At 69.4% G+C, this 54,482-nt stretch carries 57 protein-coding genes and 3 tRNA genes (2 of these 60 only partly in view); 41 read left to right on the top strand and 19 right to left on the bottom strand.

From position 1 onward, the window contains the following. Positions 1-218, bottom strand: partial view of an AraC family transcriptional regulator ligand-binding domain-containing protein gene (locus AB0I12_RS37765; protein ID WP_359939634.1) — the 5' end (the start) only. The gene continues 766 nt to the left of window position 1, outside the view; 218 of the gene's 984 nt are visible here — the first part of the coding sequence; it begins with the start codon at positions 216-218; its stop codon lies off the left edge, out of view. A 184-nt stretch (positions 219-402) separates the two neighbouring features. On the opposite strand from AB0I12_RS37765, the gene AB0I12_RS37760 reads away from it, so the two are divergent. Next, entirely contained in the window at positions 403-1,236 is an 834-nt protein-coding gene (locus AB0I12_RS37760) for an oxidoreductase (protein WP_359939631.1), read from the top strand. Between the two features lie 2 nt (positions 1,237-1,238). Here AB0I12_RS37760 and AB0I12_RS37755 read toward each other — a convergent pair whose 3' ends face one another. Next, entirely contained in the window at positions 1,239-1,865 is a 627-nt protein-coding gene (locus AB0I12_RS37755; RefSeq protein ID WP_359939628.1) for a M15 family metallopeptidase, read from the bottom strand. 88 nt (positions 1,866-1,953) lie between these two features. On the opposite strand from AB0I12_RS37755, the gene AB0I12_RS37750 reads away from it, so the two are divergent. Genes AB0I12_RS37750 through AB0I12_RS37740 form a run of 3 tightly spaced genes read left to right on the top strand, consistent with a single transcriptional unit; the run spans position 1,954 to position 4,244 of the window. Then, positions 1,954-2,616: a response regulator transcription factor gene (locus AB0I12_RS37750; RefSeq protein WP_359939828.1), complete on the top strand. Its 663-nt coding sequence runs from the start codon at positions 1,954-1,956 to the stop codon at positions 2,614-2,616. Further along, positions 2,613-3,692: a HAMP domain-containing sensor histidine kinase gene (locus tag AB0I12_RS37745; RefSeq protein WP_359939625.1), complete on the top strand. Its 1,080-nt coding sequence runs from the start codon at positions 2,613-2,615 to the stop codon at positions 3,690-3,692. The genes AB0I12_RS37750 and AB0I12_RS37745 overlap by 4 nt, the downstream gene beginning before the upstream one ends. Positions 3,693-3,734: 42 nt before the next feature. Continuing rightward, a complete protein-coding gene (locus AB0I12_RS37740) occupies positions 3,735-4,244 on the top strand; it encodes a GNAT family N-acetyltransferase (RefSeq protein ID WP_359939621.1) in 510 nt (169 codons plus the stop codon). Here the strand turns inward: AB0I12_RS37740 and AB0I12_RS37735 are convergent. Together AB0I12_RS37735 and AB0I12_RS37730 are read right to left on the bottom strand one after the other, a co-directional pair. Beyond that, complete coding sequence (locus tag AB0I12_RS37735; RefSeq protein ID WP_359939618.1) at positions 4,241-4,933, bottom strand: hypothetical protein; 693 nt, start codon at positions 4,931-4,933, stop codon at positions 4,241-4,243. The two genes, AB0I12_RS37740 and AB0I12_RS37735, sit on opposite strands and share 4 nt — an antisense overlap. A gap of 41 nt (positions 4,934-4,974) precedes the next feature. After that, the gene (locus tag AB0I12_RS37730) at positions 4,975-5,901 is read right to left on the bottom strand and encodes a M23 family metallopeptidase (protein WP_359939615.1); all 927 of its coding nucleotides are present in this window, start codon (positions 5,899-5,901) and stop codon (positions 4,975-4,977) included. Between the two features lie 339 nt (positions 5,902-6,240). Here AB0I12_RS37730 and AB0I12_RS37725 point away from each other — a divergent pair, with 339 nt between their 5' ends. The 12 genes from AB0I12_RS37725 to AB0I12_RS37670 all read left to right on the top strand — a co-directional run bounded on the left by AB0I12_RS37725 (position 6,241) and on the right by AB0I12_RS37670 (position 18,348). Further along, positions 6,241-6,315, top strand: coding sequence for a putative leader peptide (locus AB0I12_RS37725; protein ID WP_359939826.1), 75 nt, complete (start codon positions 6,241-6,243; stop codon positions 6,313-6,315). Between the two features lie 109 nt (positions 6,316-6,424). Next, positions 6,425-7,384 (top strand): amino acid ABC transporter permease, encoded by a 960-nt coding sequence (locus AB0I12_RS37720; RefSeq protein ID WP_359939612.1) that lies wholly within the window; start codon positions 6,425-6,427, stop codon positions 7,382-7,384. Further along, complete coding sequence (locus AB0I12_RS37715) at positions 7,354-8,133, top strand: amino acid ABC transporter ATP-binding protein (protein ID WP_359939609.1); 780 nt, start codon at positions 7,354-7,356, stop codon at positions 8,131-8,133. Before AB0I12_RS37720 ends, AB0I12_RS37715 begins: the two co-directional genes overlap by 31 nt. After that, the gene (locus AB0I12_RS37710; protein WP_359939606.1) at positions 8,133-9,077 is read left to right on the top strand and encodes an ABC transporter substrate-binding protein; all 945 of its coding nucleotides are present in this window, start codon (positions 8,133-8,135) and stop codon (positions 9,075-9,077) included. Before AB0I12_RS37715 ends, AB0I12_RS37710 begins: the two co-directional genes overlap by 1 nt. A gap of 9 nt (positions 9,078-9,086) precedes the next feature. Next, positions 9,087-10,055, top strand: coding sequence for an ABC transporter substrate-binding protein (locus AB0I12_RS37705; protein WP_359939603.1), 969 nt, complete (start codon positions 9,087-9,089; stop codon positions 10,053-10,055). An 8-nt stretch (positions 10,056-10,063) separates the two neighbouring features. Continuing rightward, the gene (gene ssuE / locus AB0I12_RS37700; protein WP_359939600.1) at positions 10,064-11,119 is read left to right on the top strand and encodes an NADPH-dependent FMN reductase; all 1,056 of its coding nucleotides are present in this window, start codon (positions 10,064-10,066) and stop codon (positions 11,117-11,119) included. Then, entirely contained in the window at positions 11,116-12,219 is a 1,104-nt protein-coding gene (locus AB0I12_RS37695; RefSeq protein ID WP_359939597.1) for an LLM class flavin-dependent oxidoreductase, read from the top strand. Before ssuE ends, AB0I12_RS37695 begins: the two co-directional genes overlap by 4 nt. Beyond that, entirely contained in the window at positions 12,216-13,532 is a 1,317-nt protein-coding gene (locus tag AB0I12_RS37690) for an NtaA/DmoA family FMN-dependent monooxygenase (protein ID WP_359939594.1), read from the top strand. The genes AB0I12_RS37695 and AB0I12_RS37690 overlap by 4 nt, the downstream gene beginning before the upstream one ends. Then, positions 13,529-15,445 carry an FAD/NAD(P)-binding protein gene (locus AB0I12_RS37685; RefSeq protein ID WP_359939591.1) on the top strand — a complete coding sequence of 639 codons (1,917 nt, stop codon included), beginning with the start codon at positions 13,529-13,531 and terminating at the stop codon, positions 15,443-15,445. The genes AB0I12_RS37690 and AB0I12_RS37685 overlap by 4 nt, the downstream gene beginning before the upstream one ends. Beyond that, positions 15,435-16,535: an LLM class flavin-dependent oxidoreductase gene (locus tag AB0I12_RS37680; RefSeq protein WP_359939588.1), complete on the top strand. Its 1,101-nt coding sequence runs from the start codon at positions 15,435-15,437 to the stop codon at positions 16,533-16,535. Before AB0I12_RS37685 ends, AB0I12_RS37680 begins: the two co-directional genes overlap by 11 nt. Then, complete coding sequence (locus AB0I12_RS37675; protein ID WP_359939585.1) at positions 16,532-17,308, top strand: DUF1684 domain-containing protein; 777 nt, start codon at positions 16,532-16,534, stop codon at positions 17,306-17,308. Before AB0I12_RS37680 ends, AB0I12_RS37675 begins: the two co-directional genes overlap by 4 nt. After that, entirely contained in the window at positions 17,305-18,348 is a 1,044-nt protein-coding gene (locus AB0I12_RS37670; protein WP_359939582.1) for an LLM class flavin-dependent oxidoreductase, read from the top strand. Before AB0I12_RS37675 ends, AB0I12_RS37670 begins: the two co-directional genes overlap by 4 nt. A gap of 3 nt (positions 18,349-18,351) precedes the next feature. On the opposite strand, the gene AB0I12_RS37665 is transcribed toward AB0I12_RS37670, so the two are convergent. Next, on the bottom strand, positions 18,352-18,984 hold the full coding sequence (locus AB0I12_RS37665; protein WP_359939579.1) for a DUF899 family protein: 633 nt from the start codon (positions 18,982-18,984) through the stop codon (positions 18,352-18,354). 234 nt (positions 18,985-19,218) lie between these two features. Between AB0I12_RS37665 and AB0I12_RS37660 the strand changes: the two genes are divergently transcribed. The 3 genes from AB0I12_RS37660 to rpmG all read left to right on the top strand — a co-directional run bounded on the left by AB0I12_RS37660 (position 19,219) and on the right by rpmG (position 19,650). Next, positions 19,219-19,291: transfer RNA gene (locus AB0I12_RS37660), tRNA-Thr, on the top strand. Positions 19,292-19,341: 50 nt separating this feature from the next. Beyond that, positions 19,342-19,415, top strand: a tRNA-Met gene (locus tag AB0I12_RS37655). Positions 19,416-19,482: 67 nt separating this feature from the next. Next, complete coding sequence (gene rpmG / locus AB0I12_RS37650; RefSeq protein WP_130384703.1) at positions 19,483-19,650, top strand: 50S ribosomal protein L33; 168 nt, start codon at positions 19,483-19,485, stop codon at positions 19,648-19,650. Between the two features lie 60 nt (positions 19,651-19,710). Here the strand turns inward: rpmG and AB0I12_RS37645 are convergent, their stop codons facing one another. Further along, positions 19,711-20,457, bottom strand: coding sequence for a (2Fe-2S)-binding protein (locus AB0I12_RS37645; protein WP_359939576.1), 747 nt, complete (start codon positions 20,455-20,457; stop codon positions 19,711-19,713). A 71-nt stretch (positions 20,458-20,528) separates the two neighbouring features. On the opposite strand from AB0I12_RS37645, the gene AB0I12_RS37640 reads away from it, so the two are divergent. The 9 genes from AB0I12_RS37640 (at position 20,529) to AB0I12_RS37600 (ending at position 30,106) form a co-directional block, all read left to right on the top strand. Beyond that, positions 20,529-20,951, top strand: coding sequence for a MaoC family dehydratase N-terminal domain-containing protein (locus AB0I12_RS37640; RefSeq protein WP_359939573.1), 423 nt, complete (start codon positions 20,529-20,531; stop codon positions 20,949-20,951). A 76-nt stretch (positions 20,952-21,027) separates the two neighbouring features. Then, positions 21,028-21,429, top strand: coding sequence for a MaoC/PaaZ C-terminal domain-containing protein (locus tag AB0I12_RS37635; protein ID WP_359939570.1), 402 nt, complete (start codon positions 21,028-21,030; stop codon positions 21,427-21,429). Beyond that, positions 21,426-22,451, top strand: coding sequence for a UDP-N-acetylmuramate dehydrogenase (locus tag AB0I12_RS37630; RefSeq protein ID WP_359939568.1), 1,026 nt, complete (start codon positions 21,426-21,428; stop codon positions 22,449-22,451). Before AB0I12_RS37635 ends, AB0I12_RS37630 begins: the two co-directional genes overlap by 4 nt. 115 nt (positions 22,452-22,566) lie before the next feature. Beyond that, a complete protein-coding gene (locus tag AB0I12_RS37625) occupies positions 22,567-23,868 on the top strand; it encodes an ABC transporter substrate-binding protein (RefSeq protein ID WP_359939565.1) in 1,302 nt (433 codons plus the stop codon). After that, complete coding sequence (locus AB0I12_RS37620) at positions 23,868-24,800, top strand: sugar ABC transporter permease (RefSeq protein WP_359939562.1); 933 nt, start codon at positions 23,868-23,870, stop codon at positions 24,798-24,800. Before AB0I12_RS37625 ends, AB0I12_RS37620 begins: the two co-directional genes overlap by 1 nt. After that, positions 24,793-25,617 (top strand): carbohydrate ABC transporter permease, encoded by an 825-nt coding sequence (locus tag AB0I12_RS37615; RefSeq protein ID WP_359939559.1) that lies wholly within the window; start codon positions 24,793-24,795, stop codon positions 25,615-25,617. Before AB0I12_RS37620 ends, AB0I12_RS37615 begins: the two co-directional genes overlap by 8 nt. Beyond that, the gene (locus AB0I12_RS37610; protein WP_359939556.1) at positions 25,614-26,987 is read left to right on the top strand and encodes a hypothetical protein; all 1,374 of its coding nucleotides are present in this window, start codon (positions 25,614-25,616) and stop codon (positions 26,985-26,987) included. The genes AB0I12_RS37615 and AB0I12_RS37610 overlap by 4 nt, the downstream gene beginning before the upstream one ends. Before the next feature lie 22 nt (positions 26,988-27,009). Then, positions 27,010-27,885 (top strand): MurR/RpiR family transcriptional regulator, encoded by an 876-nt coding sequence (locus AB0I12_RS37605; RefSeq protein ID WP_359939553.1) that lies wholly within the window; start codon positions 27,010-27,012, stop codon positions 27,883-27,885. Between the two features lie 10 nt (positions 27,886-27,895). Next, positions 27,896-30,106: an FAD-dependent oxidoreductase gene (locus AB0I12_RS37600; RefSeq protein ID WP_359939550.1), complete on the top strand. Its 2,211-nt coding sequence runs from the start codon at positions 27,896-27,898 to the stop codon at positions 30,104-30,106. A gap of 770 nt (positions 30,107-30,876) precedes the next feature. Here AB0I12_RS37600 and AB0I12_RS37595 read toward each other — a convergent pair. The 3 genes from AB0I12_RS37595 to AB0I12_RS37585 all read right to left on the bottom strand — a co-directional run bounded on the left by AB0I12_RS37595 (position 30,877) and on the right by AB0I12_RS37585 (position 33,834). Then, positions 30,877-31,518 carry a helix-turn-helix domain-containing protein gene (locus tag AB0I12_RS37595; protein WP_359939547.1) on the bottom strand — a complete coding sequence of 214 codons (642 nt, stop codon included), beginning with the start codon at positions 31,516-31,518 and terminating at the stop codon, positions 30,877-30,879. 328 nt (positions 31,519-31,846) lie between these two features. Continuing rightward, on the bottom strand, positions 31,847-32,491 hold the full coding sequence (locus tag AB0I12_RS37590) for a 2'-5' RNA ligase family protein (RefSeq protein ID WP_359939544.1): 645 nt from the start codon (positions 32,489-32,491) through the stop codon (positions 31,847-31,849). Continuing rightward, positions 32,488-33,834 (bottom strand): hypothetical protein, encoded by a 1,347-nt coding sequence (locus AB0I12_RS37585; protein ID WP_359939541.1) that lies wholly within the window; start codon positions 33,832-33,834, stop codon positions 32,488-32,490. Before AB0I12_RS37585 ends, AB0I12_RS37590 begins: the two co-directional genes overlap by 4 nt. 253 nt (positions 33,835-34,087) lie before the next feature. On the opposite strand from AB0I12_RS37585, the gene AB0I12_RS37580 reads away from it, so the two are divergent. Continuing rightward, entirely contained in the window at positions 34,088-34,591 is a 504-nt protein-coding gene (locus AB0I12_RS37580; RefSeq protein ID WP_359939538.1) for a hypothetical protein, read from the top strand. 27 nt (positions 34,592-34,618) lie between these two features. Here the strand turns inward: AB0I12_RS37580 and AB0I12_RS37575 are convergent, their stop codons facing one another. From AB0I12_RS37575 to AB0I12_RS37560, 4 genes are all read right to left on the bottom strand, one after another. Next, on the bottom strand, positions 34,619-35,989 hold the full coding sequence (locus AB0I12_RS37575) for a TrpB-like pyridoxal phosphate-dependent enzyme (protein WP_359939535.1): 1,371 nt from the start codon (positions 35,987-35,989) through the stop codon (positions 34,619-34,621). Between the two features lie 63 nt (positions 35,990-36,052). Continuing rightward, positions 36,053-36,652 carry a histidine phosphatase family protein gene (locus tag AB0I12_RS37570; RefSeq protein ID WP_359939532.1) on the bottom strand — a complete coding sequence of 200 codons (600 nt, stop codon included), beginning with the start codon at positions 36,650-36,652 and terminating at the stop codon, positions 36,053-36,055. Beyond that, on the bottom strand, positions 36,619-37,653 hold the full coding sequence (locus AB0I12_RS37565; protein ID WP_359939529.1) for an adenosine deaminase: 1,035 nt from the start codon (positions 37,651-37,653) through the stop codon (positions 36,619-36,621). The genes AB0I12_RS37570 and AB0I12_RS37565 overlap by 34 nt, the downstream gene beginning before the upstream one ends. A gap of 45 nt (positions 37,654-37,698) precedes the next feature. Beyond that, positions 37,699-38,892 carry a pyridoxal phosphate-dependent aminotransferase gene (locus tag AB0I12_RS37560; RefSeq protein WP_359939526.1) on the bottom strand — a complete coding sequence of 398 codons (1,194 nt, stop codon included), beginning with the start codon at positions 38,890-38,892 and terminating at the stop codon, positions 37,699-37,701. A 279-nt stretch (positions 38,893-39,171) separates the two neighbouring features. On the opposite strand from AB0I12_RS37560, the gene AB0I12_RS37555 reads away from it, so the two are divergent. From AB0I12_RS37555 to rplA, 5 genes are all read left to right on the top strand, one after another. Then, positions 39,172-39,244, top strand: a tRNA-Trp gene (locus tag AB0I12_RS37555). A gap of 55 nt (positions 39,245-39,299) precedes the next feature. Further along, positions 39,300-39,542 carry a preprotein translocase subunit SecE gene (secE, locus tag AB0I12_RS37550; RefSeq protein WP_130384685.1) on the top strand — a complete coding sequence of 81 codons (243 nt, stop codon included), beginning with the start codon at positions 39,300-39,302 and terminating at the stop codon, positions 39,540-39,542. Positions 39,543-39,927: 385 nt separating this feature from the next. Beyond that, positions 39,928-40,815, top strand: coding sequence for a transcription termination/antitermination protein NusG (nusG, locus tag AB0I12_RS37545; protein ID WP_359939823.1), 888 nt, complete (start codon positions 39,928-39,930; stop codon positions 40,813-40,815). A gap of 12 nt (positions 40,816-40,827) precedes the next feature. After that, positions 40,828-41,259, top strand: a complete 432-nt coding sequence (gene rplK / locus AB0I12_RS37540; RefSeq protein WP_359939523.1) for a 50S ribosomal protein L11 — start codon at positions 40,828-40,830, stop codon at positions 41,257-41,259. Between the two features lie 78 nt (positions 41,260-41,337). Further along, positions 41,338-42,060 carry a 50S ribosomal protein L1 gene (rplA, locus tag AB0I12_RS37535; RefSeq protein WP_359939520.1) on the top strand — a complete coding sequence of 241 codons (723 nt, stop codon included), beginning with the start codon at positions 41,338-41,340 and terminating at the stop codon, positions 42,058-42,060. 247 nt (positions 42,061-42,307) lie between these two features. Here the strand turns inward: rplA and AB0I12_RS37530 are convergent, their stop codons facing one another. Together AB0I12_RS37530 and AB0I12_RS37525 are read right to left on the bottom strand one after the other, a co-directional pair. Next, positions 42,308-43,147, bottom strand: coding sequence for a formyltransferase family protein (locus AB0I12_RS37530; protein ID WP_359939517.1), 840 nt, complete (start codon positions 43,145-43,147; stop codon positions 42,308-42,310). Further along, positions 43,144-44,187, bottom strand: coding sequence for an alpha-hydroxy acid oxidase (locus AB0I12_RS37525; protein WP_359939514.1), 1,044 nt, complete (start codon positions 44,185-44,187; stop codon positions 43,144-43,146). Before AB0I12_RS37525 ends, AB0I12_RS37530 begins: the two co-directional genes overlap by 4 nt. A gap of 226 nt (positions 44,188-44,413) precedes the next feature. On the opposite strand from AB0I12_RS37525, the gene AB0I12_RS37520 reads away from it, so the two are divergent. After that, positions 44,414-45,532 carry a hypothetical protein gene (locus tag AB0I12_RS37520; RefSeq protein ID WP_359939511.1) on the top strand — a complete coding sequence of 373 codons (1,119 nt, stop codon included), beginning with the start codon at positions 44,414-44,416 and terminating at the stop codon, positions 45,530-45,532. Here the strand turns inward: AB0I12_RS37520 and AB0I12_RS37515 are convergent. Continuing rightward, positions 45,522-46,037 carry a hypothetical protein gene (locus AB0I12_RS37515; protein ID WP_359939509.1) on the bottom strand — a complete coding sequence of 172 codons (516 nt, stop codon included), beginning with the start codon at positions 46,035-46,037 and terminating at the stop codon, positions 45,522-45,524. The genes AB0I12_RS37520 and AB0I12_RS37515 overlap by 11 nt on opposite strands. Before the next feature lie 166 nt (positions 46,038-46,203). Between AB0I12_RS37515 and AB0I12_RS37510 the strand changes: the two genes are divergently transcribed. The 3 genes from AB0I12_RS37510 to AB0I12_RS37500 are packed head-to-tail and all read left to right on the top strand — an operon-like array spanning position 46,204 to position 48,849. Then, complete coding sequence (locus AB0I12_RS37510) at positions 46,204-47,481, top strand: sensor domain-containing protein (RefSeq protein WP_359939506.1); 1,278 nt, start codon at positions 46,204-46,206, stop codon at positions 47,479-47,481. Positions 47,482-47,506: 25 nt separating this feature from the next. After that, the gene (locus AB0I12_RS37505; RefSeq protein ID WP_359939503.1) at positions 47,507-48,151 is read left to right on the top strand and encodes a response regulator transcription factor; all 645 of its coding nucleotides are present in this window, start codon (positions 47,507-47,509) and stop codon (positions 48,149-48,151) included. After that, positions 48,151-48,849, top strand: coding sequence for a DUF4097 family beta strand repeat-containing protein (locus AB0I12_RS37500; RefSeq protein ID WP_359939500.1), 699 nt, complete (start codon positions 48,151-48,153; stop codon positions 48,847-48,849). The genes AB0I12_RS37505 and AB0I12_RS37500 overlap by 1 nt, the downstream gene beginning before the upstream one ends. A 27-nt stretch (positions 48,850-48,876) precedes the next feature. On the opposite strand, the gene AB0I12_RS37495 is transcribed toward AB0I12_RS37500, so the two are convergent. The 3 genes from AB0I12_RS37495 to AB0I12_RS37485 are packed head-to-tail and all read right to left on the bottom strand — an operon-like array spanning position 48,877 to position 52,425. Continuing rightward, entirely contained in the window at positions 48,877-49,509 is a 633-nt protein-coding gene (locus tag AB0I12_RS37495; protein ID WP_359939497.1) for a bifunctional 4-hydroxy-2-oxoglutarate aldolase/2-dehydro-3-deoxy-phosphogluconate aldolase, read from the bottom strand. Then, entirely contained in the window at positions 49,506-51,119 is a 1,614-nt protein-coding gene (locus tag AB0I12_RS37490) for a D-aminoacylase (protein ID WP_359939494.1), read from the bottom strand. The genes AB0I12_RS37495 and AB0I12_RS37490 overlap by 4 nt, the downstream gene beginning before the upstream one ends. Before the next feature lies 1 nt (position 51,120). Next, complete coding sequence (locus tag AB0I12_RS37485) at positions 51,121-52,425, bottom strand: amino acid deaminase (protein ID WP_359939491.1); 1,305 nt, start codon at positions 52,423-52,425, stop codon at positions 51,121-51,123. Between the two features lie 131 nt (positions 52,426-52,556). Here AB0I12_RS37485 and AB0I12_RS37480 point away from each other — a divergent pair, with 131 nt between their 5' ends. The 3 genes in view from AB0I12_RS37480 to AB0I12_RS37470 are tightly spaced (at most 19 nt apart) and all read left to right on the top strand, a layout consistent with a single transcriptional unit that may run on beyond the window. Next, complete coding sequence (locus AB0I12_RS37480) at positions 52,557-53,522, top strand: sugar kinase (RefSeq protein ID WP_359939488.1); 966 nt, start codon at positions 52,557-52,559, stop codon at positions 53,520-53,522. After that, on the top strand, positions 53,519-54,253 hold the full coding sequence (locus tag AB0I12_RS37475) for an IclR family transcriptional regulator (protein WP_359939486.1): 735 nt from the start codon (positions 53,519-53,521) through the stop codon (positions 54,251-54,253). Before AB0I12_RS37480 ends, AB0I12_RS37475 begins: the two co-directional genes overlap by 4 nt. Positions 54,254-54,272: 19 nt before the next feature. Continuing rightward, positions 54,273-54,482 carry the 5' portion of a RidA family protein gene (locus AB0I12_RS37470; RefSeq protein ID WP_355699428.1) on the top strand. The gene runs 195 nt beyond the window's last position, so 210 of the gene's 405 nt are visible here — the first part of the coding sequence; its start codon is at positions 54,273-54,275; the stop codon falls past the right edge of the window.

The raw sequence follows: 54,482 nt of genomic DNA, 5'->3' as shown, positions 1-54,482 counted from the left end.
GCCTTCCCGATGTCGACCGCGAGATCGCGATCCGCGCCACCCTCGGCACCGAGTGCGTCCCAGAACCGGTAGTACTCCGGAACCGAGAGCTCGATGGGCTGCCGGGTGAACAGGTCAGCCGGCAGCTCGGCGCGCCGCAGGGCCCGCGCCGGCGAGATCCCGAGGTCCCGGACGAAGGCCCGGATGCTCGGTTCCAGGTCGAAACGGTCACCTGCCATACCGCGAGCCTAGCCGCCGACCCGACGCGACGGACCCGCACAAGCCGCCAACGCACTTGCAGATCACGCCGACCGTCGCTGGCGCGAAGTGCAAGCTGATCGGCGTCTTGTGCTAGTGGAGCCGCGCGCCGCCGTTCCTACCGTGGGCCGTGTCCACAGCAGAACCGCAGCAAAGGAAACTACCTTGAGCACGCCGACAGCCCTCGTCACCGGCGCCTCTTCCAGCATCGGTGAAGCCACCGCGCTGGAACTGGCCGAGGCCGGCTACACCGTCTACGCCGCGGCCCGCCGCGTCGAGCGGATGGCCCACCTCACCAGCTCCGGTATCCGCCCGATCGCGATGGACGTCACCGACGACGCCTCGATGCAGGCCGGCGTCGAGAAGATCCTCGCCGAGACGGGCCGCCTGGACGTCCTGGTCAACAACGCCGGCTACGGCTCGTACGGCGCGGTCGAGGACGTCCCGCTCGACGAAGCCCGCTACCAGTTCGAGGTCAACGTCTTCGGCGCGGCGCGGCTCGTCCAGCTCGTGCTCCCGCAGATGCGCGCGCAGCGGTCCGGAAAGATCGTCAACATCACGTCGATGGGTGGCAAGATCCACACCCCGCTCGGCGCCTGGTACCACGCCACCAAGTTCGCGCTGGAGGCGATCAGCGACTGCTTGCGGCTCGAGCTCAAGCCCTTCGGTATCGACGTCGTCGTCATCGAGCCCGGCGGGATCAAGACCGAATGGGCCGGCATCGCTGCCGGCAAGCTCCGGGCGGTCTCCTCCACCGGTCCGTACGCCCCGCAGGGCAACGCGGTCGCCGACTCGCTCTCGTCGGAGTCCAATCAGCGGCGCGCCTCCGCGCCGGAGCTGATCGCCCGGACGATCTCCAAGGCGGTGCAGGCACGCAGGCCGAAGACCCGGTACGCCGTCGGCTTCGGAGCCAGGCCGCTGATCTTCCTCCGCGAGGTGCTGCCCGACCGTACCTTCGACGCGGTCGTGCGCCGAGCGATCGGGGTTCCGTCCAGCTGACGTCACTTCTTCGGCGTGGTCATCGGCGGGCAGGTGCCGCCGGGCGTGGTCGCCAGCTCGAAGTGCCAGATCTCGTTGGACAGCGTCTGGCACAGGCCGTAGCGGCTGCCGTGGCGGTTCAGCCAGTCGTCGGCGTCGGTCGGTCCGATGTCGACGGCGTGGCCCGTGACGTGGTGGGACTCGTCGGGATCGGCGACGTACTCCTTGGCGTTCTTCTTGCTGCCGTACTTGCGGATCGCCTTCTCCATCAGCTCTTCCTGGTACTTCTTGCTCCGCCACCCGGTCGTGACCTGCATCGTGATGCCGTCCTTCGTCATCGCGGTCTCGGCCCGCTGGACTGCCTCGCGCAGCGCGGGATCGAGCTTGGCGACCCCGGGCAGATCGGTGTCGTACGCCGAGGTGTGGTCCGGCAGGACGCCGTCCGCGGCGCTGGGCGGTCCGCCCTGCGCCGAGCCGGATCCTGACGACCGGCCTGACCTGGAGGCCGGGCCGGCGCTCGACGGTGACGTCTCGTCTGCCCCGGAAACCGCTGTACAGCCGGTCAGGACGAGACCGATGACGGTGGCAACGATCGCCAGCCGGCCCGGTACGGTCGGCCGGCGCCCGCGCCGCAGGTGATTGATCAGCATGCCGACCAGTTCATCGGAGCCGATGTTGCAGCAGCGTCTGCGGATTCCTTTACGTTTTCGATACGCGCAGCCTGCTTCAATGGACGGTATGCGGGTGCTGATCGTCGAGGACGAGGTGTATCTCGCCGAGGCGATCCAGGCCGGTCTGCGGCTGGAGGCGATCGCGGCCGACCTGGCCTTCGACGGCCGTTCCGCGCTGGATGCGGTGACGGTGAACGCGTACGACGTCGTGGTCCTCGACCGCGATCTGCCCGGCGTCAGCGGAGACGAGGTCTGCCGGCAGATCGTTGCGCAGGGCATCGGCTGCCGGGTGCTGATGCTGACCGCGGCCGGCGACCTCGACGACAAGGTGGCGGGCTTCGAACTCGGCGCCGACGACTACCTGACCAAACCGTTCGAGCTGCGCGAACTCGTCGTCCGGCTGCGGGCCCTGGTCCGCCGCCCCGCGGCGACCCCGCCGACCGTGATCGAGTACGCCGGCGTCCGCCTGGATCCGTACCGTCGCGAGGTGTACCGCTTCGACCGGTACGTGAAACTGACTCGCAAGCAGTTCGCCGTGCTCGAGCTGCTGATGGCTGCGCGCTGCGGTGTGATCAGCGCGGAAACACTGCTGGAGAAGGCCTGGGACGAACACGCCGACCCGTTCAGCAACGTCGTCCGGATCACGATCTCGGCGCTACGGAAACAGCTCGGAAACCCGTGGGTGATCCACACGGTGCCGGGCGTCGGCTACCGGGTCGGTGAATCATGAGCGAGCGCCTGATGACGCGGCGGCCGCGGCTGACGGTCCGGCTGCGGCTGACGCTGAGCTACGCCGGTCTGCTGGTCGTTTCCGGCGCCGCCGTTTCCTGCATCATCTGGCTGGTTTTCCGGATCGTTCCGAACTACCCGCTGACCGCGGCGAATCCGCGGGACCTGCAGTCCGGCCAGCCGCCGTCGCGCGCGGAGATTCTCGACCTGGTGGTGAAACTGTCCGCCTGGACGCTGGGCTTTCTGGCGCTCGTCGGGCTGGTCGGCGGCTGGATCCTCGCCGGCCGGATGCTGAAACCGTTGCAGGAAATCACGGCTGCGGCGCGGCGCGCGGCGAGCGGGTCGCTCGACCACCGGATCGGGCTGACCGGGATCCGGGACGAGTTCACCGACCTGTCGGACACGTTCGACGAGATGCTGGACCGTCTGCAGGCGTCCTTCGAGCAGTACCGGCGGTTCGCGGCCAACGCCTCGCACGAGCTGCGGACACCGCACGCCGTGATGAAGACGATGCTCGACGTCGCGCAGGCCGATCCGGAGCACCAGGACGTGCCGCAGCTGGTGAAACGGCTGGCCGAGACGAATCAGCGCGGAATCGACATCGTCGAGACCCTGCTGAGCCTCACCGCACTGGACAACCGCGAGGTCGAGGTCGATCCGGTCGACCTCGCGGCGGTGGTGCGCTCGGCCTGGCCGGCGCTGTCCGCCGAGGCCGCCGAGGCGGGTACGACGCTGTCGTCCGAGCTCACGGAATCGGTTGTCGAGGGGAACGACGTACTGCTGCACCAGGTCGTCACCAATCTGGTGCAGAACGCGATCCGGCACGGCGGCGGAACGGTTTCCGTGCGAGTTTCCGGCGGTTGTCTCGTGGTCCGGAACGACGGCGGGATCCTGGACGCGGCGCGGGTGCGGACCTTCGTCGAACCGTTCGCGAAGGACCGCTACGGCGCCGGGCACGGACTCGGTCTGGCGCTGGTACGCCGGATCGTCGAGGTCCATCGCGGGCGGCTGGAGCTGGCCCCGAATCCGGACGGGGGCCTGACGGCAACCGTCGTCCTGCGGGAGCTCGGAAGCTGACCCGGCAGGCAGTTGGCCCGGTCGACGGGCGAGGATGGTGCGGTGAGTGACGACCGCCGATCAGCCGGCCAGCAGGTGACCGTACGCCGCGCCGTCGAGGAGGACGACGCGGCGCTGCTCGCGATCGAGCGGAGCGCCTGGGATGCGTCGTCGGGTTTCCCGTCGTACCAGGACACCCTGCAGGACACTTTCTTTAGCCGGAGCGGACCGGAGGCGCATCTGGTCGCGGAGCACGACGGGACCGTGGTCGGGTACCTGCGCCTGCAGGACAAGTACCAGTTCCCCGAGGGCGCGGGGGTGCTGACGATCAACGGTCTCGCGGTCGCCCACGACGCGCGCCGCCTCGGTGTCGCCTCGGCACTCCTGGAGGCCGCGGCCGCCGAAGGCCGTCTCCGCGGCGCCCGCAAGATCAGCCTGCACGTCCACAGCACCAACGCGGCCGCCCGCCGCCTGTACGAACGGCACGGCTACGTTGTCGAGGGCACCCACCCGAACGAGTTCCTCATCGAGGGCGACTACATCGCCGCCCTCGACATGGCAAAGACGCTCTAACGACTGATGACGGGCGAGTAGTCGTCCCAGATGCTGGTGGTGCCGGGAACGTACACGCGGTACCGGCGGGTGCGGTTCGGGTAGTAGTTGTACGTCACCTGTCCGACGCTGTTGGTGGTGACGTACGCCAGGCCCTTCCAGGTCGTCGTACCGATGTCCTGGTACTGGATCAGCACCTTCTTACCGGCCCAGCGCTCGTACCGGTCGTGCAGGGGGCGCCAGTACGAGACCGTGGTGAGCAGCGCCGTACGACTGCCCTGGCGGCCACCGGAGAGAGCTGCCACCGACGCGCACCGGGACACCGTGTACCCGGTGGCGAGATCGGCGACCTTGACGCCGTTGATGTCCGTCGCGCCACCAGCGGGTTGCCAGGTGATCGTCCCGAGCACCGGAAACGCGCCGGAAAAGCCGAACTGCGCTGTGCGACTGCCCTTCGTGAACTCGAGCCTGCCCTGCGGCTTCGCCGTTACGGCGGGCGTGCTCTTCCACACCGCCGTGTAGATGCTGTCAGGGCAGCCGGCGCCCAGGCGCGCGTAGAAAAGGTTGTACGACCCGCTGACGCTGATGCGTGCGGGAATCGCGAGCGCGCAGGCCGCCGTCGCTCGCTGCGTGGCAGCTTGTGCGGGCTGGGTGGCCGTCAGGCCGGCCGCCAGGATTGCGACGGCCGGCGCGAGTTTCCAGAGCTTCAAGAGTTCCCCCTCTTGGAAATGGTCGGGGGAACGCTAGCGGGTTACGGGTTGACGCCGTGGTCGCGGAGCCAGGGCTCCGGGTTGATCGGCGAGCCGCCACCGGGCAGGACCTCGAAGTGGACGTGGGGGCCAGTGGTGTTGCCGGTCATGCCGATCCGGCCGACCATCGTGCCGGCCTTGACCGAGTCGCCGACGGAGACGTCGAACTCGGACATGTGGCTGTACGACGTAACGGTCCCGTCGGCGTGCCGCACCTTCACCTGGCGGCCGTAGGCGCCTTCGAAGTCGGCCTGGATGACCTCACCGGCCATCACCGAGCGGACCGGCGTACCCATCGGGGCCGCGAAGTCCAGACCCGTGTGGTTGTGCGCCCAGCGGCCACCGGCCTGGTCGAAGCGGGCGGTCAGGTGGTAGCCGGTGGTGGGCAGCACGACCTTCGGCGCAGCCTTGGCGGCAGCCGCCTTGATGGCCGCAGCCTTCGCGACGGCTTCTGCGCGAGCCTCGGCCAGGGCCTTCGCCTGGGCCGCGGCCTTGCGGGCGGCCGCTGCCTTCGCGGCGGCCAGGGCAAGCGCTCGGCGCTGCGTCAGCGTCGCGTTCGCGGCGAGCTTCGCGGCCCGCTGCTTCGCGGCGGCGTCGGCGGCCGCCTTCCGGCTCGATGCGAGCGACAGGTCGATCCGGGACGCGTCCCGCGATCCGAGGTCGCGCCGATCGACGCGGGCGGCGGTCAGGGCTTCGGCCTGTGTGGGGCTCAGACCGGTGCTTCCGGACGCAGTGGCCGGTCCGCTCGCGGACGAGCTGAGTCCGACGGTGGTGGTGCCGGCCGCGGCCGCCAGGGCGGCGGTCAGGCCGATGAGCTGGGTACGGCGGACGCTGCGACGGGAGGAGCGGTGCTTTGCCACCCGGCGCGAGGCAGCCGAGAGGCTGGACGCCTGCCGATCTGCATGCGGCGCGTCTTGGTGAGTGGGCACGGAAAACCTTCCAGGGAGGGGAAACCGCCGGTGAGGGGGACCGACGGCCTCAACGACCATAACGAGAGGGTCAGGAGCGCCCAAACGCCATTACGAAAAGATCAAACGAAATCGAACACGGTCGGTGAGGGCCCCTTGCCGCCCGGTGCACGCTCAGGCGTGAATCAGGCGGGCAAGAAAGTCCCCGCGATCGTGACGCGGATCACTTCCCGGATGGCGCCGGGCAGCCCCTCCGGGCCGGTATAAGCCGTCCATATATTGAGAGCTTTGTCGACTGACTTACTAATCTTTCAACAGCGTCCCATACTGAGATGACACGACCGACGAGAGGGGACGGGGATGACGCGCAAGCCGCCGTACTACCGCCTCCACATCGATCTTCTCCGGGTCTCCAGCGCGCTCTGTCTGTGCTGATCTGAGTTACCTCGCGTCCTGTTGAGGCGTCCGCTCCGGACGCCTGTCGCCTGCTGCCCTCCAGCGCTCGAGGGCCCGCGAAGCCTGCCCACCGCCAGGGAGTGTCATCGTGTCCACCACTTCAGTCACGTCCGCGTCCGGTACCACCGGTCCGCCGGCCACCGCAGTACCGCTCGATGTCGAGTTGACCGTCGTCGCCCGGCGGCATCCGTGGCGCTGGGTCGGCGTCGGGGTCGTGCTCGTCCTGCTCGCGATGTTCGTGCACGGGCTCGTCACGAATCCGGGCTGGGACTGGCCGACGTTCTTCCAGTTCTTCACCACCCGGACGATCTTCTCCGCGCTCTGGGTGACCGTGCAGCTGACGGCGTACGGCACGGTGCTTGGGTTCGTGCTCGGCGCCGTGCTCGCGTCGATGCGGTTGTCCAGCAGCCCGTTCCTCCAGGTCGTTGCCTGGGGCTACATCTGGGCGTTCCGTTCGATCCCGTTGATCGTGCAGCTGCTGTTCTGGTTCAACATCGCCTACCTCTACCAGGAGCTCAGCCTCGGTATCCCGTTCGGCCCGGAGTTCGTGCACTTCAGTACGAACAACCTGTTCGGTCCGCTCGGCGCCGCGGTCCTGGGCCTGGCCCTGCACCAGGCGGCGTACGCCGCGGAAATCATCCGTGGCGGGATCATTTCCGTCGACGCCGGTCAGCTCGAGGCCGCGGCCGCATTGGGGATCCCGAAAGCGCGGCAGTTCTTCCGGATCGTGCTGCCGCAGGCGATGCGCTCGATCCTCCCGAACGGCGCGAACGAGGTGATCAGCCTGTTCAAGGGCACCTCGATCGTGTCGGTGATGGCGATCCCGGAGCTCTTCTACCAGGTCCAGGTGATCTACGGCCGGAACAGTCGCGTCGTACCGCTGCTGATGGTCGCCACCGTCTGGTACATCGTGCTGACGACGCTGCTGTCGATCGTGCAGTACTACGTCGAACGCCACTTCGCCCGCGGTACGGCGCGGACGCTGCCGCCGACGCCGCTGCAACGGATCCGCCGGACGTGGAGCTCGTGGAAGGCGGCGGCCAGGTGATCGACGTCAAGGGAGTGCACAAGAGCTTCGGCGAGCTGGAGGTCCTGAAGGGCGTCGACCTGGAGGTCCGGGCCGGCACCGTGACCGTGATCCTCGGTCCGTCCGGGTCCGGTAAGTCGACGCTGCTGCGGTCGATCAACCACCTCGAGAAGGTGGACCGGGGGCTGGTCACGATCGACGGCGAGCTCGTCGGCTACAAGCGGCGCGGGAACAGGCTGCACGAGTTGCGCGAGCGCGACATCCTGCGACAGCGGTCGCAGGTCGGCTTCGTGTTCCAGAACTTCAACCTGTTCGGGCATCTCACCGCGTTGCAGAACGTCGTCGAGGCACCGATCTCGGCGCAGCGCCGCAAGCGCAGCGAGGTCGAGCCGATCGCGCGCGAGTTGCTCGAGCGGGTCGGCGTCGGTGACAAGGCCGACGTGTACCCGCGGCAGCTGTCCGGCGGTCAGCAGCAGCGCGTCGCGATCGCCCGGGCGCTGGCGCTGAAACCGAAGGTCCTGCTGTTCGACGAGCCCACCAGCGCCCTGGACCCGGAGCTCGTCGGGGAGGTCCTCGACGTGATCAAGGAGCTCGCTCGCGACGGCGCCACGATGGTCGTCGTCACCCACGAGATCGGCTTCGCCCGGGAGATCGCCGACACGGTGGTCTTCATCGACGGCGGCCGGATCCTCGAGTCGGGTCCACCTCGCGAGGTGCTCGACAACCCCGTCCACGAGCGCACTCGCGCCTTCATCTCCAAGGTTCTGTGATGAAACGTCCCCTGATCGCCGCCGGTCTGTTGCTGCTCGCCCTGGCCGGGTGTGGCACCGAGCCGCAAGCCACGGCCGCCACCTCCGACACCGGCGTGAACATATCGGCCGACCAACGCCGTGTCACCACCACGAAGAACGACGCCGCGGCCGCCCTGCTGCCCGCGAAGGTGCGCGACCGCGGCACGGTGGTCGTCGGCGCCGGGTTCGGCAGCGGCAGCGTGCCACTCGGCTTCTACGCCGACGACAACAAGACACCGATCGGTCTCGAGATCGACATCGCGTACTTGGTCGCCGAGGCGCTCGGGCTGCGGCCGGAGATCGAGGTGACGAGCTGGGAGAACCTGTTCGTCGGTCTCGACTCCGCCAAGTACGACGTGGGCTTCTCGAACATCACCGTGACCGAGAAGCGCAAGCAGAAGTACGACTTCGCGACGTACCGCAAGGACGACATCGCGTTCGAGGCGAAGAAGGGCGGGACCTGGCGGGTCACCGGCGGCAAGGACATCGCCGGAAAGACGATCGCGGTCGGCTCCGGGACGAACCAGGAGAAGATCCTCGTCGACTGGAACGAGGCCAACGTCAAGGCCGGGTTGCCGGCCGCGACGATCAAGTACTTCCAGAAGAACACCGACACGTACCTCGCCCTGAGCTCCGGCCGGATCGACGCGTACCTCGGGCCGAACCCGTCGATCGCCTACCACGTGAAGACGTCGGGGGAGACCGAGACGATCGGCAAGTTCTCCGGCGCCGGGCCGACGCTGCAGGGGCTGATCGCGGCCACCACGAAGAAGGACAGCGGTCTGGTGAAGGCGTACGAGGCGGCGATCGACGGCGTGATCGCCGACGGCAGCTACGCCAAGGTCCTGGACCGCTGGAACGTGTCGAACGAGGCGGTCACGCAGTCCGAGATCAACCCGCCCGGCCTTCCCCTGACGAGCTGAGGACGACAGATGAGAAAACGTTGGATTGCAGCGATCGGGGCGCTTCTGCTGGCGGCGGCCGGCTGCGCCGACCCGCAGACGGAGACCGCCGCCGGGCAGGTCGCGAAGAGCGGTGACGCGTCGGTGGTCGCGTTCGACACCTCGGCCGACCAGCAGCACGTCACGTCGGCGAAGGTGGACAGCATCGCGGCCGAGCTGCCGGCGGCGGTGCGGGAGTCCGGGAAACTCGTGATCGGGAACGGCTCGGCCGGCGGCGGTCTGCCGCCGCTCGGGTTCACCGCCGACGACAACAAGACGCCGATCGGGGTCGAGATCGACGTCGCCTACCTGGTCGCGAGCGTGCTCGGGCTCCGGGCCGAGATCGAGACCACCAGCTGGGAGAACCTGTTCCTCGGGCTCGACTCCGGAAAGTACCAGGTCGGAATCTCGAACATCGGCGTTTCCGAACTGCGTAAGGAGAAGTACGACTTCGCGACGTACCGGCTGGGTCTGCACGCGTTCGAGGCCCGGACCGGTTCGGGCCTGAAGATCACCGGTCCGGCGGACAGCTCCGGAAAGAACGTCGCGGTCGGTTCCGGAACGCTGCAGGAAGCGATCCTTCTCGACTGGAACAAGCAGAACGTCGCCGCCGGGCGGAAACCCGCGAACCTCAAGTACTACCAGCAGGCCGCAGACACCTATCTCGCGCTGCAGTCCGGCCGGATCGACCTGTACCTCGGACCGAACCCGAACGCGTCGTACCACGTCGCGACCCAGCACAAGACCGAGATCGTCGGCACCGTCTCGTCCAGCTACCCGGTGCAGGGTCTGGTCGGGATCACGACCAAGAAGGACAACGGCCTGGTCAAGCCGCTCGCCGACGCGCTGAACGCCGCGATCGCCGACGGCAGCTACGCGAAGGTGCTGGCCAAGTGGGGTCTGCAGGCCGAGGCCGTCCCGAAATCGCTGATCAATCCGCCCGGCCTGCCGAAGAAATAGGAGCATTCATGGCGACCATCGCAACGATCTCCAGTAGTCCGTCGCTTTCCTCCCGCACCGACGCGGTCCTCGAGCACGTCACGAAGCGCCTGATCAGCCACGGTCACACGGTCACCCCGATCGTGTTGCGCGACCTGCCCGCCGAGCCGCTGCTGCGCGGACAGGCGGATGATCCGGCGATCGCCGTTGCGGCGGCGATCCTCGAAGCCGCCGACGCCGTCGTCGTCACCACGCCGGTCTACAAGGCGGCGTACTCGGGGCTGCTCAAGGTGTTCCTCGACCTGCTGCCGCAGTACGCACTGAAGGGCAAGACAGTGTTGCCGCTGGCAACGGGCGGTACGCCGGCGCATGTGCTGGTGATCGACTACGCGCTCCGGCCGGTGCTCACCAGTCTCGGCGCGGGCGCGATCGGCCAGGGGTGGTTCGTCCTGTCGTCGCACATCCAGCTGTACGACGGTGGCGGGCTGCTGCTCGACCCGACCGCGTCGGTCCCGCTGTACCAGGTCACGGAGGCGTTCCTCGCTACCGTCGAAGGCGGCCAACCGGTGGAGGGTACGCCGGTGCAACTCGCCGGTGTGGAGGCGATCCGGGCCCGCCCGGAGGATCCGGAGGCGGCGCCGTTGCTCGCGGATCTGGTCGTCGAGTACAGCACGCGGTACGGGCGGACGAACGAGAACACGCAGCTGACCGAGGTTCCACCGTCGGATTTCCACGCCGAGCGGGGCGGCGCGTTCGTGCTGCTGCGGTCCGGCGGCCGGACGGTGGCCGGGGGTGCGATCCGGCGGTACGACGACGAGACCGCCGAGGTGAAGCGGATGTGGACGTCGCAGGTGCACCGGCGGCAGGGCCTCGGGCGGCGCGTGCTCGCCGAACTCGAGGCGGCAGCGCTCGATCTCGGGTACCGGCGGCTGTACCTGACGACGGGGCCGCGGCAGCCGGAGGCGGCGGCGCTGTACCTGGCGGCTGGATTCGAGCCGCAGTTCGACACCGACGTCGATCCCGAGTCGATCGGCCCGTTGCAGTTCCGGAAAGAACTTTCCGTGGCCTTGCGGGCGGCATCATGAGCAGGCCGTTGATCACCGCGATCGAGATCGACGGTGCGGGCGGGGATCCCGGGGCGTGGCGCGGGCCCGAGGTCGATCCGCGGGCGGTACTGACCGGTGAGCTCGCCGTCCGGGCGGCGCAGCGGGCGGAGGCGGCGGGCGTTGATCTCGTCACGTTCGCCGATGCACTCGAGGCGCCGGACGACGTACCTGATCGGGTCAGCGTGCGGCTGGATGCGCTCGGGCTCGCTGCGCGGGTCGCGCCGGTGACGCAGCGGATCGGGTTGTTGCCGGCGATCACCGTCACGCACACCGAGCCGTTCCACGTGCAGGCGTCCGTCGCGACGCTCGACCACATCTCGGGAGGGCGGGCCGGGTGGATCGCGGAGGTCTCGACGTCGGCGGAGGCGGCCGCGGTGGTCGGGCGGCGCGTGCCGGCGCCCGCCGCCGAGACCTGGCGCGAGGCGCGGTACGTCGTCGACGCCGGGCGCCGGCTGTGGGACTCGTGGGAGGACGACGCGATCATTCGCGACGCGGCCACCGGGCGGTACGTCGACCGGGAGAAGCTGCACTACGTCGACTTCGAGACGCCGACGTTCAGCGTCAAGGGACCGTCGATCGTGCCCCGGCCGCCGCAAGGGCACCCGATCACCGCGATCCGGGTGACGGGCGCGGAGGCGCTGGCGCCGGCGGCCGATGCGGAACTCGTGTTCCTGCCGGAGTCCGACGACGTGCCCACGCAGGTTCGGGTGCTGCGGGACGGTGACCGGCGGAGCGTGAGTGTCGCCTCCGAGGGCGGGCGACGGAGTGTGGCGGTGACCGCTGACGCGCCTCGCCGTCGTGCGGGGCAGCCGGTGGTGCTGGTGTCGGTTCGGGTGCGGCCGCACGCCGAGGGTGTCGGGCAGTTGCTCGGGACGATCGCGCGGTGGGCCGGCGCCGGGGTCGACGGCGTCCATCTGCGGCCGGCGTCGCTCGAGCTGGACGTGCCGGTGATCGCGGAGCAACTGCTCCCGGCGCTGCGAGAACGCGGGCTGGCCGGGCCGGGGGAGCGCGCCGGGAGCCTGCGCGGGCGGCTCGGGTTGCGGCGGCCGGACAACAGGTACGCGAGGAGTGCGCGATGACCAAGCAGATCCATCTCGCCGCGCACTTCCCGGGCGTGAACAACACCACCGTGTGGTCGGACCCGGCGGCCGGCTCGCAGATCGATTTCGGATCGTTCCGCCAGCTGGCGGAAACGGCGGAACGCGGAACCTTCGACTTCTTCTTCCTGGCCGAGGGGCTGCGGCTGCGCGAGGTGAAGGGCCGCATCCACGACCTCGATGTCGTCGGCCGGCCCGAGTCGCTGACCGTGCTCAGTGCGCTGGCCGCGGTCACCACGCACCTGGGCCTGGCCGCGACGGTGAACTCGACCTTCAACGAGCCGTACGAGTTGGCGAAGCGGCTGTCGACGCTCGACCACGTCTCCGGCGGCCGCGCGGCCTGGAACGTGGTGACGTCCTGGGACGCCTTCACCGGCGAGAACTTCCGGCGCGGCGGGTACCTGGACCGGGCCGACCGGTACGTCCGGGCACAGGAAACGCTGCGGATCGTGCGGAAACTCTGGGACTCCTGGAGCGCCGACGAGCTCGTCCTCGACCAGGCGGAAGGCGTTTTCGCCCGCGCGGGCGCTGGGGCCTTCGCGGACGACGGCGACCACTTCACGATCCGCGGCCGGTTCGGTCTGCCGCCCTCGCCGCAGGGCCGGCCGGTCGTCATCCAGGCCGGTGACAGCGACGAGGGGCGGGAGTTCGCCGCGGCGAGCGCGGACGTGATCTTCAGCCGGCACGGGACGTTCGCGGCCGGGCAGACCTTCTACAAGGACGTCAAGGCGCGGCTGGCGAAGTACGGGCGGACCGACGAGTCGCTGAAGATCATGCCCGCGGTCACGGTCGTGGTCGCGGACACCGACGCCGACGCGATCGAGAAAGCGGCGTACATCCGGGAACAGCAGGTTTCCGGGCCGACCGCGCTGGTGCTGGCCGAGCTGCTCTGGGGGCGCGACCTGTCGGCGTACGACCCGGACGGTCCGCTGCCGGCCGAGGACCCGGTCGTCGGGTCGTCGGTGACGCAGGGGCGGGTCGGCTACGACGATCCGTTTCCGATCGTTTCCGAGTGGCGGGCGCAGGCGGCGGCGCACGGCTGGTCGCTGCGGCAGACCGTCATCAACCAGCAGAACCGGCAGACGTTCGTCGGGTCGCCCAGCACGGTCGCGGAGGCCGTCAACCGGCACGTCCAGGAAAACGCTGCCGACGGTTTCGTCCTCGTTCCGCACCTCACCCCGTCCGGACTCGACGACTTCGTCGACCGGGTGGTCCCGTTGCTGCGGGAACGCGGCGTTTTCCGTTCCGAGTACGGCGGCTCCACGCTGCGCGATCATCTCGGGCTGGTCCGATGACCGTGGCCGAGCTGCATGCGTGGAAGGAATCGGCGGCGACGGTGGTGTTCGTCGGTGGCGGGCCGCGGACGGTCGGGTTGCTGGAACGATTCGCGGCCAGCGCCCGCGAACTGCTCGACGGCCGCCGGGTCGAGATCCACGTGGTCGATCCGTATCCGGTCGGCGGCGGGCGGATCTGGCGGCGGGAGCAGTCGCGGCTGCTGTGGATGAACTCGATGACATCCGACGTCACGATCTTCACCGACGAGTCGGTCGAGTGCGAGGGGCCGATCGTGCCCGGGCCGGACCTCGCCGGCTGGGTCGCCGGCGAGGGCGCGGTGATCCTCGAGAAGGCCGGGCTCGAAGCGCCCGGGCCGATGGACTTCCCACCACGGCTGGTGCAGGCGGAGTACCTGGCGTGGGTGTGGGGGCGTGTCGTCCGCGATCTCCCCGCGAGCGTCACCACGCATCGCGAGCGAGCCGTCGAGCTCACGGCGGACCGGCGGGTGATCCTCGAGTCCGGCCGGGAGATCGCGGCCGACGCGGTGGTGCTGGCCCTCGGCTACCTGGATCGGTTGCCGACGGCATCGGAAGCGGCGTGGGCGGCGCAGGCCGCGGACGCCGGGCTGGCCTACGTCCCGCCCGGCTACACCGCCGACGTCGACCTGGACGGGTTGTGGCCGAACGCGCCGGTGATCGTCCGCGGATTCGGGCAGGCGTTCGTCGACCTGATGGTGCTGCTCACCGAGGGCCGCGGCGGCTGGTACGACGAGTGCGACGGGCTGCTGCGGTACCACCCGTCCGGTGACGAGCCGATCCTGTACGTCGGCTCCCGCCGCGGCGTCCCGTACCACGCGAAGCTCGGCTACACCGTGCCCGGGACGAAGCCCGTCCCGACGCGCTACCTGACCAAGGAGGCGCTGGGCGACGGACCGCTCGACTTCGACCGGGACGTGCTCCCGCTGATCGAGAAGGAGCTGGCCTACGCCCACTACCAGCAGCTGTTCCTGGCGCACCCCGCGCGGGTCCGATCGTCGTGGGAAAGCTTCGCGGAGGCCTTGGACGGGTGGACGCCCGTCCAGGGTTCGCAGGCAGGTCACCCGGGATCTGATGGCGGCTTTGCCGCAGCGGTTGCGGCCGCGGTGCCTGACCCGGCGGACCGGTTTGTCCGGGCGGAGGTGGATCGGCCGTTGGCGGGGGCGTTCTTCGGGGAGCGGGAGCGGTTCGAGCAGTTCCTGGTCGCGTTGATCGAGGGGGATCTGCTGCGGCGGGCGGATTCGGCGTACTCGGCTGATCTGGCGGTGTTCAACTCGCTGCTGAGTGTCTACAGCGTGTTGTCGCGGGCGATCACCGACGGGCAGTTGTCGGACGAGGACCGGGTGCGGCGGGTGGAGGGCGAGTGGCACGGATTCTTCTCGTTCGTGGCGAGTGGGCCGCCGCCGCGGCGGCTGGAGGAATTACTCGCGCTGCACCGGGCCGGGATCGTCCGGTTCGCGGGGCCCGACCTGGAAGTTGCTCTCGACAACGACCAGTTCGTGGCCACCAGCCCTGGCGTCGCGGGTGAGATCCGCGCGCGGGCGTTCGTCGAGGCGCGGCTGCCGCGGCCCGACGTACTCGCGACCACCGACCCGCTGCTGCGCGGTCTGCTCGACTCGGGTGCGCTGGCGGCCGACGAGCTGTTCGCGGCCGACGGGACGAGCCTCGGCGGCGGCCAGCTGAAGGCGGACTCGCGCTGCCGCGCGATCCGCGCCGACGGATCGGTCCATCCGGCGCTGTTCCTGCTCGGACCGTCGGTTTCCGGATCGGCCGGCTCGTCGGGATTCTCCCGCCCGCACTTCAACGGTCCTGGTTTCCGGCAGAACGACGCCGTCGCCCGGGACCTGCTCACGCTGCTCGCACCCACCGTACGGAAGGAAGAACGCCATGCCAGTTGAGTTCCTCGGTATCGCCGGAACCAACCCGGCCAGCGAGGTGACGCCGCGAACCGGCGGACCGCTGGACCTGGAGTACACCAGCAAACTCGCGCGTGCCCACGAGGACAACAGCTGGGACCGCATCCTGTTCGCCTACCATTCGGGCTCGCCCGACCCGGCCCAGGTCGCGGCGTACGTCGCCGGGCGCACCGAGCGGATCAACCTGGTCGTCGCGCACCGGCCGAACGTCGCCTATCCGACGCTGACCGCGAGAACGTTTGCGACCCTGGACCACCTCAGCGGCGGCCGGTTCGAGGTGCACGTGATCACCGGCGGCTCCACCGCGGACCAGGCCGCCGAGGGCGACTTCCTGGCGAAGGACGACCGGTACGCGCGGACGGCCGAGTTCATCCAGATCCTCAAGCAAGCCTGGACGTCGGACACCCGGTTCGATTTCAACGGCAAGCACTACCGGTTCGAGCAGTTCCTCGCCGACATCAAGCCGCTCCAGCAGCCGCGGCCGCGGATCTCGTTCGGCGGCTCGTCCGCGGCGGCGTACGCGGTCGGCGCGGCCGAGGCGGACATCTTCGCGCTCTGGGGTGAACCGCTGGCCGGGACCCGCGAGCAGCTCGCAACCATCGACGCCGCGGCGGCCAAGGCGGGCCGGGCGGACCGTCCGGCGATCCAGATCGCGTTCCGGCCGATCCTGGCGCCGACCGAGGAGCTCGCCTGGGCGAAGGCGGAAAGCATTCTCGGCCGGATCAAGGTCGTCCAGGCCGGCGGCGTCCCGGCGAGCACCCGGCTGCGGTCGAAGACTCCGGAAAACGCTGGATCGCAGCGCTTGCTGAAAGCCGTCGCGGCCGGCGAGCGCCACGACCGCGCGCTCTGGACGGCGCCGACCGGCCTGACCGGTGGCGGCGGAAACTCCACCGCGCTGGTCGGTACGCCGGACACCGTGGCCGCCGCGCTGCTCGACTACTACGACCTCGGCATCCGGATCTTCTCCGCCCGGGGCTACGACATCTACGACGACGCGATCGACTTCGGCCGGTACGTCATTCCGCTGGTCCGTTCCGAGGTAGCCCACCGCGAACAGAGGAAAGCATCATGACCGTCGTTTCCGACCTGGAGCTGGACTGGCAGACCTGGCACACCGCCCGGGAGCGCGACCTGGACACCGACTACGGCTGGCTGTCCGTCGTCGCCTTCGACTGGCTGCCGGCCACTCCGGCGGCGATCGCCGGCCTGCCCGGGCAGTGGTGGGCCGACGAACAGGCACACGTGACCACCGCCGGCGGGCTGTCGCTCGGCGGCGAGCCGGTACACGGAACGGTTTCCGCGAGCGTTCCGGAAGCCGGTTCGCTCAGCTGGTTGCTGCACCGAAACCGCCTGGTGGAACTCGTTCTCCGCGGCGGCCGGTACGCCGTTCGCCAACGGGATCCGGAGGCTGCGACGCGGACAGCGTTCGACGGCGTTCCGGCGTTTCCGCTCGACGATGCGTGGGCGGTGACCGGCTACTTCAGCCCGTACCCCAAGGCCCGACGCGTGGAGGTGGCGACCGCACGCGACGACCTGCGTCAGCACATCACCGCGATCGGCGCCGTGCACGTCGCACTCGGCGGTACGGCGTACGAGCTGGTCGCGACCGCCGCGAGCGACAGCCGGCTGAACGTCGCGTTCCACGACAGGACGAACGGGGAGGAGACCGCACCCTGGCGCACGGTGACCACGGGGCCCGTCGAGCGGGACGGATCGGTGCGGATCGACTTCAACCGGACGATCAACCTGCCGTTCGCGTTCACGGCGTACGGGACGTGCCCCGCGCCAGCGCCTGGCAACCGCCTCGGTCTCCCCGTGACGGCCGGCGAGAAGAAGGTGCGGTGAAGTTCTGTACGTACACGCTGATCGACAACTCGCCGGATCCGATCAGCGGCGTACAGCTCACGCCGTCCGAACGGTTCCGGCACGTCGTCCAGCAGGCGCAGTGGGCCGAAGAGCTCGGGTTCGACGCGTACGGCGTGGGGGAGCGGCACGCGCAGCGGTTCATCTCCTCGTCGCCGCCGGTCGTGCTGTCCTACATCGCCGCGGTGACGTCGCGGATCCGGCTCCTGACCACGGTGACCGTGCTGTCGTTGCTGGACCCGGTACGGGTGGCGGAGGACTACGCGACGCTCGATCAGCTGTCCGGCGGACGGCTGGACATCATCATCGGGAAGGGGAACGACCCGGACCAGAACGCGCTGTTCGGGTACGAGCTGGACGGGCAGTGGGACCGCAACCGGGAGAAGCACGAGCTGCTTCGGCGGTTGCTGCGCGAGACCGGGGTGTCCTGGTCCGGGCGCTACCGCCCGGCGCTGACGGACGCGACCACGCAACCGCGGCCGTACCGATCGGACGGCATCCCGTTGTGGCACGGCTCGGCATCGTCGACCGAGTCCACCGGGCTGGCCGCGCGCTGGGGCGATCCGCTGTTCTCGGCGAACGGGTTCCATCCGCTGGAGAAGTACGCCGGCCTGATCCGGCACTACCGCGAGCGCTGGGATGCGTACGGGCGGGACCCGGCGGCGGCCGTCGTGGGCGCCGGGTTCAACGGGCTGTACGTGAAGAAGACCTCGCAGGAGGCGGTCGAGGGGTACCGGCCGGTCTTCGACGCGTTCATGGACTCGCCGGGCGCCCGGCACAACCAGTTGCCGTTCCGGACGCTGGAGGAGTTCCTCGACGGCGGGTCGGTGCTGGTCGGATCGCCGGAGCAGGTGATCGACAAGTTCGGCCGCTACCAGGAAGCGTTCGGGCACGAGCTTTCCGGGATTTCCCTGGAGGTCCCGGGACTCCCGGCGGCGGCGAACCGGGAGTCCGTCGAGACCTTCGTCACGGATGTGATGCCGTCGCTCCGGGCGGCATACCCGAGCCGCGTCTGGACCTAGGTCCTAGCCGTACGTCGGCGCCTGCGGCCAGCCGGCCGGTGAGTCCTCCCAGTCCTCCTGCCGGCCGTACGCCGCGAGGTCGGAAACGGTGCTGCTGAACAGCAGGTGGTCGACCCCGCGCTGACCGGTCGAATAGGTGCGGAAAACGCTGTCGCCGTCGCGCAGGAACAGGTTCAGCAGGAAACCGCCGCCGGCGCCGCAGTCGGCGGAGAACGTCGTACCCGCCGAGGACGCGAACGGGATGTGTCCCCAGCCCTTGTCCTTCCAGTACCCGGCCATCTGCTCGACCGGCATGTCGGAAACCGTCGCCCAGGCGATGTCGTTGCGGGCCAGCCCGTCGAGATTGGCGACGTTCTCGGTGAAGTACGTGCAGCCGCCGCAGAACGCGTCCGGGCCGGCGTCCATGAACTGGTACAGCGCGAGCTGGCGGTGCTCGCCGAACAGCTCGCGCAGCGTGACCGGGCCATCGGTCGATGTGAACGCGTACTCGCCGAACCGCACCATCGGCAGTCGCCGCCGCTGCGCCGCGATCCGGTCGAGCGTGCGCGTGGCCTCCTTCTCGGCGACCAGCAGTTCGGCACGGGCCGCGGCCCACTCCGCGGCGGAAGCCACCGGCGGCATCGCTGTCTCGGACATTCGTGCTCCTCTCGTAGGTTCTGCCAGTGAGACGAAGCCGTCCGGGAGCTCTCGACATCGGTGCGACGCCATCGGCCCCGCGGTCTCGCCGACCGCGTCGGGCCGGGGCGGAAATTGGTCAGAAGCACTCGCCGGAGCAGGTATGCTTTCCGGGACGGACTGAGGGGCCTGCAAGGCGCTCCTGGCTCGATTTCACATCGAGGTGGGGGACCGTGTAATCTCTCTCCTCGGCCCGCCCCTTTAGCTCAGTCGGCAGAGCGTCTCCATGGTAAGGAGAAGGTCTACGGTTCGATTCCGTAAAGGGGCTCTGAGAACGACATCTCACCCGGTCCGCCGGGTGAGATGACGGACTCTTGCGGCGGGGTAGCTCAGGTGGTTAGAGCACACGGCTCATAATCGTGGTGTCGCGGGTTCGACTCCCGCCCCCGCTACCCACCAACGGCAGTACATCGAGAGTGCGATCACCTCAGTTGCGCACTCCTGACAGAAGAGGCAGCAGTGGCCAAGTCGACCGACATCCGCCCGAAGATCACTCTGGCGTGCACGGTGTGCAAGGAGCGGAACTACATCACCAAGAAGAACCGGCGTAACGACCCGGACCGTCTTGAGCTGAAGAAGTACTGCCACCGGTGCAACGACCACACCGACCACCGCGAGACCCGCTGACCTCGGTATCGCTTCGCGAAGGCCGCTCCGGATCACCCGGAGCGGCCTTTTGCTGTTCCCTCAGACGGAGAGGATCGGCCGGCCGCCCTCGTAGGCGGTGAGACGCTCGTCACGGGGAGTCAGGCAGCAGGAGCCGCAGAGCGTGCCGTTGCCGGTCTCACTCGTGTAGTACAGACAGCACGTGTTCCGCAGGTAGACGAGCTTCCCGCCCGCCACCTCCACGTCGCCGAGCCGCGCGAGTCCGCCCGGCGCCTTGGCGACGAAGGTCTGCCACCGTTCGAGCAGATACGCCGGCTCGACCGTGACGTCCTCGCGGGTCGCGGCGCAGAACCCCATCGCGCAGCCGGCCGCCACGCCGCCGTACACCTGCCGCAGGCCGGCCCGCGACCGCCGGTGCAGCTCCTCGGAAAGTGGCAGCAGGTGTTTCCGCAGGACGACGTCGTACAGCGTTTTCAGCCCGCCGGGCAGGAAATCCGCGGAACGAACGGCGACCGCGGCGATTCCGTGGCCGGGGTGCGGGCGGACCCAGAGGTTCTGCGGACGGATGTCGAGGACGTGTCCCTCGAGCGCCCAGAGCAGCAGCGCGGTCGCCGGCGCGCGGCCGGCGTAGAACGACATCATGCTGAGCGCGTTCGCGTGCGCCGACCGGTGGGAGCTGGCCTCGTCGTCCCGCTTGAGCAACTCGGTCAGCTCGGGACTCCCGGGCTCCAGGATCCGGTCCGCCCGCAACCAGTCCGAGCCTTCCGGCTCACCGATCTCCAGCCGGTACCGAGGCGCGTACTTCGCCAGCGCCGCCACTGCCGTCACGTTCAACCTTCTCCGTCGGAATCGTGGGCGGCGGAAACCCTCGGCACAGTCTGCCAGTAGGGTTAGCGGATATGACGATCGACGCCACGATGGTCGGCCGCAGTTACACGGCCGCCGGGTCCTACCAGGTCGGCCGGGAGAAGATCCGGGAGTTCGCCGACGCGATCGGCGACGGTAACCCGGCGTACCGGGGTGCTGACCCGATCGCGCCGCCGACGTTCGCGTTCGTGATCGGCAGCCGGGCGCTCGAGGAGCTGCTCGGCGACGCGGAGCTCGGCCTCCGGCTGGACCGGATCGTGCACGGCGCGCAGAAGTTCAGCTACACGCGCCCGATCAAGGCCGGCGACGAGATCGCGGCGACCGCCACCATCACGACCGTGCGCAAGGCCGGTCCCGTCGAGGTGATCATGTACGAGACCGCGCTGACCACGGTCGACGGCGAACCGATCGCCACCTCGACGTCGACCCTCTCGCACAACCGGGCGGACACATGAACGAGCGGAGCGAGTTCATCATCAAGTACAGCTCGACTCGTGCCTCATCGGCGCCCGGAGCGAAGCGAGGACGACGATGAGTTTGGCAGGTACGGAGCTCCCGCCGCTGACCGTCACCTTCAAGCGTGACGACCTGGTCCGGTATGCCGGGGCGAGCGGCGACTTCAACTCGATCCACTGGAGCGACCGGATGGCCGCCGCGCTCGGGCTGCCCGGCGTGATCGCGCACGGGATGCTCACGATGGCGTCGGCGGTGCGCGTGGTCACGGACTGGCTCGACGACCCGGCCGACCTGGTGGAGTACGGGGTCCGGTTCACCAAGCCGGTCGTCGTACCGGACGACGACAAGGGCGCGACTGTGACGTTTTCCGCCACGGTCGGCAAGGTCGCGGACGGCCTGGCCGAGATCGACATCACCGCGGTGTCCGGCGAGGAGAAGGTGCTCGGCCGGGCCAAGGCGGTCGTGCGCGTCCGGTGAGTACGCACGTGTCGCTGGCCGACCACACCACGCTGCGGATCGGCGGGCCTGCCGACAAGTTCCTCGAGGTCGGCACCGAGGACGACCTGATCACCGCGGTTCGCGATGCCGACGCCGCCGGCGAGCCGGTGCTGCTGCTTTCCGGCGGCAGCAACGTCGTGATCGGTGACGACGGTTTCCGTGGGACCGTGATCAAGGTCGCGACGTCCGGCATCCGGATCGACGCGGACATGTGCTCCGGCGCGATGGTGCACATCGCGGCCGGTGAGGACTGGGACGACGTCGTGCAGCGGGCGATCGCCGAGGAGTGGAGCGGGCTCGAGTCGATGTCCGGCATCCCCGGGCTCACCGGGTCGACCCCGGTGCAGAACGTCGGTGCGTACGGTCACGAGGTCGCCGAGACGATCGCGTCGGTGCGGGTCTGGGACCGGACCGACAACCAGGTCCGCACGATGTTCGCCGCGGACTGCGGGTTCAGCTACCGCAACTCGCGCTTCAAGGCCGACCCGTCGCGGTACGTCGTCCTGGAGGTCGCGTTCCAGTTGAAGCTCGGCGACCTGTCCGCCCCGGTCGGGTACGCCGAACTCGCGCGCGTCCTCGACGTGGAACCGGGCTCGCGCGCGCCGATGACCGATGTCCGGGAAGCCGTGCTGGGCCTGCGCCGCGGCAAGGGCATGGTCCTCGATCCCGTCGACCACGACACCTGGAGCGCGGGCTCCTTCTTCACCAACCCGATCCTCGACACCCCCGCCGACGTCCCGGCCGGTGCCCCGCAGTGGCCGCAGGCCGACGGCCGCGTCAAGACCAGCGCGGCCTGGCTGATCGAACATGCCGGTGTGTCCAAGGGCTTCACCATCGGCAACGCCGGCGTCTCCACCAAGCACACGCTGGCCCTCACCAACCGCGGGCAGGCGACCGCCAAGGAGCTCCTCACCCTGGCCACGCACGTCCGGACCCAGGTGCGGCAGTCCTTCGACATCACCCTTGTCAACGAGCCCGTGCTGGTGAACTGCACCTTCTGAGGCCCTCAGCCCGGCCTGCCGCGCCCCCGGGCGTGCTTGAAAAAGATTTACGCGACCTCTAGGCAAGAAGGCCTCCTCTCGCTAATCTTTTGCGCAATCTGGTGGGAGGTGTGGTGTGAGGCGCAAAAGTTTTTCTCGGCGGGAGGTGCTGGCCGGGGTGGGGGCGGGGCTGGCCGCTGCTGTCGTGCCGGGGTGTTCCGGAGCGGACGGTGGGCGGTCAGGGGCCCTGCAGGTGTGGGGCGGGGTGCCGGCGGCGTCGGGGCCGGCCGATGTGGTGAAGGCGTTTCAGGCGAAGTTTCCGCAGTACAAGGTGAACTACACGCGGTTCGTGAACGACGACCGCGGCAACCTCAAGCTCGACACCGCTCTCCAGGGTGGCGTCGACATCGACGTCTACTTCACGTATTCGCAGGCCGCGATGGCGCTGCGGGCCGGGTCCGGACTGGCGGCGGACCTGACCGACCGGGTGCGGGCGGATCCGGAACTGCAGGTGTTCCTGGACACCGAGCAGCCGCGGTCGTACATCGACAACGGCAAGGTCAAGGCGCTGGCCTCCGCACGCGAACCGTTCTTCGTGCTGTTCAACGAGAAGCTCCGGCAGCAGGCCGGTGTCGAGTTGCCGCACTCCTGGACGATCGAGGAGTTCCGGGCGACGGCCCGGAAACTGACGACAGACAAGACGGTCGGCACGTACACGCTCCCGGACGTCGCCCGGATCGCCCTCGGCCCGAACTACTGGTACGACGGAAACCGCTCCAACTTCGGTGATCCGCACTTCGAGCAGGGTTTCCGGCTCGGCCGGGAAATGATCGCCGAGGGCACCGCTTTCCCGTGGACCGAGGTGCTGTCGCGGCACCTGGACGCCTACCAGCAGAACTCGTTCCTGGGCGCGGAGTTCCACCTCTGGTCGACCGCCCCGTTCAACCTGCGGTACCTGTACGACGCGAAGAAGTACCCGCACGACTTCAAGGTCGCGTTCGCCCCGCCGCCGACGGTCGACGGCCAGAACTGGAACGGCGGCTCGTACAGCAACTTCATCATGGTCAACCCGAAGTCGCCGAAGTTCGAGGCGGCCTGGGCGTTCGTGAAGTTCTGGCTGACCGAGGGCGCGACGCCGATGCTCAAGGGCGGCAAGATGCCGGCGCTCGGCAACGTCACCGACGAGCAGATCGTTTCCGGAATGCTCGGAAAAGAACCGGACAAGTACTTCGACCTCGACTCGTTCCGGCGGGTCGTCCTGGCGTCGGACCCGAAGCTCGCCACCGACACCCGGCTGACCGGGTTCCCGGAGATCTCGCTGGCGATGAAGCAGCAGCGCGACCTGTGCTGGCTCGGCGAGAAGGACCCGGGCGTCGCGATCCGCGAGGTACGGCGGCTCGCCGACGCCGCGATCGCCCGCAACGAGAGGAGGCCCTGATGGCCACCGCCACCGTCGTCGCGGCCGGTACCGAGGCCCGGACCGCGAAGGGTCCGGGGATCCGGCCGTCCGGCTGGATCGGCTTCCTGTTCATCGCCCCGAACCTGCTCGGCGTGGCCGCGTTCACGCTGATCCCGCTGATCAGCGTGGTCGTACTCGCCTTCACCGACTGGAATCTGGTGTCCGGCCTCGGCGGCATCACGTTCAACGGCATCGACAACTTCGTCGCGATCGCCCGTGACCCGGGCTTCTGGCACGCGGTCGGCCTGACGCTGGTGTACGTCGCGGTGTCGGTCCCGCTCACCGTCGTCCTCGGCCTGGCGCTCGCGATCGCGCTGAACCGCCCGCTGCCGGGCCGCGCCGTCCTCCGGGCGATCTTCTTCCTGCCGTACATCGTCAACGTGGTCGCGATCGGCATGACCTGGCTGATGCTGATGAACCCGAAGGCCGGCCTGGTCAACCAGGTCCTCGACGCGTTCGGGGTACAGCCCGGCTGGTTCGCGTCGTCGCATTGGGCGCTGCCGGCGCTGATCGTGATGGCGGTCTGGGGCGGCGTCGGGTACTGCTCGCTCATCTACCTGTCCGCGCTGCAGGACGCCCCGCGGCAGCTGTACGAAGCGGCCGACATCGACGGCGCGTCCGCGTGGGCGAAGTTCCGGGTGATCACCTGGCCGGCGCTGCTGCCGACCACCGTTTTCCTGCTGGTCACGATGATCATCGGCGCGTCCCAGGGATTCGGGTTGATCGCGCTGATCACCGCGGGCGGTCCGGGCGACGCGACCACCACGATCTCCTACTACATGTACCAGACCGGCTTCCAGTTCTACCGGTTCGGCTACGCGTCGGCGATCGGCCTGGTGACCTTCGTCGGCGTCTTGGTCCTGACCCTGGTGACCTGGCGGGCGCAGCGCGGAAGGGCCCTCAATGACTAGGAAATACAGCAAATGGATCTGGGGGATCCCGCTGTGGATCCTCGCCATCGCTTTCCTGGCGCCGTTCGCGTGGATGATCTCGACCGCGCTGAAGCCGGACGTGGAGGCGTACAAGATCCCGATGCAGTGGATCCCGGACCCGTTCCAGTGGGACAACTTCAGCACCGTGCTGAGTGGGGCGACCTCGGTGCTGCCGGCGTTCGGCCGCTCGGTGTTCGTCGCGCTGCTGCGGGTCGCGGGCGAGCTGATCACCGCGACGATGGCCGGCTACGCGTTCGCGCGGATGTCGTTCAAGGGCCGGGACAAGTTGTTCCTGCTGTACCTCGCGACAGCGATCATCCCGGCGCAGCTGCTGCTCGTCCCGCGGTTCATCTACTTCCAGAAGCTCGGGCTGTACGACACGCTCTGGGCATTGATCCTGCCGGGGATGTTCACCGTGCTCGGCACGTTCCTGATGCGCCAGTTCTTCGTCAGCCAGCCGGCCGAATTCGCCGAGGCGGCGCGGATGGACGGCGCGAACGAGTGGCAGGTGTTCACCCGGATCTACTTGCCGTTGGCAACACCGGTGATGAGCGCGCTCGGCATCCTCGCCTTCGTGTGGTCCTGGAACGACTACGAGACGCCGCTGGTGCTGATCAGCAACCCGGACCGGTACACGCTGCCGCTCAGCCTGACCAACTTCGTCGACGAACAGGGCCAGATCGCGCCCGGCCTGACGATGGCCGCCTCGGTGATCTCGATCGTGCCGGTGCTGATCGTCTTCGTCGTCCTGCAACGCCGCTTCATCGCGGCCATGACGCATACAGGGATCAAATGAACATTTCCGGTGTCTTTCCGCATCTCGCCCAGATCGGCGACTTCGGTCCGCCGCGCAGCGAGCTCGGCGTCGGGTCGCTGATGCCGTGGAACGGGAAGCTCTACGTCCAGAACTACAACTCCCACAAGGCGGCGTCCGGTGCGGGGGTGAGCCTGCGCCGGATCGACGCCGACCTGTCGATGGAAATCGTTCCGGAAACTCTGGGCGTGGACGGAACGTACACGAATCGTTTCGTACATTTTCCGACCTCTCGGTTGGTCCTCGGACCGCACGTGATTTCCGCGGACCACAAGATCGTCACGGTCCCGGAGCTGGCGCCGCTGCGGGTCTGCGGTACGGCGCGGCACCTGACGAAGCCGGACACGCACGTCTACGTGCTCGCGATGGAGGGTGAGCTGTTCGAGCTCGACGTCACGACGTACGAGTGCACCCAGCTCTTCGACCTCAACGACGAGCTCGGCACCGACGGCGAGATGAAGGTGCACTACAAGGACTGCTACACGAGCTTCGGCCGGCTGGTGGTGTGCTCGAACGAGTACTCCGAGCCGGAATGGGCGGGCGAGCGGTCGCGCGGCCGGCTGGCGGAGTACGACGGTACGCAGTGGCGGATCCTGCGCGAGGATCCGTTCACGGCGATCGGCGGGCGGCACGAGTTCGGCGGCACGATCTTCGCGACCGGCTGGGACCGGGCGTCGGCGATCCTCGAGGTGTTCACCGAATCGGACCGGAAATGGACGCGGTACCGGCTGCCGAAGGCGTCGCACTGCTTCGACCACAAGTGGCAGACGGAATGGCCGCGGATCCGCGAGGTCGAGCACGAGCGGCTGCTGATGGACCACCACGGGATGTTCTACGAGGTGTCGCCATGGGCGTACGGCGGGCGGGTCTGGGGCATCCGCCCGATCTCGACGCACCTGTGGGTGCTCGGCGACTTCTGCTCGTGGCGCGGACTGCTGGTGGCGGGCGCGGACAACGCGTCCCCGAGCCACGGGCAGAACCCGACGACGGCCGAGCCGCAGTCCGGCCTGTGGTTCGGCAAGACCGACGACCTGTGGAGCTTCGGGAAACCGGCCGGGTGGGGCGGGCCGTGGTGGGAAACGCCGGTTTCCGCCGGCGTTCCGTCCGACCCGTACCTGATGACGGGATTCGACGGAAAGTGCCTGCACCTGGAGAACTTCTCCGCGACGCCGCTGTCGATCACGGTCGAGATCGACTTCCACGGCCACGGCCGGTTCGGTGCGGTGGAGACGTTGACGGTCGAGCCGGGGCAGGTTCGGTCACACGTTTTCCCGCCTGGGTTCAGTGCGCACTGGGTACGCGTGGTGAGCGACGCGGGCGGCGTCGCGAGTGCCCAGTTCGTCTATACGTGATGATCACGGAATGGATTCCTCGATGGAACGAGCCGGTAGTCCGAGTCCGCTGCAACTGGTCAAGCGGGCGCTCCCCGAGCTGAACGGAGCGATGCAGCGGGTCGCCGAACACATCCTGGCGAACCCGGACGAGGTCGCGCGCGGCTCGATCACCAAGCTGGCCGAGACCGCGCAGACCTCGGCGGCCACGGTGACCCGGTTGTCCACCCACCTCGGGTACGCCGGGTATCCCGCGCTGCGGGCCGCGCTGGCGATGGAGGTCGGCCGCGGCCTGGAAGCCGGCTGGGCCAGCGACATCGGGTCGGCGATCGGCCCGGCGGATCCGCCGGAGCAGGTGCTGAACGTGCTCGCCTCGACGCAGGCGAACGCGTTGCGGAACGCGCTGGCCGCGATCGACCTGACCGCGGCCACCCGGGTCGCGGACGCGATCGCCGGCGCCCGGCGAACGCATATCTACGGCGAGTGGGGCGATGCGATCCCGGCACGCGAGCTGTACATCCGGCTGCTGCGGATCGGGATCCCGGTGTGGTTCTTCGACGGGCCGCAGTCCTCGCAGATCGGCGCGGGTCTGCTCGACGAGGGCGACGTGGCGCTCACGGTGACGCGGTCCGGCACCGACGCGACCACGCTCGACTTCGTCAAGCGGGCCGGTGAGGAGGGCGCGCTCACGGTCGCGATCACCGGGATGCCGGACGCACCGATCAGCCGGATCGCCGACGTCACGCTCGACACCGGTACGCCGAACGGCGCGAACTGGACCGAGTTCTTCGCCGGCCGCGCGAGCGACGTACTGACCGCCGGCCTGTTGTTCGTCCTGGTCGCACAGCGGGTGCCCGATCACCTGACCGCACATCATCCGAACGGGCCGGGGCAGCCCGTCGTCCAGCGAGACACCTAGAGGGGTATGCATGCAGCAGCTCGAGGTCCAGACCGATCTGACCGTCGTCGGCGGCGGGCTCGCCGGGATCTGCGCGGCGATCGGCGCCGCACGGCAGGGCAGCACCGTCGCACTGGTGCAGAATCGGCCGGTGCTCGGCGGGAACTCGTCCAGCGAGGTCCGGGTGTGGGTGTGCGGGGCCACCGCGCACGGCGTCCAGAGCTTCGCGCGGGAGACCGGCGTGATGGGCGAGCTGTTCGTCGAGAACCAGTTCCGGAATCCGCTCGGAAACCCGTACTACTGGGACCTGGTGCTGCTGGAGGCGGTCCGCGCCGAACCGCGGATCACGCTGTACCTGAACACCGACGTGCGGACCGTGGAGGCCGCGGACGGTGAGATCCGGTCGGTGACCGGCTGGCAGATGGGTTCCGAGAAGGAAATCCGCTTCGTCAGCCCGGTGTTCGTCGACTGCTCGGGCGACGGGCTCGTCGGGGTGCTGGCCGGCGCCGATTTCCGCACCGGGCGGGAGCCGCGAGCGCAGTATGGCGAGTCTTGGGCGCCCGACGTACCGGACTCGAACACGCTCGGCAGCACGATCCTCTTCTACAGCAAGGACGCCGGGGAAACGGTCCGGTTCGTGCCGCCGTCGTTCGCGCGGGACGTCACGGAAACCGCGATTCCGGAACGCCGCGTAATCCGCACGGACATGAACGGCTGCGCGTTCTGGTGGATCGAGTGGGGCGGCGAACTGGACGTCGTCGACGACAACGAGGCGATCCGCGACGAGCTGCAGGCGGTCGTGTACGGGATCTGGGACTACATCAAGAACTCCGGGCGGTTCGACGCGGACAACCTGACCCTGGAATGGATCGGGTCGGTCCCCGGAAAACGGGAGTACCGCCGTTTCCTCGGCGATCACGTGCTGACCCAGCACGATGTCCTCGAGCAGACCGAGTTCGACGACCGGGTGGCCTTCGGCGGCTGGTCGATCGACCTGCACCCGCCGGGTGGTGTGTACGCGTCCGAGCGCGGGTCGAAGCACTGGCATCCGGACGGGAACTACCACATTCCGTTGCGTTCCTTGTACTCCCGGAACGTGCGGAATCTGTGGCTGGCCGGACGGAACATCAGCGCGAGTCACGTCGCGTTCGGTACCACCCGGGTGATGGCGACCTGCGCACTGCTCGGCGAAGCGGCCGGGATCGGCGCGTCTGTTGCCCTGCGCAACGGCCTGACGCCGCGGGAGCTGGCGCACGACCGGTTCGACCTGATGAAGCACGCGCTGACCCGCGCCGACTCGTCGGTCCTCGGCGTCGTCGACGACGATCCGGCGAACCTCGCGCTGTCGGCGAACGTGACGGCGTCCTCCACGCTGACGCGGCCTGCGCTCGAGGTGTCGTCCGGGACGCTGCCGCTGACCGCCGACCTCGGAATGGTCGTGCCGGTCGACCCGGCCCTGGACGGGTTCGAGCTGCTCGTCGATTCCAGCGGAGGGTCGTTGACGGTCGAGCTCCACGATCCGGTGAAGCAGCAGAACTACCTACCTGCCCAGCTCGTCGACTCCTGCACCGTCGACGTACCGGCCGGCGAAAAGCGCTGGATCCAGATCCCGTTGGCCTGGCGCCCGTCGGCTCCGTCGAACGCGTTCGTCGTCCTGCGCAGCACCCCGGACATCTCGGTGCACACCGCGTCGACGGCGCTCCCCGGGACGATCCACTTCACCCGCCGCGAGCCGGCGCCGGACGAGCAGTGGACCGAGCAGTTCCGCGCCTGGAAGCACATCCTGCCGCGCGCCGGCCTGTGCATCCGCCTCGGCGAGACGTCGGCGTACACACCCGAGAAGGTGATCGGCGGTTACGCACGCCCGTACGGCGGGCCGAACCTGTGGTCCTCCGAGGACCTGGCATGGGACCCCAACCCCTGGCTGGAACTCACCTGGCCCGAGCCGGTCACCCTCTCCGAAATCGTCGTCGTCCTGGACGCCGACGTCCAAGAGGACCTCATCAACCTCCACCACCACCGCACCCCGTTCGAGTCCTTACCAACTCTCCTGTCGGCATATGACCTGGAGATCCGCAACGGCTCCGGCCCGTGGCAACAGATCGCCCAGGTCACCGCGAACCACCACCGCACCCAGCACCACCACCTCCAAACCCCCACCCAAGCCACCCACCTACGCCTAAGAGCCCACGAGACCAACGGCGCCCCGAGAGCCCACGTGGTCTCCATCCGCACCTACTAGCCACTGGCGCGGCCAGCACCAAACACCCAAGTCACCCACACGTCCGGAAGCTCACACGTGCGCCCCGGTCGCTCAAGTAGCCGGGGCCGCCAGACCGTCCGGGCTATCCGGGCCGTGCGGCGGTGAGAGACCAGGCTTACCGAGCGACCGGGTTGTCCGGGGCGTGCGGCGGTGAGAGCTGGGCGGGGTTGCCGGGCGGCTGGGTTGCCTGGGGTGTGCGGTGGCCAGGGCGGGCGGGCTTGCCGAGCGACCGGGCTTACCCGAGCGACCGGGGCCTACGTGGCTGACCCGGCTGCCACCAGGGCTACCGGAACCCACGCCGACCAGGCTGGCGGCTGCCGCTGGGCGAGTCTGTGCCGTGGGCTTTGCGCGCGACACCGCGTCGAAGCGGTGCCCGTTGACGGCGTCCAGCAACGGGACCGTCTCCAACAGACCGATTTGAGCCTGCTCCTGCCAGGGCGTCCGGTTGACGGGGCTGTGGGCTTGCGCGCCAACGGGCTGGGTTGAGTCGGCTCCCGCCAGGGCACCCAGTTGGTCGGGACCTCGGGTCGCTGGGCTGGCCAGCGTGGCTCCGGCTACCGGGCTGTCCGAGGTTCTGCGGGTGGGGGCAGGCCTGGGTTGTGCTGCCGGCTCTTGGGTGCGGCGGCGGGTGGGCGTGATGCGGTGGGCCAGGTGGGTCGCCAAGTCGGTTGTGCTGGTGGGGCTGCTGTGGACCGAACTGCCGGTGCGGCCGCGGGGGAGTGCGGTCGCACCGGTTGGGAGTCCGGAGGTTAGTAGCGCCAGTCCAGTTCGTGGCGAAGCATCCAGGTGAGGAGGGGGTCGGCGGCGGCGGGGGACTTGGCTGCTCCGGTCATCAGGTCTGCCAGGACCTGAGTGGGGGCGGCTAGGCGGAGGCCTGTGTCGGTTTTTCGGGTGCGGGTGTAGACGACGTCGGCTGGTGGTTCGGCCAGGACGATCGTCTTGGTTCTGGCTGGTACTAGCTCCCACATCGTGGCGGCAGTCTGCGCGTCTGGGGTGTAGATCACGGTTGGTCCGACTGGTGTCTCGGGAGCCCACAGCCTTGCCGCATGGCAGCCACTGACTGCATGGCGGACTTCGGATGTTGGTATGCGGTCCAGGACCGACTGGGTGCCTTGTTTGCTGCGCCAGTACGTCACGCTGACGTCGCGGCTGAAGCGCACGTCCTGGTTCCACCGGCGGAGCAGCGTGAGCCAGCTCGGGACCGAGATGACTCCAGGCGCCCGACGCTCAACCAGGCCGTCGCGCTCGAGTCGGTTGACCACCTGGCGGATGCTCTGCACTGGAACGCCGGTAGTCGTCACCAGATCATGCGTCGTCCAGAGAGTACGAAAGTCCAGGAGCGCTCGAACGATCAACGAGGCAAAGTCGCCGGACAGAGCCCGCTGTGTCATCAATTCGCTCCTGTCTCGTTGGCCCGGACCACGTGGCGGAGGCTGGCGTCAGCGGGGCCGGTTGTGGTGGTGCTGGTGGTTTGGAAGGTGTGGGAGTCCAGGGGCGCTTGAGCGATCGGTGAGGCGAGGTCGCTGGACATGGCGCGCGGTTTCATCGGTTTGCTCTTGTCGTGTTTGGTCCGGACTCCGGGTGGAGGTTGGTGTAGGTGGCTGATTCGTGTCGGCTCTGGTCGCGGTTGGTCGGGCTGAGGCGGGCGGGGCCGGTTGTGGTGGTGCTGGTGGTTTGGAAGGTGTGGGAGTCCCGGGGGGCTGGACAGGGGGCGTCGGTTCATGAGTTGGCTCCTGTCTCGGTGGCCCGGGCTCCTAAGTCGAGGGTGGCGTGGGGGGTCCACTCGTACTGGTGGTGGTCGCGGTTGAGGTTGAGGAGGGTGACTCGGGTGAGGTGGGTGGTGGCCGCGCCGCCGGGGAGGGCGTTGACGCGTTGGCGGAGAGGGGCGGCGGGGGCGGGCTGGTTCCAGTAGCCGAGGGAGACGTGGGGGTCGAGTTCGGGGAGGGTGGGGACGGAGTCGCGGCCCCAGACGTCGGTGACGGCGGCGCGGAGTTGGGCGCGGAGGCGGCGGAGGCGGTCGACAGGGGTGACCGGCAGTTGCAGGCTCTCGACGTCGACGACCGCGGGGCCGAGCTTGATCTCGAACGGCCGGAAGTGTTCGAGCCGGCGTTGCGCCGCCTCGATGATCGGGGCGAGATCCGCCTGCGGCACCTTGTCCGCGAACCCGATCCCCTGCAGCGTCAGATGGAGCCACTGCACGGGCACCGGCGTGATCCCGGGCAGCGAACCCACCAGTCGCTGGTACGCCCCGTGCAGATCGGTCAGCACGGCGTCGTCGGGGAAGATGACGTGCCAGGTGTAGAAGGACCGCCCGGGACGCCAGTTCGGGCGCCAGTACCAGTGATCGCGGACTTCACTGATCATGTCTGCTCCTCGAGCACGGGTCGTCGGTCGGGGGACTCCGGGCGGGTCGGGAGCCCTGTCCGTTGGGTGAAGTCGGCGACGCGGTCCCGCAGCATCCGGCCCTTCGGGCTCCGGACGTACGGCGTGGTCAGGGCCGCGACCTCCGCGGCGCGCTGGATCAACGGCCGGACCCGGTACTCCGGCGGAACCAGCAGCACCGGCTCCGCCGCTTCGATCGCACCGTCGAGCTCGCCGAGGAGCAGCCGGGCCTTCGCCTGCTGCAGGCGGGCCATACGTTCGGAGCCTGCGTTCCGCAGCGCGTACGGGACCGCGTCGAACAGGGCGACGCTGTGGTCGGCGTGGTCCGAGGTCAGTCGTACGTCGCCGAACGCCAGGTGGGTGTTCGCCCAAAGCCCTTCGGCGCGTTCCGGCGTACAGAGCAGGACTCCGCCCGGCTCGGATTCGGCGGGGCGGACGACCATGGTCCGGGCGATGTCGAGGAGTGCGCGGGCCTTGTCCGTGCGTCCGAGGCGGGCGAGGTCGACGGAGGCGGCGCTGGCGAGGAACAGCCTTGCGGTGCCGGCGTTGTACCGCAGGCCGTCCTCGGCGTACGCCGCCGCGCGCGCGAAGTCCTCCTGCCAGTACGCGGCGGTGTGCTGGGTCGCGCGGATCCAGCCTCGCAGTACGTCGTGGTCCGCGGCCTCGGCGCAGGCCCAGGCCGTCCGGGTGTGGCCCTCGGCGATGTCCGGGCGGCCGAGGTCGACCGACATCCAGGCGAGCAGGGTGATCGCCCAGCCGGCCGCGGCGTACAGGTCGCGGGACTGCCGGGGCGCCTGGTTGCCGGCCAGCAGCGCGAACGCGCGGTCCCGGATCGCCCGGCTCTTGACGAACAACGGCCTGATAGGCGTTCGGAGGTAGGACTGCGCGATCCGCTCGATGTCGGCGTGCAGTTGCTCGACGGTGAGATCGCCGACGTTCGACTCCTCGGCGTACGACAGCAGCGCGATCGACTCGTCGCCGGCGTTCACCAGGTCGTCGTCGTGGCCGACCATCGACGAGGGCGGCGTCGGCTCGGTCTCGTTGAGGGCGACACCGGCGGGTGGGAAGAACCCGAGCTCGCTGTCCGAGGCGATGCCGAGCACGTGGCGCAGGCCGGACCGGTACGCCGCGCCCGGCCAGCGGACCGCGCCACGCTCGAGCTTGGCGATGTAGTGCCCGTCGAGGTCGTACTTGATCTCGGTCGTGTCCCAGAGCCACGCGCAGATCGTGTCGGCAAGCTCGCTCCGGGACATGTGTTCGCCCGGTGCACGTCGTGATGGTGTGCGTTCCCGCGCCTCGCGGAGGAACTCGTTCGGCCCTGACATGGCGGTAACTGTAAGGCGCTGAACACCCTCTGCGACCACGAAATCAGGCCTTGTGGACGATCTGCCCCACGCTGCCCCGATCTGCCCCGAATCCCTGTGGAAAAAGGGGATTTCGGCCGCCCCGGATGGCGGGTGGCGCGCGAATCGGCGGTGATTTCGGCCTGCGGGGGCGGTTGCTGAGCGTGAGGACGCGGGGCATCCCGGGGCAGATAGGGGAAGCCCCTCGTGGGTCGGTCCCGTCTAGAGTTGTGGGGTGCCCGAGGAAGCCGTGACGACGCTGCGCGCCGAGCTGGATCGGTTCGGGCGGGTGGAGGAAGCGTTCGCGCTGCTCGAGGTGTTTCTGGAGGTGGCGCGGCCGCGGTTCGGGGCGGTGGTGCTGGATCCGGTCGGGCTGCAGTTGCCGGAGGCGCTGACCGACGACCGTGCCTTGGTGCAGAACCTGATCGAGGAGATCGAGCAGGAACCGCGCGCCAAAGGTCGGGTCGTCGAGCGCGGCTTCGACATGGACGACGAGCAGGCGCGCTGGGATTACGTACGCCTGGCCTACTGCTCGAGTCAGGCCACGGTGTGGAGCAGTCGCCAACGCACGACGTACTTCGAGGCGTCCGGCAGCCACAAGGCGACCTACTGGCTGCCGGACAGCCTGAAGGCCGAGTACTTCGACGCGTTGGCCTCCCGTGGTTGGGCCATCCCGGAGGACTGGCTCACCGCGGTGGCCAAGCGGCCCAAGCCATGGTGGAAGCGCGGGGGCCGCTGAGGCCGGCGGTCGGCAGGTGCTCGATCGTCAGTTGACGGCGGGTAGGCGGGTCAGAGCTTCGGCGACGGCTGACTGGATGTCGGCGTCCTCCCAGCTGCGGTCGGTTATGGCGTCGGACAGGTAGGCGTCGTACGCCGCCAGGTCGAGGTGGCCGTGGCCGCAGAGCGCGGTGAGGATGACCTTCTCCTCGCCGGATTCCTTGCAGCGTTGGGCTTCCTCGATCGCGGCCGCGAGCGCGTGGGTCGGCTCAGGGGCCGGGACGATGCCTTCGGTGCGGGCGAACTGGACGCCGGCGGCGAAGCATTCGGACTGCGGTTTCGCGATGGCCTCGATCTCGCCGGTCTCGTAGAGGTGGCTGATCAGCGGGCTCATCCCGTGGTACCGCAGGCCGCCGGCGTGGATCGGGTCGGGAACGAAATCGTGGCCGAGCGTGTGCATCTTCATCAGCGGCGTCATCCCGATGGTGTCGCCGAAGTCGTACGCATACGTGCCCTGGGTGAGGGACGGACAGGCCGCCGGCTCGACCGCGCGCACCACCGGCGACATCCGGCCGGCCCACTTCTCCCGCAGGAACGGGAACGCCAAGCCGCCGAAGTTCGACCCGCCGCCCGTGCAGCCGACGAGGAGGTCGGCGGTCTCGCCGACCATCGCGAGCTGCATCAGCGCCTCTTCGCCGATGACGGTCTGATGCATCAGCACGTGGTTGAGCACCGAGCCGAGCGCGTAGTGCACCTCCGGGTCCTGCACGGCGGCCTCGACCGCCTCGCTGATCGCGATCCCGAGCGAACCGGTGGAGTCCGGGTCACCGGCGAGGATCTTCCGCCCGGCCTCGGTCAGCTCCGACGGACTCGGGTGCACGGTCGCGCCGAAGACCTGCATCATCGTCCGCCGGTACGGCTTCTGGTCGTAGGACGCGCGCACCTGCCAGACCTCGCACTCCAGCCCGAACTGCGCGCAGGCGAAGGCGAGCGCCGTGCCCCACTGGCCGGCGCCCGTCTCGGTGGTGAGCTTCCGGACGCCGGACTTGGCGTTGTAGTACGCCTGGGGGACAGCCGTGTTCGGCTTGTGGGAGCCGGCCGGTGAGACGCCTTCGTACTTGTAGTAGATCCGGGCCGGGGTGTCGAGCGCCTTCTCCAGCCGATGCGCGCGATACAGCGGGCTGGGCCGCCACAGCCGGTAGACGTCGAGCACCTCGCCCGGGATGTCGACGTACTGCTCCTGGGAGACCTCTTGCAGGATCAGGTCCATCGGGAACAGCGGCGCGAGGTCGTCCGGCCCGATCGGCTGGCCCGTGCCCGGATGCAGCACCGGTGGCGGGGGCGTCGGCAGGTCGTGAAGCACGTTGTACCAACGCGTCGGGAGCTCGTCTTCTGGCAGCAGGATCTTCGTCGGCGTCATGTACGCAAAGTTAGGCTCGCGCCGACGCCCGGACAATGACCTGAACCGGAACGCAACCAGCACTTATCCGGAACTCGACAACCGTTCGACCGCGCCGCCCGCGCCCACCCGATAGACCACGTCCGACGGCTGCCGGGTGCGAAGCGCGTCCGGTACGCCGAGCTGCCGCAACAGCATCCGCCCGACCATCTCGTGCGACACGACCAACGGTCGCCGCGCGCCGCTGCGCCCGATCTCCTCCAGGACCCGCGCCGCGCGCACCTCGCCGTCCGCGTAGCTCTCACCGTCCGGAAACCGGTAGGTGTATTTCTGCCGCTCCCGAGCCTCCCGCTGCCCCGGCCACCGCGCATCGATCTCCGCGGAGCCGAGCCCCGACCACGCCCCGTGGTCGATCTCCGCCAGACCGTCGACGACCCGCATGTCCAGCCCGAGCTGCGCGGCGATGATCGACGCCGTCACCCGCGCCCGTCCGAGCGGGCTGGCGAACACGGCATCGATGCCTTCACCGGTCAGCAGGACACCGTTCCGGCGGGCTTGCTCGACGCCGAGCGGGGTGAGGGGCGAGTCGAGCCGACCCTGACGGCGGCCCGCCACGTTCCACTCGGTCTGGCCGTGGCGAGCCAGGTAGGTCAGACCGGGATCGCGGCCGGAGCTCCGAGCCATTCGTCGATTTCGGTGAGGAGGGTCTTCTGGACCTCGGGTGGGGCGGTGGAGGCGAGGACCGAGCCGCGAGCCAGGTCGGCCAGCTCCAAATCGGTGAAGCCGTGCACGGTGCGGGCCGTCTCGTACTGCTCGGCGAGGCGGGAGCCGAAGAGCAGCGGGTCGTCGGCGCCGAGCGCGATCCGGGCGCCCGCCTCGTACAGCGCGCGGAGGGGGACGTCCTCGGCGCGGCGGTAGACACCGAGCGAGACGTTGGAGGCGGGGCAGACCTCGAGGGCGATCTGCGCGTCGACGATGCGCTTCAGCAGATCGGGGTCCTCGACGGAGCGGACGCCGTGGCCGATCCGGCCCGCGCCGAGCTCGTCCAGGCAGGTGCGCACGGTGGCCGGACCGCACAGCTCGCCGCCGTGCGGCGCCGCGAGCAGCCCGGCGCTCCGCGCGATGCGGAAGGCCGGCTCGAACTCCGACGTCGTCCCGCGGCGCTCGTCGTTCGACAGGCCGAACCCGACCACGCCGCGTCCGACGTACTGCGTCGCGAGCCGGGCCAGTGTGCGGGCGTCGAGCGGGTGTCGCGTCCGGTTGGCGGCGATGACGACCTGCACGGCGATGCCGGTCGACGCGGCCGCGTCGCGGGCGGCGTCGAGCACCAGGTCGGTGAACTCGGTGATCCCGTGGAAGCGGTTCGCGTACCCGGACGGGTCGACCTGGATCTCCAGCCAGCGCGAGCCGTCCGCCCGGTCGTCCTCGGCCGCCTCACGGACCAGGCGCCGGACGTCGTCCTCGGTCCGCAGCACCGAGCGGGCGATGTCGTACAGCCGCTGGAACCGGAACCAGCCGCGCTCGTCCGCCGCCGACAACTCCGGCGGCCAGTCGGTTCGCAGCGCGTCCGGCAGCCGCACGCCGTGCTTGTCCGCCAGCTCGACCAGCGTCAGGTGCCGCATCGACCCGGAGAAGTGCAGATGCAGGTGTGTTTTCGGCAGCACCCGCAGATCCCGCTGCGTCATTACCGAAGGTTACCGAGGCCCTACCCGACCGGCGAAATCCACTGGTCAGCTCAGCAGCTTCGCGATCCGGCCGAGGCCTTCGGCCAGGTCGTCGTCGCCGAGCGCGTAGGACAGCCGCAGGTACCCGGGCGCGCCGAACGCCTCACCCGGCACGACTGCCACCTCGACCTCGTCGAGGATCAAATCGGCCAGCTCGGCCGACGTGGCCGGCGTACGCCCGTTGATCTCCTTGCCGAGGACGCCCTTGACCGACGGGTACGCGTAGAAGGCGCCGGTCGGCTCCGGGCAGTCGACGCCGGGGATCTCGTTGAGCATCCGGACCATGGTCCGGCGCCGCCGGTCGAACGCGACCTTCATCTCGTCCACCGCGCTCAGGTCGCCCGACACCGCCGCGAGCGCGGCCCGCTGGGCGACGTTGCAGACGTTCGACGTCTGGTGCGACTGCAGGTTGGTCGCGGCCTTGATCACGTCCTTCGGGCCGATCATCCAGCCGACCCGCCAGCCGGTCATCGCGTACGTCTTCGCGACCCCGTTCAGGACGACGGTGCGGTCGGCCAGCTCCGGTACGGCGACCGGGACCGAGGTCGCCCGGACGTCGCCGTACGTCAGGTGCTCGTAGATCTCGTCGGTGACCACCCACAGGTCGTGCTCGAGCGCCCAGCGGCCGATCGCCTCGATCGCCTCCGGGGTGTCGACCGCGCCGGTCGGGTTGCTCGGCGAGCAGAGCAGCAGGACCTTGGTCCGCTCCGTCCGGGCGGCCTCGAGCTGCTCCACGGTGACGCAGTAGTTCTGCGACTCGTCGGCGAGCACCTCGACCGGCACGCCGCCGGCCAGCCGGATCGCCTCCGGGTACGTCGTCCAGTACGGCGCGGGCAGCAGCACCTCGTCACCCGGGTCGAGCAGCGTCGCGAACGCGTTGTAGACCGCGTGCTTGCCGCCGTTGGTGACCAGGACCTGGGAGGGCTCGATCTCGTAGCCGGAGTCCCGCTTGGTCTTGTCGGCGATCGCCTGCTTGAGCTCCGGCAGGCCGCCGGCCGGGCTGTACCGGTGGTTCTTCGGATCCCGCGCCGCCGCGACCGCGGCCTCGACGATGTAATCCGGCGTCGGGAAGTCCGGCTCGCCCGCGCCGAACCCGATCACCGGACGCCCGGCCGCCTTGAGCGCCTTCGCCTTGCTGTCGACCGCCAGCGTCGCCGATTCACTGATGGCGCCGATCCGCGCCGAGATCCTGGAACCCATACGAACCATCCTGGCACCATGCCGGACGGCGCCGCGCGCGGGTTTCAGGGGATGGGCCGGGGAACGCCCCGGGGGTGCTGTCCGTTGGGACCATCTGGAGGCTGTATGGTTCTGACCGCGGTGCGGCGCCCGGTGGGTGGTCGTACGGGAAAGGACCAGGTCGAGGCTGAGTTCGACCAGGTGGCTCCGACCCCGTACACTTCTCTAGGTCCGGGCGTTGGTGGCCCTGATCCGGCATGCCCGAGATCAGGTCCGACGCGGCGTCCGGATGGATTGCAGAGGGCACTAGCTCAACTGGCAGAGCATCGGTCTCCAAAACCGAAGGTTGGGGGTTCAAGTCCCTCGTGCCCTGCAAATCCTGACCGGCGCAGGGCCGGTCAGGCCGCCGCTAGCGAAAGAGGTAGGTCGTGACGGAGACGCGCACCCCGGCACCGTCCGGCGCCGGCAAGCCTGCGGAAGGCAAGCAAGGCAGGGGCCTGCTGCGCTTCTACCGCCAGGTGGTTGCCGAGCTCCGCAAGGTCGTCTGGCCGACCCGCAAGCAGCTCTCCACCTACTTCGTGGTCGTCCTGACCTTCGTGGTGTTCGTCATCGCGATCGTCTCGGTCCTCGACCTCGCCTTCGGCTGGGCGATGTTCAAGATCTTCGGCTGAGGCCGCCCATCACGATCCGCACCGTAGGTCCCGGGCTCCTGACCCGACCCGAAGCAGACAAGACCCCGATCCACAGATGACGGAGTACGACGTGTCCGAGCGCGACGACGAGGTCCTCGACTACGAGGGCGAGTTCGACGTATCCGACTCCGACGACGACCTCGATTTCGACGAGAACGCCACCGACGACGACCTCTTCGGTGACGACGACGATGACGACGACCCGTTCGCGGACCTCGACGAGGATGAGGACGCGGACGACGAGGACGACGACGAGTACTCCGCCGACGACGAGTACGAGACGCCGCGGGCGGACGCCGACGAGTCCGACGACGAGCCGGTCGTGGTGGTCCCGGCGGCCGACGAGGCCGAGGACGCCGAGGTCGTGACCGCCGACGACGTCGAGGAAGCCGCCGAGGAGCTGGCCGACGAGACCGCGGAGACCGCGCCGCTGAGCACCGCCGAGGTGCCGGCCGCCGACGACGAGGTCGTCTTCTCCAGCGGCGACGAGGACTCCGGCGACGCCGAGTCCGACGACGATGACGAGTCCGAGGACGACGCGGACGTCGAGGCGCTGGCGGTAGCCGCCGCCGCGACCGAGGACGACGAGGACGACGACGCGGAGGCCGCGGAGGCGGAGCCCGAGGAGCCGGGCGACCCGCTCGAGGAGCTGCGCAGCCGGCTGCGGTCGCAGATCGGCGACTGGTACGTCGTGCACACGTACTCAGGGATGGAGAACCGGGTCAAGGGCAACCTGGAGAACCGGATCAACTCCCTGAACATGGAGGACTACATCTTCGAGATCATCGTGCCGACCGAGGAGGTCGCCGAGATCAAGAACGGGCAGCGCCGGATGGTGAAGCGCACGGTGCTCCCCGGCTACGTGCTGGTCCGGATGGACCTGACCGACGAGTCCTGGTCGACCGTGCGGCACACGCCGTCGGTGACCGGCTTCGTCGGGAACAGCCAGAAGCCGGTCCCGCTCAGCCTCGAAGAGGTGGAGAAGATGCTCGCTCCGGCCGTCGTGGCGGCGGCCGAGGCGGCGGCAGCCGAAGCCGGTGCCGCACCCGCCAAGACCGCGGCCAAGAAGAAGGTCGAGGTCGCCGACTTCGGTGTCGGAGACTCGGTCATGGTGGTCGACGGGCCGTTCGCGACCCTGCACGCCACAGTCACGGAGATCAACGCCGAGGCCCAGCGGATCAAGGCCCTGGTGGAGATCTTCGGCCGGGAGACCCCGGTGGAACTCAGCTTCAACCAGATCCAGAAAGTCTAAGGACCCGACAGAATGCCTCCCAAGAAGAAGATCGCTGCCCTGGTCAAGGTGCAGCTCCAGGCCGGTGCCGCGACGCCGGCACCGCCGGTCGGTACCGCGCTCGGTCCGCACGGCGTCAACATCATGGAGTTCTGCAAGGCGTACAACGCCCAGACGGAGTCCATGCGCGGCAACGTCGTACCGGTCGAGATCACGATCTACGAAGACCGTTCCTTCACCTTCGTCACCAAGACGCCGCCGGCGCCGGAGATGATCAAGAAGGCCGCCGGTCTGCAGAAGGGCTCGGCTGTCCCGCACAAGGACAAGGTCGGCAAGATCACCAAGGACCAGGTCCGCGAGATCGCCACCACCAAGATGCCGGACCTGAACGCCCGCGACATCGACGCCGCGATGAAGATCATCGAGGGTACGGCGCGCTCCATGGGCGTCACCGTCGACGGCTGATCGCACCCCAACTTTTCGTGAAGTAGTGGCAGGGCGAAGCGCCGCCCGGAGACCACACCCCAGAGAGGAACAGCAGTAATGGCACAGCGCAGCAAGGCTTACCGCGCCGCCGCGGAGAAGATCGACTTCGATCACCTGTACACGCCGCTGGAGGCGATCCGGCTGGCCAAGGACGCCGCCGGCAGCAAGAAGTTCAACTCCACCGTGGACGTAGCGATGCGTCTCGGGGTCGACCCCCGCAAGGCCGACCAGATGGTGCGCGGCACCGTCAACCTTCCGCACGGCACTGGCAAGACGGCACGGGTCCTCGTCTTCGCCACCGGTGAGAAGGCCGAGCAGGCGAAGGCCGCCGGCGCCGACTTCGTGGGCGACGACGACATGATCAAGAAGGTGACCGACGGCTGGCTCGACTTCGACGCGGTCGTCGCCACCCCTGACCTGATGGGCAAGGTCGGCCGCCTCGGTCGGGTCCTCGGCCCGCGTGGTCTGATGCCGAACCCGAAGACGGGTACGGTCACCCCGGACGTGACCAAGGCCGTGTCCGACATCAAGGGCGGCAAGATCGAGTTCCGGGTCGACCGGCACGCGAACCTGCACTTCATCATCGGCAAGGCGTCGTTCGACGAGGCCCAGCTGGTGGAGAACTACAGCGCCGCGCTCGAGGAGATCCTCCGGCTGAAGCCGGCCAGCTCGAAGGGCCGCTACATCAAGAAGACGGTCTTCTCGACCACGATGGGGCCGGGCGTCCAGGTTGACCCCAACCTGAGCCGCAACCTCAGCGAGGAGTCGGCCGAGGTCTGAGCCTCGCATCTTCATCAGAATGCCCCCGGGATCACCCCGGGGGCATTTCTGTTGCCCCCGCGGATTCGCCTTGGCTCCTGCGGAGCTGCCCGCCGGCGCCGTCCCGCTGATCCGGCGCCACCCGGTCGCGGCTGCGCCGAGTCGTGGCGAATGGTCGAGGCCCGAAACCGCGAGTCGTGGATTGCGGCTCTTCTGAGCCGCCAATTCTCACGACTCGACGGGTCCGCCATCGGCGGCGGCTGGGTGGTCAGGCGCGGGTCAGGCGGAGGGGAGTGTCGGCGGTTTGGATCGTCCAGCCGTCGGGGTGGTGCTCGAGGACGGTGCCTGGCTCGGCGGAGCTGCTGACGTCCGCGGGATCTGTGCGGGTGATGAGGTGGGTGGTGCCGTCGAGCTCGATCTGGGCGGTGGGGGCGGTGACGTTGAGGGCGGCGGCCTTGCGGCGGATCACCCGGGACGGCTCGGTCGGGTCGAGGAGGCGTTCGGCGTCGGTGAAGAACGGCGCTTCGGAGGCCGCGGACGGGTCCTGCGGTTCGCCGGAATCGCCGGCGACGAGTCGCGGCACGGCCTCGTCGAGGCATTCGCTGAGCAGCGTGCGCCAGGACCGCATGAGCCCGGTGCCGTTCAGGTCGTCGGGTAAGGGCGCGATGCGCTGGGCGAGGATCGCGCCGGTGTCGAACTCGGCGGCGGTCCGGTGCACCGTGGCCCCGACCCGCTCGTCACCTTCGTAGATCAGCCGCTGCGGTGTCGGTCCGCGGCCGGCGGGCAGCGGTGACGGGTGGCAGTTGACCGCGCCGTACTTCGGTAGGTCGAGGATCTCGCCCGGTATCAGGCGGGGGAACGCGGCCGAGATGATCACATCGGGCCGCAGCGCGGCGATCACCGGCGCGGCTACCGTGCGGAGTTTGCGGGTGATCAGCACGTTCGTGCTCTCCGGCAGCCCTGCGACCATCGGGTCGGAGGCGCCGTACCTGCTGGTTTCCGGGAGCGTCACCACCAGCACCACCTCGTGACCGTTGCGCTCGGCGAACTCGTGCACGAGCCGGAAACCCGGCAGGAACGCGTTCAGGCCGACGATGCGCAAGCTCATCTCGGCCCCGCCGACGTGACGAGGTCCGGTGTCAGCGACGACGGCGACGAGACGCCGACCAGCCGCAGGGTGTGGTCGAGCTCCTCGGCAAGGTCGGACAGCAGCCGGGTGACGCCGCCGGACGAGCCGACCGTGAGGGCCCACAGCGCGGGACGGCCGACGAAGACCGCGCGGGCGCCGAGCGCGAGGGCGGCGAGGATGTGCTCGCCCCGGCGGATACCGCCGTCGACGTATACCTCGAGGCTGCTTCCGGCGACGGCCTCGGCCACCTCGGGCAGGGCCTGCGCGGTGGCGACGGAGCCGTCGAGCTGACGGCCGCCGTGGTTCGAGACGATGATGCCGGCGGCACCCGCGTCCGCGCAGCGCCTCGCATCGTCGCCGCGCAGCACCCCCTTCACGACGACGGGCAGGCCGGTGCGCTCGGCGAGCCGGCCGATCACGTCGGGGTTCAGATCGTCGGCCTTCGCGAGGTCGGCGTCCGTCCAGTCGCCGTCGGGGAGGTTGGCCAGCAGTTGGCCCGGCTGCGCCAGATCCCAGACCGTCTCGCCTTCGTCCTCCTTGCGCCCGACGACCGGAGTGTCGACGGTGAGCACGATCGCCCGTGCCCCGGCGGCGACCGCGGCGTCGAGCATCCTGAGCGTGATCTCCCGATTGCGTACGACGTAGATCTGCAGCCACCACGGGACACCCGTCGTGCCGAGCTCGGCGAACGTCGTGCCGGCATTGCTGGAGACACCCAGGACCGATCCCGCCGCGCTGACGCCGCGCGCCATCGCAATCTCGCCGTCGGGGTCGGCCATCCGCTGCATCGTCGACGGCGCGACCAGGATCGGCGCGTCGACGGGGGTGCCGAGCACCGTCGTACCGAGGCTGATGGTGGACACGTCGTTCAGCACGCGTGGACGGAACCGGTACGACGACCAGGCGACGGTGGCCTCGCCGACACTGACTCCGCCGGCCGAGCCCTGCCGGAAGTAGCGGTGCACGGCCTCCGGCAACTTCCCGGCGGCCGCGCCTTCCAGGGTGTCGATCCATCGCATGCGGCCCATCGTCGCACCCACCGGCTCCGCGGCCGGTTCGAATTCCGCGGCGCGGCTGGGATCCGCCCGGTACGATGGGACACATGACGCAGCACGGGCGGCGATTTCTGCGCCCCGGCCGGCACGACGGTGCCGACGGGGTGAGCTGCTGCTGCGCTCTCTCCTGAGGTGACCGCGGCCGACCGGGGTGGACCCCCGTCGAGACCGTCATCCTGGAGAGAAACCCATGTCTGTCCTCACCGTTGAAGAACTGCATTCTGCCCTTGCACTGCGCGATCTCACCGATCCGGCCCAGGGCCCACACGCGGTCCAGCTCGTCGTCGACTCGATCCGCACCGCACTCGGCGCAGCCTGGCCGTACACCGAGATCTGGACCCGCCGCGATCATCCCGCCGTCTCGCTGGCCGACAACTACGACAACCTCGGCTACGCCACCGACGCGGTGACCCGCGAGGCTCGCTACACCCGGTACGTGTCGGAGAACGAGGTGCTGCGCAGTCACACGTCGGCGATGATCCCGCCCGCGCTGCGGGAGCTCGCCGCCTCGGAGTCGTCCGACGTGCTGATGATCTGTGCCGGCATCTGCTACCGCCGGGACTCGGTCGACTGGCAGCACACCGGTACGCCGCATCAGCTCGACCTGTGGCGGCTCAGCCGGAATGTGACGCTGGGGGAGCCGGAGCTGGAGGACATGATTGCCCGGCTGGTCGACACCGTCCTGCCCGGGCAGACCTACCGGACCGTGCCGGCGGCCCACCCGTACACGATCCACGGGCGTCAGATCGACGTCCTGCTGGACGATCAGTGGATCGAGATCGGTGAGTGCGGGGTCGCGGCGCCGCACGTCCTGCGGATGGCCGGGCTGGACGACAGCTGGACCGGACTCGCGATGGGGCCGGGGCTGGACCGGCTGCTGATGCTCCGCAAGGGGATCCGGGACATCCGGTTGCTCCGCTCGACGGATCCGCGGGTGGCGGGGCAGATGCTGGACCTGCTGCCCTACAAGGCGGTCTCGTCGATGCCGCCGGTCCGGCGCGACCTGTCCGTCGTGGTGGACGAGGGCACGGACGTGTCGGCGGAGGTGCTCGGCGACAAGGTGCGCGCCGCGCTCGGGGCGGATGTCGATGCCGCGGAGTCGCTGGAGGTGCTGGGCGAAACGTCGTACGACGACTTGCCGGCGAGTGCCCGTGAGCGTCTCCGGATGAGCCCGGGACAACGCAATCTCCTGGTCCGGCTGGTCCTTCGGCCGGTGGATCGCACGCTCACCGACGCGGAGGCCAACGTCCTGCGGGACAAGGTCTACCGAGCCTTGCACGAAGGTCCGGTCCTGGAGCTCATCGTCTGAGTTCACGGGCGGCGACCACGAAGGCGCAGACGGCGAGTGGCAGCTCAAGGAGGAGAGCCTCGGTCAGCGAGAGGGTGCGGTCGAAGCCGGCGGCCGCCGTACTCACGTCGAACCAGGCGTCGGCCGTGAGCAGTGTCCCGGCTGCCATCGCGGTCAGAGCGGCGTACCTGCTGCGTTTGTGCAGTAGGTACGCCGTGAGGCCGGCGGCGATCGCGGTAGCGCAGTCGAGCCCGATCCAGGTGAGCTTCCAGTGGCTCGTTTGGTACGTGCTCGGCAGTGTGGCGGCGAGAATCAGGCACCAGGGCAGCAGCACCGCCGCCGTCCCGGCCGCGACCAGCGCGGCCAGGCCGCCGGGTGAGCGGCGAGCGCGGATCCGGCCGTCCAGCCGGCCCTCGGCGATGTAGTCGTCGAGCGCGTCGGCCACGCGGTCGTCGATCGCGTCCCCGAGCCGTCCGTCCATGGCCCGGCCGAGGTCGCCGGGGCTGCTGATCGCTGTCGTCGTCATGCCTTCGAGAATCCTCGTTTCGCCTGTTCGACACATTGCGGCCAGCCCACGAACGAGGGTGGGGATAACCCCCGGTCGGGTCCGTGGGTTGGCCTCATGCCGCTCGGCCGGACCGACCACGTAAGTTGTGACGGCAAGCAGGCGCTGACACGGGGAGGTGGTCCGGATGACCGTTGCTGCGAGTCCGGTTCCCCGGACGCCCTGGCGGCTCTGGCGCTCGCCGTACTTGTGGTTGGCAACCATTCACCTGCTCGGTGACGCGGTCGTCGTGCTCACGTCCGGATTCCTCGTGCTGGTCGCGGTCGCGGTCGCGATCCTCGCCTGGCCGCTCGCGTACGTCGGCCTTCCGCTGACCGTCGGCGCGAACCGGCTCGTTTACGCGATCAGCGGGTGGGAGCGGGCCCGTGCGCGGATCACTCGCGGCCAGGAGATCCTGCCGCTGGTGCCACCGCCTCCGACCGGGTCGCGGATCGGCGACGCCCGGGCGGCGGTGGCAGACATCGGTTTGTGGCGGCAGTTGCTGTACTACGCGTTGCTGTTGCTGCTGGCAATGGTATGGATCCCGGCGATCGTGTTCGCGTGGTCGGTTCCGCCGGTGCTGGTCACGCTGCCGGTGTACTACTCGGCGTTCGCCGCGTCGCAGGCGCAGCTCGGGCCGTTCGTGATCGACACGATGACGAAGGCGTCGGTCGTGGCGGCGATCGGTGTGTTGCTCCTGCTGGTCGTGTCGCCGGTGCTGATGCGGGCGGCGTCGGCGCTGGACGGGGAGCTCGCGCGGTCGTTGCTCGGGCGCTCGGAGACCGGCGCGCTCGCGGAGCGCGTCAGCCAGCTCGTGACGAGCCGCCAGCAGGTGGTCGACTCGGTGGAGGCCGAGCGGCGCCGGATGGAGCGGGATCTGCACGACGGTGCGCAGCTGCGGCTGGTCTCGCTGGCCATGACGCTCGGCCGGGCGAAGAACCGGCTCGAGGACAGGGAGCCGGTGGTGCGAGCGATGATCGAGAACGCGCACTCGGAGGCGATGCAGGCGATCACCGAGATCCGTGACCTGACCCGGGGGCTGCATCCGCCGGTGCTGACCGATCGCGGGCTGGACGCGGCGCTGTCGGGAGTGGCGGTGCGGTCGCCGGTGCCGATCCGGCTGCGCGTCGACGTCAAGCCCAGGCCGTCGCTGACGATCGAGGCGCTCGCGTACTTCGTCGTCACGGAGGCGCTGGCCAACGTGGCCAAGCACGCTGCCGCCGCCTTCACGGACGTGGTGGTGCGGCGGGAAGGAGACATCTTGCTGGTCGAGATTCGGGACGACGGTCAGGGTGGGGCCGACCCGGCCAAGGGGAGCGGGTTGCGCGGGCTGTCCGACCGGGTGGCCGGTGTGGACGGACGACTGATCGTGCACAGTCCGCCCGGTCGCGGGACCGTCCTGATCGCGGAGCTGCCCTGTGGCTGAGGACGTCGTTGAGGAGACTGACCGGATGCGCGTGGTGATCGCCGAGGACTCGGTGCTGTTGCGGGAAGGCATCGTGCGGCTGCTCGAGGAGGAGGACTGCGTCGTCGTGGCGGCGGTCGGCGACGGCGACGCGCTCCTGAAGGCGGTCGAGGCGCATCGGCCGCAGGTGTGCGTGGTCGATGTCCGGATGCCGCCGACGTTTACCGACGAGGGGCTGCGGGCCGCGCTGGTGATCCGCGGGCAGTTTCCGGACGTCGGTGTGCTCGTGCTGTCGCAGTACGTCGAGGAGCGGTACGCGAGCGAGCTGATCGGCGGGAACCCGGGCGGCGTCGGGTATCTGCTCAAGGACCGGGTCGCCGACGTCGACCAGTTCATCGAAGGGCTGCGCCGGGTCGCGGGCGGCGGCGCGGCGCTGGATCCGGAGGTGATCTCCCAGCTGCTGGTGCGATCGCGCAAGGAGGATCCGCTCGCGGTGCTGAGCCCGCGGGAACAGGACGTTCTCCGCGCGATGGCGGAAGGCAGGTCGAACGCCGGGATCGCGCAGGCTCTGGTCGTCGGCGAGGGGGCGATCGAGAAGCACATCAGCAGCATCTTCCAGAAGCTTCGGCTGGCGCCGACCGACGGCGAGCACCGCCGGGTGCTCGCCGTGCTGAAGTACCTGGAGACCTGATGCGGCTGACGAAGGCCCAGCGGACGATGCTGCTCCTCGGACTGGTGCCGCTCCTGGCGCTGCTGGTGGCCGGCGTGGGTGTGACGGTCGGGATGATCCGGGGGAGGCTGGGCTACAACTCCGCGTCCGAGTTCGCGGCGCCGGCGCAGGGCGTGCGGATCGCGTCCGATGTGCCGACGGAGGTGCTCGCGAGTGTGGACGGGAAGGTCCACGTCACCGTCAGCGGGTCGTACGCGGCGGCCAAGCCGGACATCAGGATCTCGCCGATGGCCGGCGCGCTGACCATCGGGGCTCGGTGCCCCGATGTCCACTGCAACGTGGACCTGACGGTCGAGGTGCCGGCCGAGACCGCCGTGGAGGCCAAGGTCGAGCAGGTGTCGCTGGACGTGGCCGGAGTGGCGTCACCGCTGACGCTGGACGCGACCGGGGGCTCGGTGAATCTGGCGCGGGTGCGCAGCCCGGACGTCTCGGTCAACGTCCGGGGCGGGTCGATCACGCTGTTCTTCGACAACCCACCGAATCGGGTCCGAGCGACCGCGAGCGATGGATCCATCACGGTGCAGGTCCCCCGGACGGTGTCGTACGGGATCAACGCGGTCGCTGCGCAGGGCTCCACGGACCTCAGCGTCCCCAACGACCAGTCAGCCACCCACCAGCTCTACCTACGCACCCGCTACGGCAGCATCACCGTGCAATAAGGCCGTGCAATCAGACCGTGCAACAGGTCAGAGGGCTGCACAGAAAGTCTTGGCCTTGCCGGTAATGGATTCCCAGTTGGCGGCGGCCACATCGGCGGGGGAGACGACGTCGGTGCCCGCGCTGACGGCGAGGGCACCGGCCGCCAGGAAGTCGTGGGCGTTGGTGGCGTTGACGCCGCCGGACGGGATCAGCGGGACGCCGGGGAACGGGCCGTTGAGGTCCTTGAAGTACTTCGGGCCCAGGGCGTGCGCCGGGAAGATCTTCACCGCCGCCGAGCCCAGCGCCAGCGCGGTCATCACCTCGGACGGCGTGAAGGCGCCGAGCACAACGGAGATGCCGGCGGCGTGCGCGGCATCGGCGATCGCCGCGGCCTCGGGACCTTGGCCGGGTGTCACGAGGAACTGCGCGCCGGCGTTGATCGCCTGCGTGGCCTGGTCGGCGGTCTGCACCGTACCGGCGCCGACGACCGCGCCGGTGTCGGCGGCCGTGGAGGCAGCGCGTTCCAGGTGCCGGGGGAGGTCCGGCGTGGTGTAGGTGAGCTCGACGACGTGAATGCCACCGGCGACCAGCGCGGCGCACAGGTCCCGGGCGTCGGAGATCTCCGGCGCCCGGACGACGGTCAGGACCCGATCGGCGCGGAGCAGCTCCAGGGTGTTCACAACAGGTTCCTCTCAGACGGCGCAGGGGTGGGACTACGGCGGATCGCGCGGCCGGGAACGGCGGCGGTCCGGTGCGAGTCGTCGATGACGGGGACGCCGTTGACGAACACGTACGGGATGCCTTCGGCCTGCCGGCGCGGCTCGGGGAACGTGGCGGCGTCCCGCACGGCGGCCGGGTCGAACAGGACCAGGTCGGCGGTGTACCCCTCCCGCACCAGCCCGCGATCCGGGAGCCGGAGCCGGCGGGCGGCGCGGCCGGTGAGGTGGTGGACGCAGTCGGCGAGGTCCAGGACGCCGAGCTCGCGGACGTAATGGGCGAGGTACCGCGGGAACGTGCCCCACGACCGCGGATGTGGTTTCCCGCCGACCAGGATCCCGTCCGAGCCGCCCGTGTGCGACGGGTGCCGCATGATCGCGCGCACGTTCTCCTCGTGGCCGACGTGCTGCAGGATCGAGGTGGCGAGATCGTCGGCCAGCAGGATCTCGAAGAAGACGTCCGCGGCCGGCTTCCCGGTGCGCTGCGCGAGAGCGGCGACGGTCCGGCCGACCGCGCCGGACAGCGCGGGGTTGCGGACGCCTCCGATCTCGATCGTGTCCCATTCGACGACGCAGCCGTGGCAGCCGTCGGACCCGACCTGCTCCAGCTCGTACGTGATGCGTTCACGCGCGGACGGATCGCGGAGCCGCGCGAGCAGCGCGTCCGGCCCGCCCTCGGCCGTCCAGCTCGGCAGGATTGCCGCCAGCGTGGTCGCCCCCGGCAGGTACGGATAGGTGTCGGTGGTGACGTCGACACCGGAGGCCAGCGCCTTGTCGATCATCGCGACCAGCTCGTCGCCGCGCCCGGCGTTCGGGCCGAAGTTCATCACCGCGTGGGTCAGGTGCAGCGCACACCCGGAGCGGCGCGCCACCTCGACCATCTCGCCGTACGCCTCCAGCGCGCCCTTCCCGTACGAGCGCTGATGTGGCGCGTAGTAGCCGCCGTACGACGCGAGGACCTCGCACAGCGCGACCAGCTCGTCCGTGCTGGCGAACATGCCCGGTGTGTACGTCAGACCGCTGCTCATCCCGACCGCGCCCTCGCGCAGTCCGTCGGCGAGCAGCTGCTGCATCCGCGCGAGCTCGGCACCGGTCGCCGGACGGTTGGAGGTCCCAACGACCATCATGCGCAGCGTGCCCTGCGGGACCAGGTACGCCGCGTTGCACGCGATGCCCTGGTCGAGCCGGTCGAGGTACCCGGCGACCGTCGACCAGGAGAAGTCGAAGTCGTCCGGCTCCCCGTTCCAGCCGGCGATCTGGCGGCGGACGACGGCGCGCGTCGGGTCGTCGATCGGCGCGAAGGACAGGCCGTCCTGACCCAGCACCTCCAGCGTCACGCCCTGACTGACCTTGGCGGTGTGGTCGGGGTTGACCAGGATCTGCAGGTCCGAGTGCGAGTGCATGTCGATGAAGCCGGGCGACAGCACCAGCCCGTCCGCGGCGATCGTCCGGTGCGCGGCCGGCAGATCGTTGCCGATGGCGACGATCCGTCCGGCGTCGACCGCGACGTCGGCGTGGAACCCGGGGGAGCCCGAGCCGTCGACGACCAGCGCCCCCGTGATCAGCACACTCATGTCAGAAGAAGGTCCGTACCAGGTCCACGACGGCCGGATCCGCGGCATCCGGGTCGTCGACGACCGGGATCAGGCCCCACTTGTCGAAGGCCGTGCAGGGATGGGACAGCCCGACCCGCAGTTCGTCGCCGATCACCACCGGGACGGATTCGTCGAAGGTCAGGTAGCCGTGCTGGTCGTTCAGGTTCGTCACCTTCATGCCGCTGGCCGGCAGGATCGGCGCGCCGTCCGACCGCGGCCGGATCAGCTGCGGCTCGGGATAGTCCTGGTCGAACGGGAAGTCGCGGCGCCCGCCGTCGAAGATCGCCAGCCCCGGCTCGGGCTGCGACGTGATCCGCATCCACCCGTGCATCGCCGGCACCAGCTGCTCGCCGTCCGTCCGCGGGTGTTCGCCGAGCGGCGACACGCGCCGGTACAGCCCGTCGTCGTGGGTGATGTACGCGCCGGACCGCAGGACCACGCGGGCGCCCTCGCCGGCCTCCGCGGCGAGGACCTTCGCGACCTGCTCGAAGTACTGGCTGCCGCCCGCGCTGACCACCGGCACGATGTCGTCGTCGTACAACGGCCGCAGCCGGTGGTGAACGCCGGCGAGCTCGCGCAGGTACGCACGGACCTCCTCGAGGTTCTCCTCGTCGACGCCGTGACCGATCGCGCCCTCGTACCCGGCCACGCCGACCAGCCGCAACGTCGACGCGTCGGCGATCGCCTGGCCGACGGCCAGCGCGGTCTCGGGATCCCGGGCGCCGGTCCGGCCGCCGATCCCGCCGACCTCGACCATCACGTCGAGCTTCCGCACGTCCGGGCCGACGTACGCCGAGCGCGCCGCCTCCATCAGCTCGACCGTGTGGACCGAGTCGGCCCACACCATCACCTCGAACGACGGGTCGGCCGCGAGCTCGTCGGCGATCCAGCGCAGCTGCAGCGGCGAGATCACCGCGTTCGCGACCAGGACCCGCTGTACGCCGTACGCGCGGGCGACGCCGAGCTGGAAGCCGTTGGCCAGCGTGATCGCCCAGGCGCCGGCGTCCAGCTGCATCGCCCAGAGCGCCGGCGCCATCGTGGTCTTGCCGTGTGGCGCGAGCTCGACGCCGTGGCGGACGCACCACGTGGCGAGCGTGTCGACGTTGTGCCGCAGGCCGGGCGCGGACAGCGTCATCAGCGGAGTGGGGAGCTGCGAGAGCCGCGGCCTGCCGGCCAGCACCTCCGCGACGGTCCGGCCCCAGAAGGCGGGCGGCAGGGCCTTGTCCTGCCAGCTCACCTGCTGATCGGCGAGAGCGGCGACGGTGTCGGCATCGTAAGCAGGCATCAGACCCCCTGAGGTTCGGGATTGCAGAATACGCAACGCTCATTGCGTATTCTGACTCGTCGGTTGTAGCATCGCGGCCGAAGCCGCGTCAACGCACACCTATCCCATCACCCTGCCGCCAAGGAGTGCCGATGCCCGAACCGGTCCCTGAGACGACCGCGATCTGCTTGGGCGAGGCGATGATCATGCTGGCCGGCGGACCCGGGCCGCTCGCCGACGTGGAGGTGTTCCGGCGGTCGGTCGGCGGGGCGGAGTGCAACGTGGCCGGTGGGCTCGCCGGGCTCGGCGTACCGACCGGCTGGATCTCGCGGCTCGGCGACGACGGGTTCGGACAGCATGTACTGCGGGATCTGCAGGCGCGTGGTGTCGACGTCGGCGGAGTGGAACTGGATCCGGTCCGGCCGACGGCGCTCTACGTCAAGGAGTCCGAGGACGGCCGCTCCCGGATGCACTACTACCGGACCGGCTCGGCGGCTGCGGCCATGGAGCCCGGCTTCCTGGATCGGCCCGAGGTCCGCGAGCGACTGCAGCAGGCCAAGCTCGTGCACACCACCGGGATCACCGCCGCGATCTCCACGTCCAGTGCGGACATGCTGGAGCGGCTGGCGACCGAGCCGCGTGAGTACCTGCTCAGCGTCGACTTGAACTGGCGGCCGGCGCTTTGGCGTGACCGGGACCCCGCGCCGTTGTGGCGGTTGCTGAAGGCGGCCGACATCGTGCTGATCGGTGCTGATGAGGCTGAGGTCTTTGCAGGCACGGGGGATCCGGATGTGTTGTACGAGCAGCTGCAGACGCCTGTCCTGGTGGTGAAGAATGATGCGCATTCCGCGATCGCGTTCGAGGGAGGGGCGCGTACTGAGGTCTCGGCACTGTCCGTAGAGGTGGTCGAGACGGTCGGGGCAGGTGACGCGTTTGCGGCCGGGTTCTTGGCGGGGACATTGCAGGGGTTGTCGATGGTGGAGCGGCTCCGGCTGGGGCATCTGAACGCTGCTGCCGTTCTGACAGCGCCGGAGGACCACGCGCCCCCGCCGGCCGCGGCTGAGCGGGAGCGGCTGCTCAAGGCGTCGGACGAGGAGTGGGCGGCGACCAAGGTATGAGTCAGAGCCTTGGCAGGGCGCTGCAGATCCTCACCAGTCTTGGCGAGGGTGAGCGGTCGCTGGACCAGCTCGCGGTGGAGCTAGGCGTTCACAAGACGACGGTGCTCCGGCTGCTGCGCACCATGGAGGCCGAGCGGTTCGTACGGCGGGACGCCCAGCACAGGTACAGCCTGGGCTCGCGGCTGTTCGCGCTCGCCGACGTCGCGCGCGAGCAACACGTCGTACGGCAGGTTGCGGCACCGCATCTGCGGGAGCTGAACCAGAAGACCGGGCAGACGGTTCACCTGGCCGCCTGGGAGAACGGTGAGGTCATCTACATCGACAAGCTCGACAGTGTGCGCTCCGTGCGCATGTACTCGCAGGTCGGAGTACCGGCGGCTCTGCACTGCACCGCGGTCGGAAAGGTCCTGCTGGCCGCGCAACCCAAGCGGCAGCGGGAGGCGGTCCTCCAGTCGCTGGACTACAAGGCGTTCACGCCGAACACCATCACGGACCCGGACCGGTTGCGGGACGAGCTGCAGGTGACCACGGAGCGCGGCTGGGCGCAGGACAAGGCGGAGCACGAGTCGTTCATCAACTGCATCGGTGCACCGCTGACCGACACTACGGGCCGCGTTGTCGGGGCCGTGTCGTTGTCGGTGCCCGACGTACTGCTGAACTATGAGCAGGTACTCGAGCTGCTGCCAGACCTGCTCGCGACCGCCAGAGCGATCAGTGCCGACTACAACTAACTGAGAGGTGTCAGACCTGATGTCCGACAAGACCGCAGTCTCCACCACCGACGCGCCGCCGCCGATGCCGGTGTTCTCGCAGGGCGTCCGCAAGGGCAACATCCTGCAGGTGTCCGGCCAGGGCTCGGTCGACCCGGCCAGCGGCGACTTCGTGTTCGCCGGTGACGTGAAGGGTCAGACCACCCGGGTACTGCAGAACATCGAGGCGATCCTGAAGGCCGGCGGCGGG

Origin of the sequence: Kribbella sp. NPDC050459, from assembly GCF_040655315.1 — a bacterium.
GTDB lineage: Bacteria > Actinomycetota > Actinomycetes > Propionibacteriales > Kribbellaceae > Kribbella.
Note: the sequence above shows the minus strand (reverse complement) of the source record. Positions and strands in the feature narration are given on the sequence as shown.

What these genes read in the sequence shown, in the direction of transcription:
- AB0I12_RS37755 (WP_359939628.1), bottom strand. Translation starts at nt 1,865, where the DNA reads ATGCTGATCAATCACCTGCGGCGCGGGCGCCGGCCGACCGTACCGGGC.
- AB0I12_RS37750 (WP_359939828.1), top strand. Translation starts at nt 1,954, where the DNA reads ATGCGGGTGCTGATCGTCGAGGACGAGGTGTATCTCGCCGAGGCGATC.
- AB0I12_RS37745 (WP_359939625.1), top strand. Translation starts at nt 2,613, where the DNA reads ATGAGCGAGCGCCTGATGACGCGGCGGCCGCGGCTGACGGTCCGGCTG.
- AB0I12_RS37710 (WP_359939606.1), top strand. Translation starts at nt 8,133, where the DNA reads ATGAAACGTCCCCTGATCGCCGCCGGTCTGTTGCTGCTCGCCCTGGCC.
- AB0I12_RS37705 (WP_359939603.1), top strand. Translation starts at nt 9,087, where the DNA reads ATGAGAAAACGTTGGATTGCAGCGATCGGGGCGCTTCTGCTGGCGGCG.
- ssuE (WP_359939600.1), top strand. Translation starts at nt 10,064, where the DNA reads ATGGCGACCATCGCAACGATCTCCAGTAGTCCGTCGCTTTCCTCCCGC.
- AB0I12_RS37695 (WP_359939597.1), top strand. Translation starts at nt 11,116, where the DNA reads ATGAGCAGGCCGTTGATCACCGCGATCGAGATCGACGGTGCGGGCGGG.
- AB0I12_RS37690 (WP_359939594.1), top strand. Translation starts at nt 12,216, where the DNA reads ATGACCAAGCAGATCCATCTCGCCGCGCACTTCCCGGGCGTGAACAAC.
- AB0I12_RS37685 (WP_359939591.1), top strand. Translation starts at nt 13,529, where the DNA reads ATGACCGTGGCCGAGCTGCATGCGTGGAAGGAATCGGCGGCGACGGTG.
- AB0I12_RS37680 (WP_359939588.1), top strand. Translation starts at nt 15,435, where the DNA reads ATGCCAGTTGAGTTCCTCGGTATCGCCGGAACCAACCCGGCCAGCGAG.
- AB0I12_RS37675 (WP_359939585.1), top strand. Translation starts at nt 16,532, where the DNA reads ATGACCGTCGTTTCCGACCTGGAGCTGGACTGGCAGACCTGGCACACC.
- AB0I12_RS37665 (WP_359939579.1), bottom strand. Translation starts at nt 18,984, where the DNA reads ATGTCCGAGACAGCGATGCCGCCGGTGGCTTCCGCCGCGGAGTGGGCC.
- AB0I12_RS37640 (WP_359939573.1), top strand. Translation starts at nt 20,529, where the DNA reads ATGACGATCGACGCCACGATGGTCGGCCGCAGTTACACGGCCGCCGGG.
- AB0I12_RS37635 (WP_359939570.1), top strand. Translation starts at nt 21,028, where the DNA reads ATGAGTTTGGCAGGTACGGAGCTCCCGCCGCTGACCGTCACCTTCAAG.
- AB0I12_RS37620 (WP_359939562.1), top strand. Translation starts at nt 23,868, where the DNA reads ATGGCCACCGCCACCGTCGTCGCGGCCGGTACCGAGGCCCGGACCGCG.
- AB0I12_RS37615 (WP_359939559.1), top strand. Translation starts at nt 24,793, where the DNA reads ATGACTAGGAAATACAGCAAATGGATCTGGGGGATCCCGCTGTGGATC.
- AB0I12_RS37610 (WP_359939556.1), top strand. Translation starts at nt 25,614, where the DNA reads ATGAACATTTCCGGTGTCTTTCCGCATCTCGCCCAGATCGGCGACTTC.
- AB0I12_RS37605 (WP_359939553.1), top strand. Translation starts at nt 27,010, where the DNA reads ATGGAACGAGCCGGTAGTCCGAGTCCGCTGCAACTGGTCAAGCGGGCG.
- AB0I12_RS37600 (WP_359939550.1), top strand. Translation starts at nt 27,896, where the DNA reads ATGCAGCAGCTCGAGGTCCAGACCGATCTGACCGTCGTCGGCGGCGGG.
- AB0I12_RS37595 (WP_359939547.1), bottom strand. Translation starts at nt 31,518, where the DNA reads ATGACACAGCGGGCTCTGTCCGGCGACTTTGCCTCGTTGATCGTTCGA.
- AB0I12_RS37590 (WP_359939544.1), bottom strand. Translation starts at nt 32,491, where the DNA reads ATGATCAGTGAAGTCCGCGATCACTGGTACTGGCGCCCGAACTGGCGT.
- AB0I12_RS37585 (WP_359939541.1), bottom strand. Translation starts at nt 33,834, where the DNA reads ATGTCAGGGCCGAACGAGTTCCTCCGCGAGGCGCGGGAACGCACACCA.
- AB0I12_RS37575 (WP_359939535.1), bottom strand. Translation starts at nt 35,989, where the DNA reads ATGACGCCGACGAAGATCCTGCTGCCAGAAGACGAGCTCCCGACGCGT.
- AB0I12_RS37570 (WP_359939532.1), bottom strand. Translation starts at nt 36,652, where the DNA reads ATGGCTCGGAGCTCCGGCCGCGATCCCGGTCTGACCTACCTGGCTCGC.
- AB0I12_RS37565 (WP_359939529.1), bottom strand. Translation starts at nt 37,653, where the DNA reads ATGACGCAGCGGGATCTGCGGGTGCTGCCGAAAACACACCTGCATCTG.
- AB0I12_RS37560 (WP_359939526.1), bottom strand. Translation starts at nt 38,892, where the DNA reads ATGGGTTCCAGGATCTCGGCGCGGATCGGCGCCATCAGTGAATCGGCG.
- rplK (WP_359939523.1), top strand. Translation starts at nt 40,828, where the DNA reads ATGCCTCCCAAGAAGAAGATCGCTGCCCTGGTCAAGGTGCAGCTCCAG.
- rplA (WP_359939520.1), top strand. Translation starts at nt 41,338, where the DNA reads ATGGCACAGCGCAGCAAGGCTTACCGCGCCGCCGCGGAGAAGATCGAC.
- AB0I12_RS37530 (WP_359939517.1), bottom strand. Translation starts at nt 43,147, where the DNA reads ATGAGCTTGCGCATCGTCGGCCTGAACGCGTTCCTGCCGGGTTTCCGG.
- AB0I12_RS37525 (WP_359939514.1), bottom strand. Translation starts at nt 44,187, where the DNA reads ATGCGATGGATCGACACCCTGGAAGGCGCGGCCGCCGGGAAGTTGCCG.
- AB0I12_RS37520 (WP_359939511.1), top strand. Translation starts at nt 44,414, where the DNA reads ATGTCTGTCCTCACCGTTGAAGAACTGCATTCTGCCCTTGCACTGCGC.
- AB0I12_RS37515 (WP_359939509.1), bottom strand. Translation starts at nt 46,037, where the DNA reads ATGACGACGACAGCGATCAGCAGCCCCGGCGACCTCGGCCGGGCCATG.
- AB0I12_RS37510 (WP_359939506.1), top strand. Translation starts at nt 46,204, where the DNA reads ATGACCGTTGCTGCGAGTCCGGTTCCCCGGACGCCCTGGCGGCTCTGG.
- AB0I12_RS37505 (WP_359939503.1), top strand. Translation starts at nt 47,507, where the DNA reads ATGCGCGTGGTGATCGCCGAGGACTCGGTGCTGTTGCGGGAAGGCATC.
- AB0I12_RS37500 (WP_359939500.1), top strand. Translation starts at nt 48,151, where the DNA reads ATGCGGCTGACGAAGGCCCAGCGGACGATGCTGCTCCTCGGACTGGTG.
- AB0I12_RS37490 (WP_359939494.1), bottom strand. Translation starts at nt 51,119, where the DNA reads ATGAGTGTGCTGATCACGGGGGCGCTGGTCGTCGACGGCTCGGGCTCC.
- AB0I12_RS37485 (WP_359939491.1), bottom strand. Translation starts at nt 52,425, where the DNA reads ATGCCTGCTTACGATGCCGACACCGTCGCCGCTCTCGCCGATCAGCAG.
- AB0I12_RS37480 (WP_359939488.1), top strand. Translation starts at nt 52,557, where the DNA reads ATGCCCGAACCGGTCCCTGAGACGACCGCGATCTGCTTGGGCGAGGCG.
- AB0I12_RS37475 (WP_359939486.1), top strand. Translation starts at nt 53,519, where the DNA reads ATGAGTCAGAGCCTTGGCAGGGCGCTGCAGATCCTCACCAGTCTTGGC.